Annotated in this window: 53 protein-coding genes (1 of these 53 cut by a window edge); 21 read left to right on the top strand and 32 right to left on the bottom strand. The window is 69.1% G+C overall.

What is annotated here, in order from left to right:
* The 3 genes from ACZ63D_RS26555 to ACZ63D_RS26545 all read left to right on the top strand — a co-directional run.
* A protein-coding gene (locus tag ACZ63D_RS26555) for a sodium/solute symporter (protein ID WP_465357077.1) crosses the window boundary here: on the top strand, positions 1–1,422 show its 3' portion. 291 nt of this gene lie to the left of the window's left edge; 1,422 of the gene's 1,713 nt are visible here — the last part of the coding sequence; its start codon lies off the left edge, out of view; the stop codon is at positions 1,420–1,422.
* A 73-nt stretch (positions 1,423–1,495) separates the two neighbouring features.
* Positions 1,496–1,846, top strand: coding sequence for a DUF485 domain-containing protein (locus ACZ63D_RS26550; RefSeq protein WP_182892299.1), 351 nt, complete (start codon positions 1,496–1,498; stop codon positions 1,844–1,846).
* Positions 1,843–3,471, top strand: coding sequence for a solute symporter family protein (locus tag ACZ63D_RS26545; RefSeq protein WP_465357076.1), 1,629 nt, complete (start codon positions 1,843–1,845; stop codon positions 3,469–3,471). The genes ACZ63D_RS26550 and ACZ63D_RS26545 overlap by 4 nt, the downstream gene beginning before the upstream one ends.
* A 57-nt stretch (positions 3,472–3,528) precedes the next feature.
* Here ACZ63D_RS26545 and ACZ63D_RS26540 read toward each other — a convergent pair whose 3' ends face one another.
* The 6 genes from ACZ63D_RS26540 to ACZ63D_RS26515 form a co-directional block, all read right to left on the bottom strand.
* Positions 3,529–4,269: an isocitrate lyase/PEP mutase family protein gene (locus ACZ63D_RS26540; RefSeq protein ID WP_465357075.1), complete on the bottom strand. Its 741-nt coding sequence runs from the start codon at positions 4,267–4,269 to the stop codon at positions 3,529–3,531.
* Positions 4,266–4,724 (bottom strand): carboxymuconolactone decarboxylase family protein, encoded by a 459-nt coding sequence (locus ACZ63D_RS26535; protein ID WP_465357074.1) that lies wholly within the window; start codon positions 4,722–4,724, stop codon positions 4,266–4,268. The genes ACZ63D_RS26540 and ACZ63D_RS26535 overlap by 4 nt, the downstream gene beginning before the upstream one ends.
* Before the next feature lie 66 nt (positions 4,725–4,790).
* Complete coding sequence (locus ACZ63D_RS26530) at positions 4,791–5,321, bottom strand: DUF6886 family protein (protein ID WP_465357073.1); 531 nt, start codon at positions 5,319–5,321, stop codon at positions 4,791–4,793.
* A 20-nt stretch (positions 5,322–5,341) separates the two neighbouring features.
* Positions 5,342–6,082: a peptidylprolyl isomerase gene (locus ACZ63D_RS26525; protein ID WP_465357072.1), complete on the bottom strand. Its 741-nt coding sequence runs from the start codon at positions 6,080–6,082 to the stop codon at positions 5,342–5,344.
* Positions 6,083–6,189: 107 nt separating this feature from the next.
* On the bottom strand, positions 6,190–7,161 hold the full coding sequence (gene meaB, locus ACZ63D_RS26520) for a methylmalonyl Co-A mutase-associated GTPase MeaB (RefSeq protein WP_465357071.1): 972 nt from the start codon (positions 7,159–7,161) through the stop codon (positions 6,190–6,192).
* Position 7,162: 1 nt separating this feature from the next.
* Positions 7,163–8,350 (bottom strand): acetyl-CoA C-acetyltransferase, encoded by a 1,188-nt coding sequence (locus ACZ63D_RS26515; RefSeq protein WP_009073872.1) that lies wholly within the window; start codon positions 8,348–8,350, stop codon positions 7,163–7,165.
* Between the two features lie 140 nt (positions 8,351–8,490).
* Here ACZ63D_RS26515 and mce point away from each other — a divergent pair, with 140 nt between their 5' ends.
* Positions 8,491–8,955 (top strand): methylmalonyl-CoA epimerase, encoded by a 465-nt coding sequence (mce, locus tag ACZ63D_RS26510; protein WP_465357070.1) that lies wholly within the window; start codon positions 8,491–8,493, stop codon positions 8,953–8,955.
* A gap of 103 nt (positions 8,956–9,058) precedes the next feature.
* On the opposite strand, the gene ACZ63D_RS26505 is transcribed toward mce, so the two are convergent.
* Both ACZ63D_RS26505 and ACZ63D_RS26500 read right to left on the bottom strand, forming a co-directional pair.
* Positions 9,059–9,652: a TetR/AcrR family transcriptional regulator gene (locus ACZ63D_RS26505; RefSeq protein WP_465357069.1), complete on the bottom strand. Its 594-nt coding sequence runs from the start codon at positions 9,650–9,652 to the stop codon at positions 9,059–9,061.
* Positions 9,653–9,685: 33 nt separating this feature from the next.
* Positions 9,686–10,054, bottom strand: coding sequence for an SPW repeat domain-containing protein (locus ACZ63D_RS26500; RefSeq protein WP_465357068.1), 369 nt, complete (start codon positions 10,052–10,054; stop codon positions 9,686–9,688).
* Positions 10,055–10,255: 201 nt separating this feature from the next.
* Here ACZ63D_RS26500 and ccrA point away from each other — a divergent pair, with 201 nt between their 5' ends.
* From ccrA to ACZ63D_RS26480, 4 genes are all read left to right on the top strand, one after another.
* On the top strand, positions 10,256–11,596 hold the full coding sequence (ccrA, locus tag ACZ63D_RS26495; protein WP_465357067.1) for a crotonyl-CoA carboxylase/reductase: 1,341 nt from the start codon (positions 10,256–10,258) through the stop codon (positions 11,594–11,596).
* Positions 11,597–11,698: 102 nt separating this feature from the next.
* On the top strand, positions 11,699–13,042 hold the full coding sequence (locus ACZ63D_RS26490; RefSeq protein ID WP_465357066.1) for a chromosome segregation protein: 1,344 nt from the start codon (positions 11,699–11,701) through the stop codon (positions 13,040–13,042).
* 57 nt (positions 13,043–13,099) lie between these two features.
* Positions 13,100–13,549 (top strand): universal stress protein, encoded by a 450-nt coding sequence (locus tag ACZ63D_RS26485; protein WP_465357065.1) that lies wholly within the window; start codon positions 13,100–13,102, stop codon positions 13,547–13,549.
* A 3-nt stretch (positions 13,550–13,552) separates the two neighbouring features.
* Entirely contained in the window at positions 13,553–14,659 is a 1,107-nt protein-coding gene (locus ACZ63D_RS26480) for an adenylate/guanylate cyclase domain-containing protein (protein WP_465357064.1), read from the top strand.
* A 521-nt stretch (positions 14,660–15,180) separates the two neighbouring features.
* Here the strand turns inward: ACZ63D_RS26480 and paaE are convergent.
* Genes paaE through paaZ form a run of 6 tightly spaced genes read right to left on the bottom strand, consistent with a single transcriptional unit; the run spans position 15,181 to position 20,852 of the window.
* Positions 15,181–16,257 (bottom strand): 1,2-phenylacetyl-CoA epoxidase subunit PaaE, encoded by a 1,077-nt coding sequence (gene paaE / locus ACZ63D_RS26475; protein ID WP_465357063.1) that lies wholly within the window; start codon positions 16,255–16,257, stop codon positions 15,181–15,183.
* On the bottom strand, positions 16,258–16,746 hold the full coding sequence (gene paaD / locus ACZ63D_RS26470; protein ID WP_465357062.1) for a 1,2-phenylacetyl-CoA epoxidase subunit PaaD: 489 nt from the start codon (positions 16,744–16,746) through the stop codon (positions 16,258–16,260).
* Positions 16,740–17,597 carry a 1,2-phenylacetyl-CoA epoxidase subunit PaaC gene (gene paaC / locus ACZ63D_RS26465; RefSeq protein ID WP_465357061.1) on the bottom strand — a complete coding sequence of 286 codons (858 nt, stop codon included), beginning with the start codon at positions 17,595–17,597 and terminating at the stop codon, positions 16,740–16,742. The genes paaD and paaC overlap by 7 nt, the downstream gene beginning before the upstream one ends.
* Before the next feature lie 8 nt (positions 17,598–17,605).
* Complete coding sequence (gene paaB / locus ACZ63D_RS26460; RefSeq protein ID WP_009073848.1) at positions 17,606–17,890, bottom strand: 1,2-phenylacetyl-CoA epoxidase subunit PaaB; 285 nt, start codon at positions 17,888–17,890, stop codon at positions 17,606–17,608.
* The gene (gene paaA / locus ACZ63D_RS26455) at positions 17,887–18,828 is read right to left on the bottom strand and encodes a 1,2-phenylacetyl-CoA epoxidase subunit PaaA (RefSeq protein ID WP_465357060.1); all 942 of its coding nucleotides are present in this window, start codon (positions 18,826–18,828) and stop codon (positions 17,887–17,889) included. Before paaA ends, paaB begins: the two co-directional genes overlap by 4 nt.
* A complete protein-coding gene (gene paaZ / locus ACZ63D_RS26450) occupies positions 18,825–20,852 on the bottom strand; it encodes a phenylacetic acid degradation bifunctional protein PaaZ (protein WP_465357059.1) in 2,028 nt (675 codons plus the stop codon). The genes paaA and paaZ overlap by 4 nt, the downstream gene beginning before the upstream one ends.
* A 200-nt stretch (positions 20,853–21,052) precedes the next feature.
* Here paaZ and paaI point away from each other — a divergent pair, with 200 nt between their 5' ends.
* Genes paaI through ACZ63D_RS26435 form a run of 3 tightly spaced genes read left to right on the top strand, consistent with a single transcriptional unit; the run spans position 21,053 to position 23,321 of the window.
* Positions 21,053–21,448 (top strand): hydroxyphenylacetyl-CoA thioesterase PaaI, encoded by a 396-nt coding sequence (paaI, locus tag ACZ63D_RS26445; RefSeq protein ID WP_465357445.1) that lies wholly within the window; start codon positions 21,053–21,055, stop codon positions 21,446–21,448.
* A 5-nt stretch (positions 21,449–21,453) separates the two neighbouring features.
* Positions 21,454–22,734 carry a phenylacetate--CoA ligase PaaK gene (gene paaK, locus ACZ63D_RS26440; protein ID WP_465357058.1) on the top strand — a complete coding sequence of 427 codons (1,281 nt, stop codon included), beginning with the start codon at positions 21,454–21,456 and terminating at the stop codon, positions 22,732–22,734.
* Positions 22,731–23,321, top strand: coding sequence for a TetR/AcrR family transcriptional regulator (locus ACZ63D_RS26435; protein WP_465357057.1), 591 nt, complete (start codon positions 22,731–22,733; stop codon positions 23,319–23,321). Before paaK ends, ACZ63D_RS26435 begins: the two co-directional genes overlap by 4 nt.
* Before the next feature lie 4 nt (positions 23,322–23,325).
* On the opposite strand, the gene ACZ63D_RS26430 is transcribed toward ACZ63D_RS26435, so the two are convergent.
* On the bottom strand, positions 23,326–24,327 hold the full coding sequence (locus tag ACZ63D_RS26430; protein WP_465357056.1) for a saccharopine dehydrogenase family protein: 1,002 nt from the start codon (positions 24,325–24,327) through the stop codon (positions 23,326–23,328).
* Between the two features lie 72 nt (positions 24,328–24,399).
* On the opposite strand from ACZ63D_RS26430, the gene ACZ63D_RS26425 reads away from it, so the two are divergent.
* Complete coding sequence (locus tag ACZ63D_RS26425; protein ID WP_465357055.1) at positions 24,400–25,347, top strand: GlxA family transcriptional regulator; 948 nt, start codon at positions 24,400–24,402, stop codon at positions 25,345–25,347.
* Here the strand turns inward: ACZ63D_RS26425 and ACZ63D_RS26420 are convergent.
* Positions 25,344–26,378, bottom strand: coding sequence for an Lrp/AsnC ligand binding domain-containing protein (locus ACZ63D_RS26420; RefSeq protein WP_465357054.1), 1,035 nt, complete (start codon positions 26,376–26,378; stop codon positions 25,344–25,346). The two genes, ACZ63D_RS26425 and ACZ63D_RS26420, sit on opposite strands and share 4 nt — an antisense overlap.
* 119 nt (positions 26,379–26,497) lie before the next feature.
* On the opposite strand from ACZ63D_RS26420, the gene ACZ63D_RS26415 reads away from it, so the two are divergent.
* Positions 26,498–27,724 carry a M20 metallopeptidase family protein gene (locus tag ACZ63D_RS26415; protein ID WP_465357053.1) on the top strand — a complete coding sequence of 409 codons (1,227 nt, stop codon included), beginning with the start codon at positions 26,498–26,500 and terminating at the stop codon, positions 27,722–27,724.
* Positions 27,721–29,034, top strand: a complete 1,314-nt coding sequence (locus tag ACZ63D_RS26410) for an MFS transporter (protein ID WP_465357052.1) — start codon at positions 27,721–27,723, stop codon at positions 29,032–29,034. Before ACZ63D_RS26415 ends, ACZ63D_RS26410 begins: the two co-directional genes overlap by 4 nt.
* Here the strand turns inward: ACZ63D_RS26410 and ACZ63D_RS26405 are convergent.
* Complete coding sequence (locus ACZ63D_RS26405) at positions 29,023–30,207, bottom strand: FAD-dependent monooxygenase (RefSeq protein ID WP_465357051.1); 1,185 nt, start codon at positions 30,205–30,207, stop codon at positions 29,023–29,025. The genes ACZ63D_RS26410 and ACZ63D_RS26405 overlap by 12 nt on opposite strands.
* Positions 30,208–30,312: 105 nt before the next feature.
* On the opposite strand from ACZ63D_RS26405, the gene ACZ63D_RS26400 reads away from it, so the two are divergent.
* Complete coding sequence (locus tag ACZ63D_RS26400; protein ID WP_465357050.1) at positions 30,313–31,197, top strand: TetR/AcrR family transcriptional regulator C-terminal domain-containing protein; 885 nt, start codon at positions 30,313–30,315, stop codon at positions 31,195–31,197.
* Between the two features lie 5 nt (positions 31,198–31,202).
* Here ACZ63D_RS26400 and ACZ63D_RS26395 read toward each other — a convergent pair whose 3' ends face one another.
* Complete coding sequence (locus tag ACZ63D_RS26395; RefSeq protein ID WP_465357049.1) at positions 31,203–31,493, bottom strand: hypothetical protein; 291 nt, start codon at positions 31,491–31,493, stop codon at positions 31,203–31,205.
* A 125-nt stretch (positions 31,494–31,618) separates the two neighbouring features.
* Between ACZ63D_RS26395 and ACZ63D_RS26390 the strand changes: the two genes are divergently transcribed.
* The gene (locus ACZ63D_RS26390; RefSeq protein ID WP_465357048.1) at positions 31,619–32,281 is read left to right on the top strand and encodes a TetR/AcrR family transcriptional regulator; all 663 of its coding nucleotides are present in this window, start codon (positions 31,619–31,621) and stop codon (positions 32,279–32,281) included.
* Between the two features lie 58 nt (positions 32,282–32,339).
* Here the strand turns inward: ACZ63D_RS26390 and ACZ63D_RS26385 are convergent, their stop codons facing one another.
* Complete coding sequence (locus tag ACZ63D_RS26385) at positions 32,340–33,356, bottom strand: AraC family transcriptional regulator (RefSeq protein WP_465357047.1); 1,017 nt, start codon at positions 33,354–33,356, stop codon at positions 32,340–32,342.
* An 80-nt stretch (positions 33,357–33,436) separates the two neighbouring features.
* Between ACZ63D_RS26385 and ACZ63D_RS26380 the strand changes: the two genes are divergently transcribed.
* Both ACZ63D_RS26380 and ACZ63D_RS26375 read left to right on the top strand, forming a co-directional pair.
* On the top strand, positions 33,437–34,528 hold the full coding sequence (locus ACZ63D_RS26380; RefSeq protein ID WP_465357046.1) for a winged helix DNA-binding domain-containing protein: 1,092 nt from the start codon (positions 33,437–33,439) through the stop codon (positions 34,526–34,528).
* Between the two features lie 77 nt (positions 34,529–34,605).
* Positions 34,606–36,081 (top strand): flavin-containing monooxygenase, encoded by a 1,476-nt coding sequence (locus ACZ63D_RS26375; protein ID WP_465357045.1) that lies wholly within the window; start codon positions 34,606–34,608, stop codon positions 36,079–36,081.
* On the opposite strand, the gene ACZ63D_RS26370 is transcribed toward ACZ63D_RS26375, so the two are convergent.
* The gene (locus tag ACZ63D_RS26370) at positions 36,053–37,570 is read right to left on the bottom strand and encodes a chitinase (RefSeq protein WP_465357044.1); all 1,518 of its coding nucleotides are present in this window, start codon (positions 37,568–37,570) and stop codon (positions 36,053–36,055) included. The two genes, ACZ63D_RS26375 and ACZ63D_RS26370, sit on opposite strands and share 29 nt — an antisense overlap.
* Positions 37,571–37,737: 167 nt before the next feature.
* Between ACZ63D_RS26370 and ACZ63D_RS26365 the strand changes: the two genes are divergently transcribed.
* A complete protein-coding gene (locus ACZ63D_RS26365; RefSeq protein ID WP_465357043.1) occupies positions 37,738–40,107 on the top strand; it encodes a Tex family protein in 2,370 nt (789 codons plus the stop codon).
* A gap of 52 nt (positions 40,108–40,159) precedes the next feature.
* On the opposite strand, the gene ACZ63D_RS26360 is transcribed toward ACZ63D_RS26365, so the two are convergent.
* Together ACZ63D_RS26360 and ACZ63D_RS26355 are read right to left on the bottom strand one after the other, a co-directional pair.
* Positions 40,160–41,887, bottom strand: coding sequence for an acyl-CoA dehydrogenase (locus ACZ63D_RS26360; protein WP_465357042.1), 1,728 nt, complete (start codon positions 41,885–41,887; stop codon positions 40,160–40,162).
* A 12-nt stretch (positions 41,888–41,899) separates the two neighbouring features.
* On the bottom strand, positions 41,900–43,228 hold the full coding sequence (locus ACZ63D_RS26355; protein ID WP_465357041.1) for a serine hydrolase domain-containing protein: 1,329 nt from the start codon (positions 43,226–43,228) through the stop codon (positions 41,900–41,902).
* Positions 43,229–43,505: 277 nt separating this feature from the next.
* Between ACZ63D_RS26355 and ACZ63D_RS26350 the strand changes: the two genes are divergently transcribed.
* Positions 43,506–45,038: a DEAD/DEAH box helicase gene (locus ACZ63D_RS26350; RefSeq protein WP_465357040.1), complete on the top strand. Its 1,533-nt coding sequence runs from the start codon at positions 43,506–43,508 to the stop codon at positions 45,036–45,038.
* 63 nt (positions 45,039–45,101) lie between these two features.
* Here the strand turns inward: ACZ63D_RS26350 and ACZ63D_RS26345 are convergent, their stop codons facing one another.
* The 9 genes from ACZ63D_RS26345 to ACZ63D_RS26305 all read right to left on the bottom strand — a co-directional run bounded on the left by ACZ63D_RS26345 (position 45,102) and on the right by ACZ63D_RS26305 (position 52,870).
* The gene (locus ACZ63D_RS26345; protein ID WP_465357039.1) at positions 45,102–45,383 is read right to left on the bottom strand and encodes a hypothetical protein; all 282 of its coding nucleotides are present in this window, start codon (positions 45,381–45,383) and stop codon (positions 45,102–45,104) included.
* A gap of 41 nt (positions 45,384–45,424) precedes the next feature.
* Positions 45,425–45,817: a hypothetical protein gene (locus ACZ63D_RS26340; RefSeq protein ID WP_465357038.1), complete on the bottom strand. Its 393-nt coding sequence runs from the start codon at positions 45,815–45,817 to the stop codon at positions 45,425–45,427.
* Between the two features lie 58 nt (positions 45,818–45,875).
* Positions 45,876–46,868, bottom strand: a complete 993-nt coding sequence (locus ACZ63D_RS26335; protein WP_465357037.1) for a YdcF family protein — start codon at positions 46,866–46,868, stop codon at positions 45,876–45,878.
* 46 nt (positions 46,869–46,914) lie between these two features.
* Complete coding sequence (locus ACZ63D_RS26330) at positions 46,915–47,799, bottom strand: ABC transporter permease (protein WP_465357036.1); 885 nt, start codon at positions 47,797–47,799, stop codon at positions 46,915–46,917.
* Positions 47,786–48,562 carry an ABC transporter ATP-binding protein gene (locus tag ACZ63D_RS26325; RefSeq protein WP_465357035.1) on the bottom strand — a complete coding sequence of 259 codons (777 nt, stop codon included), beginning with the start codon at positions 48,560–48,562 and terminating at the stop codon, positions 47,786–47,788. Before ACZ63D_RS26325 ends, ACZ63D_RS26330 begins: the two co-directional genes overlap by 14 nt.
* A gap of 25 nt (positions 48,563–48,587) precedes the next feature.
* On the bottom strand, positions 48,588–49,643 hold the full coding sequence (locus ACZ63D_RS26320; RefSeq protein ID WP_465357034.1) for an ABC transporter substrate-binding protein: 1,056 nt from the start codon (positions 49,641–49,643) through the stop codon (positions 48,588–48,590).
* A 113-nt stretch (positions 49,644–49,756) separates the two neighbouring features.
* Positions 49,757–50,782: an S-adenosylmethionine:tRNA ribosyltransferase-isomerase gene (locus ACZ63D_RS26315; RefSeq protein ID WP_465357033.1), complete on the bottom strand. Its 1,026-nt coding sequence runs from the start codon at positions 50,780–50,782 to the stop codon at positions 49,757–49,759.
* Entirely contained in the window at positions 50,779–51,453 is a 675-nt protein-coding gene (locus ACZ63D_RS26310) for an SDR family NAD(P)-dependent oxidoreductase (RefSeq protein ID WP_465357032.1), read from the bottom strand. The genes ACZ63D_RS26315 and ACZ63D_RS26310 overlap by 4 nt, the downstream gene beginning before the upstream one ends.
* Before the next feature lie 43 nt (positions 51,454–51,496).
* Positions 51,497–52,870: a purine-cytosine permease family protein gene (locus tag ACZ63D_RS26305; protein ID WP_465357031.1), complete on the bottom strand. Its 1,374-nt coding sequence runs from the start codon at positions 52,868–52,870 to the stop codon at positions 51,497–51,499.
* A 102-nt stretch (positions 52,871–52,972) separates the two neighbouring features.
* Between ACZ63D_RS26305 and ACZ63D_RS26300 the strand changes: the two genes are divergently transcribed.
* Positions 52,973–54,193 carry an MFS transporter gene (locus ACZ63D_RS26300; protein WP_465357030.1) on the top strand — a complete coding sequence of 407 codons (1,221 nt, stop codon included), beginning with the start codon at positions 52,973–52,975 and terminating at the stop codon, positions 54,191–54,193.
* A gap of 52 nt (positions 54,194–54,245) precedes the next feature.
* Here ACZ63D_RS26300 and ACZ63D_RS26295 read toward each other — a convergent pair whose 3' ends face one another.
* Positions 54,246–56,225, bottom strand: a complete 1,980-nt coding sequence (locus tag ACZ63D_RS26295; protein WP_465357029.1) for a S53 family peptidase — start codon at positions 56,223–56,225, stop codon at positions 54,246–54,248.
* Positions 56,226–56,737: the final 512 nt, after the last annotated feature.

Below are 56,737 nucleotides of genomic sequence, written 5' to 3'. Positions count from 1 at the left end.
GCGCTCACCGTCCCCGACTTCGCCGAAGCACGCCTCGCCTCCCCTGCGCTCCGGCGGCTAGCCGCGGTGGTCGTGCTGGTGATCGGGACCATCTACGTAGTCCCGCAATTCCGCACTGCCGGACTGGTGCTCACCGCGGTCGGCGGAACTCCGTACTGGGTCGGTGTGGTCATCGCGGGCACCGCGGTCAGCGTCACGCTCGCGCTCGGCGGGATGCGCGCGGCGACATACGTCCAGGCGTTCCAGTTCTTCCTGAAACTCGTGCTGTTCCTCGTCCCCGCGCTGTGGTTAGTCCTGCAGATCGGTGCTGAGACCCGCGACGCGAGCCTCACGCCGATCGAGTACACCCGCTTCTCGCACGCCACGCCGGTGCAGTTCGACCACGACGTCACCCTCACCTTCCGCGAACCCACTGCGATCGAAAACCGGGGCACGATCCCGCCCGGAGAACTGGTGGTGCGCAAGGGAGAACAGCTCACTTTCGCCGCCGGTGCGCAGGTCCCCGGAGTCAGCGGAGAGGTCGCGCTCGGCGGGCGGGACTGGCAGCGTCCGCTGCTGGAAATCGACAAGGGATACCCGCTGCTCGGCACCTGGGCGGTCCTCCTCGCGACCGTCCTCGGCACGATGGGCCTGCCGCACGTCCTGATGCGTTTCCACACCAGCCCGGACGGCCGCGCCGCGCGCCGCACCGCCGCGATCACCGTGGCGCTGCTCGGGATTTTCTACCTCTTCCCCGGCATCTACGGCGTCCTCGGACGGGTGCTCGTGCCGCAGCTGTACCTGTCCGGCAACACCGACACCGTGGTAGTCGCGCTGCCGTCGCAAGTCGACCACAGCTGGGCTGGGCAGTTGTTCACCGCGTTGCTCACCGCGGGCGCGTTCGCCGCGTTTTTGGCGACGTCACTGGGATTGCTGCTGGTGATGTCCGGCGCGCTCGCCTACGACCTGATGCCCGGCGGCCTGCGCCGGCTGCGGGTGACGGTCGTATTCGCCGCGATCGCGATGGTGCTGCTCGCGCTGCCGTCCGCGCGGCTCGACGCCGGAGTGCTGGTGACGTGGGGGTTCACCGTCGCCGCGTCCACGTTCTGCCCGCTGCTCGTGCTCGGCATCTGGTGGCAGCGGCTCACCGCGGCGGGCGCGATCGCGGGCGTGCTGACGGGACTGGCGGCCTCGTCCGGGTCGATCCTGTTCGCGCTGGCCGGACCGCAGGCACGAGGCTGGGTGGCGATCTTGGTCTCGCAACCGGCACCCTGGTCGGTACCGCTGGCGTTCGGCGTGATGATCGCGGTGTCACTGCGCGGGCGCCCACCGTCCTGGGCCGGGGCCGCGATGCTGCGGCTGCATCTCGACGAACGCCCTTCGTCCGCTTCCGGTGACCGTTCGTCAACCGTTCGTCGTGCGGCGAGACGTTTGAGCCGCTGACGCCTTCCCTCCCCCGGGCTTCGTCCCTACTGTGTCGCGGGCCACATCCGCAGCGTCGCACAAGGGAGATCCCATGAGCGCAGGCGACCCGTCCGGCGCACCGCCGGACTCGACCTGGGAGCAGGTGCACGACAGCGCCGAGTTCCGCCAACTCCGGGGCAGGCTGCGCCGGTTCGTGTTCCCGATGGCCGGTCTGTTCCTCGCCTGGTACCTGCTCTACGTCCTGCTCGCCGACTACGCGCACGGCTTCATGAGCACGAAGATCGCCGGCAACTTCACCGTCGGCCTGCTCTTCGGGCTCCTGCAGTTCGTCTCCACGTTCCTGATCACGTGGCTGTACGTGCGCTACGCCAACAAGAACCTCGACCCGCTGGCCGAGCGGATCAAGGACGACATCGAGAACCCGGCGAAGGAGGGGGCATGACACTCGCCGCGAGCGTCGAGGGCAGCAATCCGACGCTGAACATCCTGATTTTCGCGCTGTTCGTGGTGATCACCCTGGTGATCGTGTTCCGCGCCAGCCGCAACACGAAGACCGCGTCCGACTACTACGCGGCCGGCCGTGCGTTCACCGGCCCGCAGAACGGCATCGCGATCTCCGGCGACTACCTGTCGGCGGCGTCGTTCCTCGGCATCGCAGGCGCCATCGCGGTGTACGGCTACGACGGATTCCTGTACTCGATCGGCTTCCTGGTGGCGTGGCTGGTCGCGCTGCTGCTGGTGGCGGAACTGCTGCGCAACACCGGCAAGTTCACCATGGGCGACGTGCTGGCGTTCCGGATGAAGCAGCGTCCGGTGCGCGCGGCGGCGGCGATTTCGACGCTCGTGGTGTCGTTCTTCTACCTGCTGGCGCAGATGGCGGGCGCGGGCGGGCTGGTCGCGCTGTTGCTGGGCATCGAGGGCAAAGCCGCGCAGTCGCTGGTGATCGCGGTGGTCGGCGTGATCATGATCGCCTACGTCTTGATCGGCGGCATGAAGGGCACCACCTGGGTGCAGATCATCAAGGCGGCGCTGCTGATCGTCGGCGCGCTGGCGATGACGCTGTGGGTGCTCGGCAAGTACGGCTTCAACTTCTCCTCGCTGCTGCAGGGCGCGGTCGACAAGGCGGGCAAGGCCGGCGAAGCGCTGCTCGGGCCGGGCAAGCAGTACGGCACCAACGGCACGACGAAGCTGGACTTCTTCTCCCTCGGCATCGCACTGGTGCTGGGCACCGCGGGCCTGCCGCACGTGCTGATGCGCTTCTACACCGTGCCGACCGCGCGCGAGGCGCGTCGTTCGGTGGTGTGGGCGATCGTGCTGATCGGCGTGTTCTACCTGTTCACCCTGGTACTCGGCTACGGTGCGGGCGCATTGGTCGGACCGGAGGCGATCAAGAAGGCACCAGGCGGCGTGAACTCCGCGGCTCCGTTGCTCGCGCTGAACCTCGGCGGCCCGGTGCTGCTCGGGTTGATCTCGGCGATCGCGTTCGCCACGATCCTCGCCGTGGTCGCGGGATTGACGATCACCGCGTCCGCTTCGTTCGCGCACGACGTCTACGCGAACGTGCTCAAGAAGGGCAAAGCCACCACCGGTTCGGAGGTCCGGGTCGCGCGGATCACCGCCGTGGTGATCGGCGTCGTCGCGATTCTCGGCGGCATTCTGGCGAACGGGCAGAACGTCGCGTTCCTGGTGGCGCTGGCCTTCGCGGTGGCGGCTTCGGCGAACCTGCCGACGATTCTGTACTCGCTGTTCTGGAAACGGTTCAACACCCAGGGCGCGCTGTGGAGCATTTACGGCGGACTGATCGTGACGATCGTGCTCATCGTGTTCTCGCCCGCGGTTTCCGGGAAGCCGGTGGACCCGAAGACGGGCAAGAGCGCGTCGATGCTGCAGGGCGTCGACTTCCACTGGTTCCCGCTCGACAACCCGGGTCTGGTGTCCATTCCGGTCGCGTTCATCCTCGGCTGGCTCGGCACGATCCTGTCGAAGGAAACCAACAAGGCCAAGTTCGCCGAAATGGAAGTCCGGGCGCTGACCGGCGCTGGCGCGGAAAAGGCCGTGCCGCACTGATTCTCCGCTCCGGAAAACCGCTGGGCGCCGCTTTCGTCGCGGCGCCCAGCGGTTTTTTCAGTACGGCAGCTTCCCCCGCGCGATCTCGCCGAGCGTGCCTTCCAGCAGCCCGCGCAGATACCGCCACAGCCCGGCCCCCAGGGAAATCCGGGCTACCCCCAGTTCGGCAAGCCCGGCCAGCCCCGGACCGCCGGGAAGCGCGGAAGCGTTGACCGGACCGCCCACCTGGCGGACGAATTCGGCCAGCACTTCCGGCGAACGCACGAGAATCGGATACACGCAGTCGGCCCCGGCTTCGAGATACGCCCGCCCGCGAGCCACCGCGTCGTCGAGCACCGCCTGCTCGTCCGGTGCGCCGAGGAACGAATCCACCCGGGCGTTGATCACCAGCCCGCCACCAGCCGCCCGCCGCAACTCGGCGAGCCACTCCGCTTGCTCCGCCGCCGGTCGCTGACTGCCCTTGCCGTGGTCGGTGTCCTCGATGTTGCAGCCGACCGCACCGATTTCCTTCAACCGGGCCGCGAGATCCGCCGGAGCCAAGCCATACCCGGCCTCGGCGTCCACAGTCACCGGCACGGACACCGCGTCCACGATCCGCTTGGCCGCCGCGAGCATCTCGTCCGCTGCCGCACCTTCGTGATCGGCGTGCCCGAGCGCCGCCGCGACCGCCGCGGAACTCGTTGCCACCACCGGGAACCCGGCCGCTTCCACCGCCTTCGCGGTATCCGCGTCCCAAGCGTTCGGCAGGATCACCGGTTTTCCGGGCACATGCAGCGCCCGCAGCTTCTCAGCGGTCACTCCGCACGCTCCGGCAGCGGGGCGTGGCTCGTGACCATGAGCCGGTTCCAGGTGTTGATGGCGACAACGCACCACGCCAGCGCGCGGTACTGGTCCTCGGTGAACACGCGGACCGCCTCGGCGTAGACGTCTTCCGGCACGTCCTTGTGCTCCGAGATCAGGGTCATCGCCTCGGTGTACGCGAGCGCGGCGCGTTCCTGTTCGGTGAACAGGTCGGTCTCGCGCCAGCCTTCGAGCACGTAGAGCCGCCGCGGCGATTCCCCGGCCGCGATGGCCTCCGCCGCGTGCATGTCCAGGCAGTAGGCACATCCGTTGAGCTGCGACGCGCGCATCTTGACCAGTTCGATGAGCTTCGTGTCGAGTCCCGCGTTCGCGCTGGCCTTCTTCACCTCGCCCTGCAGGTGGGACATCGCTTGGTACAACGCGCCCGTCGCGAGCGCGATTCGCTTCGTCATGTCACCCACGCTAATCACGATTGGCCTAGCCGGGTGGTCCAGTTCAGCGTGGACGGCTTGGGCCAGTCAGGCGCGCGGGCGCGCGTTGCGGAGCCGGATCCCGCTGAACTCCGCCGTGCTGGCGGTCACCGTGTCCCAGAACGGCCAGAGATCGGCGAGGACCCGCAGCTGAATTCCCGCCTCCTCGTGCAGGCGCAGGAGATCGCCGACCGGTTCGGCGGGCCCCAGAGGCTCGACCGGTTCGGTGGCGACGTGGGCATGCGGAACAGGTTCGCCGAACGGCCGGAAACTGGCCGCGGGAAGCCGGTACGCGAACAGCTTCGCCGTCCGGAGCGCGTCCAGCCAGCGATATTCGACGGCGTGGACCCGGTTGTCGCCGCCGAGGACGCGTTCCCGGTCGGCGTCCGTGGTCAGCGCCGTGGCCCACGCCATCGCCCGCGGGCACTGCCGCGGAAACCAGTAATCCGGACAGCGCGCGGCGTCGACCGCCCAGACATACGGCTGCGGCTGTCGCGCGGTCGCTGCGACGTGGGGCACGAACCGCGTGATCCCCGGGTCCTCGGAAAAGTGCAGTACCTGGCCAGGCTCCGGACGCATCCGTCCGTTCTACCGCGCGGTCAGCGCCCGCAGAACAGGCACAACGGCAAAACCAGCTCCAGATCCGTCTTCCGCACCGGCTTCCCGTCCACCGGCGTCTTGCCCGGCGGAGTGTCCGCGTCCGGCTGGATGCCGCCCGCCGCGACGCGGTCCAGGGTGCGCAGCCCGGCCGCGCCGACGGTGCCGAAGACCGTGTAGTTCGGCAGCAGGCTGGAATCCCCGTACACCACGAAGAACTGCGATCCGTTCGTGTCCGGTCCGGCGTTCGCCATAGCCAGCAGGCCGCGCGCGTACGTCCGGCGCTTGCCGGTCGGATCGGACGGGGCGGGCGGAAGCGTCGTCGGGAGTTCGTCGCGGAACTTGTAGCCCGGGCCGCCTTCGCCAGTGCCCGACGGGTCGCCGCACTGCAGGACCTTCAACGTCGGGTACGCGGTGAGCCGGTGGCAGGTGGTCTGGTTGTAGAAGCCGTGCGCGGCCAGGTGCAGGAAGCTCTGCACAGTGCACGGCGCCTGCGCGCGGTTGAGCCGCAACGGGAGCAGGCCCTGGTTGGAGAACACCGCCACGTCGACGCTGCCGTGGTCCGGCGTGTGCTTCGGGTCTCGCGGCAGGGAAACCGGGCGCACCGCGGGATCGTCCGGAGTCGCGGTGTACTGGCACGGCCCCGACGTGACCTTCGGCGGCGCCGCTTCCGCCGCCGAAGCCGGTGCGGCCACCGCGACCAGCGACAACGCGGTCAGCACGGACACGAGCAGTTTCTTCATTCCGGTTCCCTCCCAGTGCACGGAGGATCGCAGTATAGGGATGGGAAACCGCCCGCGCTCCCGGCGAAAGTCGCGTCCTGACCGGTTCCGGTCAGCGGGGCAGCGCGTCAGCCCTTCAACTCCGCGATCAACCGGTCCGCCGCCGCGAACGGGTCCAGTTCCCGGGCCACCACGCGCGCCGCCACCTCGCCCAGCCGGTCGCCGTGCCGGAGGTCCGCCAGTTCCGCGTGCAGCCTCCGCAACGCGATCGCGGCGACTTCCTCCCGGGCGCGAGCGGTACGGCGGCGGTCCAATTCCCCATGCGCGACAAGCCACTCATGGTGTGTGCGCAAGGCCGACACCACCTCGTCGACGCCCGCGCCCTTCGCCGCCACCGTGCGGACGATCGGCTGCCGCCAGCTCGGCCCGCGCAGTTCGCGGCGAGCCAAGGCGATCATCTGCTTGAGGTCGTGCACCGTGGCGTCGGCGCCGTCGCGGTCGGCTTTGTTGACCACGAAGACATCCGCGATCTCCAGCACCCCGGCTTTCGCCGCCTGGATGCCGTCGCCCATTCCCGGAGCCAGCAGGACCACCGTGGTGTCAGCCAGTTTCACAACGTCCACTTCGGACTGTCCAACCCCGACAGTCTCGATCAGCACCACGTCAAAGCCAGCGGCGTCCAGCACTCGCACTGCCTGCGGCGTCGCCCAGGACAGCCCGCCGAGGTGTCCCCGGGTCGCCATCGAGCGGATGAACACGCCGGGATCGGTGGCGTGCTCGCTCATCCGGATCCGGTCGCCGAGCAGCGCGCCGCCGGAGAACGGCGACGACGGATCGATCGCCAGCACCCCGACGCGCAAACCCTCGCCGCGCAAGGCGGTGAGCAGCGCGGACGTCGAGGTCGACTTGCCGACCCCAGGCGGACCGGTGAGCCCGACGACGCGGGCGCGGCCGGTGTAGGGCGTCAAGGCGCGGGCGACGTCCGCTGCTCGCGCCGAGGAATCAGTGTCCGACTCGATCAGCGAAATGAGCCGGGCGACCGCGCGCGGTTGTCCTTCCCGCGCGCGGCCGACCAGCTCGTCGAGGTTCGGGCCGGGCAACTTACGCCGACGGGACGCGGATCAGCAGCGCGTCGCCCTGGCCGCCGCCACCGCAGAGCGCGGCCGCGCCGAGACCGCCGCCGCGCCGGCGCAGCTCGTGCACCAGGTGCACGGCCAGCCGCGCGCCGGAAGCGCCGATCGGGTGGCCGAGCGCGATCGCGCCGCCGTTGACGTTCACCTTCGACTCGTCCAGCCCGAGCTTCTCGCTCGACACCAGGCCGACCGCGGCGAACGCCTCGTTGATCTCCACCAGGTCCAGGTCGGACACGTCCAGCTTCGCCTTCTTCAACGCGGCGCGGATCGCGTTCGACGGCTGCTCGTGCAGGCTCGCGTCCGGACCGGCGACGACGCCGTGCGCGCCGATCTCGGCCAGCGGCGTGATGCCCAGCTCGGCCGCCTTCTCCGGGCTGGCCACGATCACCGCGGCCGCGCCGTCGGAAATCTGCGACGCCGAACCCGCGGTGATGGTGCCGTCCGAGGCGAACGCCGGACGCAGCTTCGCGAGGCTCTCGCCGGTGGTGTCGGCACGCACGCCCTCGTCAGTGGAAAACACCACCGGGTCGCCCTTGCGCTGCGGAATCGACACCGGCGCGATTTCCTCGCGGAAGAACCCGGCCTCGATCGCGGCGGCGGCGCGCTGGTGTGAACGCGCGGAGAACGCGTCCTGCTGTTCGCGGGTGACGCCGTAGCGGCTGTTGTACTTCTCCGTCGACGAGCCCATCGCGACCTGGTCGAACGCGCAGAACAGGCCGTCGTAGGCCATGTGGTCGACCAGCGTGGTGTCGCCGTATTTGAAGCCGGAGCGGGACTTCGGCAGCAAATGCGGCGCCTGCGTCATCGACTCCTGGCCGCCCGCGACGACGAGGTCGAACTCGCCCGCGCGGATCAGCTGGTCGGCGAGCGCGATCGCGTCGAGGCCGGAAAGGCAGACCTTGTTGATCGTCAGCGCCGGGACGTCCATCGGGATGCCCGCGGCGACCGCGGCCTGGCGAGCCGGGATCTGGCCCGCGCCCGCGGTGAGCACCTGGCCCATGATCGTGTACTGGACCTGGTCCGGGGAGACGCCCGCGCGTTCGAGCGCGGCCTTGATCGCGATCCCGCCCAGCTGGGCTCCCGAGAAGTCCTTCAACGAGCCGAGCAGCCGCCCGATCGGGGTACGGGCTGCGCCCAGGATCACGGAACCGGACACGTCGTCCTCCAAAGCATCGGTGCACTGGCAGTGTTCCCACGATACGGCCTGCACGGGGTTCGCGGTGCGTCTTGATGGAGCCAGTGTGAGGGGGCGCACGCAGGGTTCCGCCAGGCCCGCCGGGGCTTATCCTCCCCGGTATGGACACCGAGCCCAGCGCATCCGTGCTCAAGCCGTTCGTGACCGCGATCGACCACGTCGGCATCGCCGTGCCCGACCTCGACGCGGCCATCGCCTTCCACCGCGACCACTTCGGCCTGGAGGTCGCGCACGAGGAGGTGAACGACGAGCAGGGCGTGCGCGAGGCGATGCTGCGCGCCCCGGGCGCCGCGGGCACCGAGACGATGATCCAGCTGCTCGCCCCGTCCCGCGACGATTCGACGATCGCCAAGTTCATCGGCCGCAACGGGCCGGGCCTGCAGCAGCTCGCGCTGCGAGTGTCCGATGTGGACGCTGCCGCCGAAGCACTGCGCGCGAAGGGCTTGCGGCTGCTGTACGACGCGGCCAAGCGCGGGACCTCGAACAGCCGGGTGAACTTCGTGCATCCGAAGGACGCGGGCGGGGTTTTGGTCGAGCTGGTGGAGCCCGCCGCCTCCGCGCACTGAACCGCGAAAGTCCGTGAGGGGAACCCTCAAGGAATCTGATTCCTTCAGGGTTCCCCTCACGGAACGCTGCATCGCGCGCCGAGGCACCCGGCGGCGAGAGGCTTCATACCGCCGAAGCGGGCGGTGTCCCCTTGCCCACGCGGGCTGAGAGCGCGTTCGCCACGAACGTCAGCTCTCCGTCGAACTCCGCTGGGCGGTCGTCCCCGGTGTGCCGGGCCGTCGCGTGCCGGTGGGTGACCGCGCGCGCCAAAAGGCCGGACGCGTTGTCGATGTCCGCTCCGGTGAGGCGTCCGCCGGTCGCGGCCACGATCACCGAGCGCATCAGGCGGACCAGGTGCTGGAAGCGTTCGGACAGCGCGTCGCGGACTACGTGATGGGTGTCGGCCTCGCGCCACAGCAGATGCGAGAGCCCGAGTGAACCGGCGAACCGGCGGTCGAGCTCGCCGACCAGCCTGCGCAGCGAACCCGCCAGGTCGCCCGGAACGACGACCGCGGCGGGTTCGATGCGTTCGTCCGGCAGCCGGTCGACCAAGGCGGCCAGCAGGTCGGACTTGCGGCGGAAGTAGTAGTGGACCAGGCCCTTCGGGACCCCGGCGCGCTCCGCGATGCGGGACGTCGGGGTCGCTTCGAAGCCGGACTCGGCGAACAGCTCCTCCGCCGCGCACAGGATCCGTTCCTTCGCCGAGTCGTCGGTCATCTCACCTTTCCCAACCAGGGCGTCGCTGCCCCGTCAGTGCTGGCCAGCCATCCGGTGGGCGGCGTTGGCCTCCGGCATCGCGGCCGCGCCGGCGATGATCGTCAGCGCCCCGCCGACCCAGGACGTCCACGACGCCCCGTTGAACGCGGTGTACCCCATCACCCACGGCGCGATGAACAGCAACGCGCCGAGGACGATCTGCACGCCCTCGCCGTAAACCATGCTCGGCGCCGCGAGCGACACCAGGCCGTCGATCGCGATCAGCGCACCGAGGATCACCATCGTCCACACCATCGTGGTGTTCGTGCTCAGCCAAAGGGGTGAAAGAGCGGCGACAACACCAATCACGACCTCGGCCCAGTCGTAGGGCCGCGTCCAGGCGCGCGTCGAGACTTCACTCATTCGTGCTCACCTCCACCGGAAAAGAGCCGTTCAGGGAGATTTCCCATCTCCGATACTCCCCCTTGACTGGCCAGCCGGTCAAGATTCCTTGGTCACACTTCGACTCGTCGAAGGGCCCTCCGTCTCGTACAGTGAGGCCCCCGGTTACCGACGAGTAATTTCGTCCTGTCGCCCGCCGCGACCGACCCCTGGAGGTTCCCGATGACGCACCTCGACGAGATCAAGCAGGCGATCCTGGACGACCGCCTCAACGCGATCGCCGAGCTGCCCGTGCCCGAGAGCTACCGGGGCGTCACCGTGCACGCCGACGAGGTCGACATGTTCGAGGGCCTCGAAAGCCGCGACAAGGACCCGCGCCGCTCGCTGCACGTCGACGACGTGCCGACGCCGGAGCTGGGCCCGGGCGAGGCGCTGGTCGCGGTGATGGCCAGCGCGATCAACTACAACACCGTCTGGACGTCGATCTTCGAGCCGATCCCGACGTTCAAGTTCCTGCGCAAGTACGGGAAGCTCTCGCCGCTGGCCAAGCGGCACGACCTGCCGTATCACGTGGTCGGCTCCGATCTGTCTGGCGTCGTGCTGCGCACCGGCGCGGGCGTGCACAACTGGAAGCCGGGCGACGAGGTCGTCGCGCACTGCCTGAACGTCGAGCTGGAAGGCCCGGACGGGCACAACGACACGATGCTCGACACCGAGCAGCGGATCTGGGGCTTCGAGACGAACTTCGGCGGGCTGGCCGAGATCGCGCTGGTCAAGGCGAACCAGCTGATGCCGAAGCCGGGGCACCTGACCTGGGAGGAAGCCGCCTCCCCCGGGCTGGTGAACTCGACCGCGTACCGGCAGCTGGTCTCGCGCAACGGCGCGGACATGAAGCAGGGCGACGTCGTGCTGATCTGGGGCGCGTCCGGCGGGCTCGGCTCGTACGCGACGCAGTACGCGCTCAACGGCGGCGCGATCCCGGTGTGCGTCGTGTCCAGCCCCGAAAAAGCGGAGATCTGCCGGAAGCTGGGCGCGGAGCTGATCATCGACCGCACCGCGGAGGGCTACCAGTTCTGGAAGAACGAGAACGAGCAAGACCCGAAGGAATGGCAGCGGTTCGGCGCGAAGATCCGCGAGCTGACCGGCGGCGAGGACCCGGACATCGTCTTCGAGCACCCGGGCCGCGAGACCTTCGGCGCGTCCGTCTACGCCGCGCGCAAGGGCGGCACCATCGTCACCTGCGCGTCCACGTCGGGGTACATGCACCAGTACGACAACCGGTACCTGTGGATGAACCTCAAGCGGATCATCGGCTCGCACTTCGCGAACTACCGCGAATCGTGGGAGGCCAACCGGCTGATCGCGAAGGGCCTCATCCACCCGACGCTGTCGAAGACGTACTCGCTCGAAGAAACCGGCCAGGCCGCCCTGGACGTGCACCGCAACGCACACCAGGGCAAGGTCGGCGTCCTCGCGCTCGCCCCGGAAGAAGGGCTCGGCGTGCGAGACGCGGAGCTGCGCGCGAAGCACCTCGACGGAATCAACGCGTTCCGCGGCGCGTGAGGGCAGACCACCTGCCTCTTCGGTCCGGCCGCTCGCCGCACGAGCGGCCGGACCCCGTGGGTGCTCACCCGTCCGTGACCGCGGAGCGACTACGGTGGTGCCATGAGTCTTGGCGATGAACGCGAACTCGTGCCGCTGGGAGCCGGCTTCGACGTAGCGAAGCGGGGATACAGCCGGGCCCAGGTCGACGAGCACCTGGAACGGCTCGACGGCGACCTGAAGATGCTCACCGCCGACCGCGACGCCGCCATCGCCCAAGCCGGCGATCTGGCCCGGCAGCTGGAAGTCGCGCGCGGCGAGATCGCCGACCTGCGCGGTCAGGTGGACCGGCTCGCGCAGCCGCCGACGAGCGTCGAGGGCCTGTCCGAACGCCTCCAGCGGATGCTGCGGCTGGCGCAGGACGAAGCCGCGGACACGCGGGCGCGCGCCGAGGCCGAAGCGGGCCACATCCGGGCCAAGGCGGAGACCGACGCCAGCGCCATGCGCGCCCGGTACGAGCAGCTGCTCACCGAGCTCGACCTGCGCCGCAAGGAGATGGAAGCCGAGCACCGCAAGGTGCTCGAGGACGCGCGCGCCGAGGCCAAGCGGATCACCGACGAGGCCGAGGCCGAGCGCAAGAAGCTCGACGCGGAGTCCGAGGCCCGCCGCACCCAGGTCGAGGAAGACTTCGAGATCGCCATGGCCACCCGGCGCGCCGAGGCGATGCGCGTGCTGGCCGAGCAGGAGGCGGCCAGCAAGGCCGAGGCCGAGCGCCGGGTCCGCGAGGCCGCCGAGGACGCGGCCGCGATCCGGGCGAAGGTGCTGGAGGAGGAAACGGCCGCCAAGGCCGACATCGACCGTCGCCAGCGCGAATCGGTCGCCGACGCGAACAAGCGCCGCCAGGACTCGATCACCGAGGCCAACGCGCGGCTCGCGGAGGCCGCCGACGAGGCCCGCCGCCGCGTCCGCACCGCCACCGACGAGTCCAACCGCCGGATCACCCAGGCCAACGAGCGGGTCGAGGCCCTGCGCGCGGTCCGGGCGAGCCTGGCCGAGCAGGTCCGGTCGGCGCGCACGGTGCTGGCCGAGGCGCAGCACGTGCTCGGCGAGATGGACGGCGAAGTGCCCGCGGACATCAAGGCCTCGGTCGAGACGGCCAACGGGTCCGGGCCGAAATCCGGCGCCAACGGCTCGGCGGGCGGCGGCAAGCCTGCCGCGCAGGGCGGCGGCACGACGGCCGCCCCCGGCAAGGCGGCCCAGAGCGGCGGGGCCACGGCCGCGCAGGCCGGCAAGCCCGGCACCCCGGCCGGGCAGAACTCCGCTGGTCAGGGCGGCAAGAGCGCTGCGGCGGCCAGTGGGAAGCCCGCAGTGAGCGGCGACGTCGAGCAGACCGTCCGGCTGCGGACGTCCGACGTGCCCAAGCCGCAGCCGCAACCGCGTCCGGCGGGGAAACCGACTGGCGAGTAACCTTCCCCCGCGAAGGGGCCGCGCCGCCCCGCTGACCGATTCGCCGGGAGGTTGTGGATGGCTGTCTATCGGACTGTGGTGGTGGGCACGGACGGGTCCGACTCGTCCTTCGCCGCGGTGGACAAGGCCGCCGGAGTGGCTGCCGACGCGGGAGCGACGCTGGTCGTCGTCTGCGCGTACCACCCGGCCAGCCGCCAGGACGTAGAACGCGCGCAGGACGAACTGGGCGACGAGGCCTACCAGGTGGTCGGCTCCGCGCCCGCTGAGGACACGCTGCAGTCCGCACGCGACCGCGCGGCAAAGGTCGGCGCCACGAAGATCGAGACGGTCGCGCTGGAAGGCCAGCCGGTCGACATGCTGCGGAAGGTCGTGAAGGACCGCGAAGCCGACCTGCTCGTGGTCGGCAACCGCGGCCTCAACACCCTCGCGGGCCGGATCCTGGGCTCGGTGCCGTCGGAGGTCGCCCGGAAGTCGGGCGTCGACGTGCTGATCGTGCACACCACCTGAGCCGTGGCGGATTCCCCCCGGGACCTCCAGCAGCGGCTGGAACGTGCCCTGCTGGGCGGTCCCCGCCGCTACACCCGGCTCGACGTCGCGAAACGGGCCGAGGTGCCCGAAGAGCGCTCGCGCCGGCTGTGGCGCGCGCTGGGTTTCGCCACCGTCGAAGACGACGAAGTGGTCTTCACCGACGCGGACGTCGAAGCCATGCGCATCGCCGACGGCTTGGTGAGCTCCGGTTTAGTCGCGCCCGGCATGGAAGTCGCCGTGACCCGCGCCCTCGGCCAGCATCTCTCCCGGCTGGCCGAGTGGCAGGTGCACATGCTGTGGCAGCTGATCACCGAAAACCCGGAACTGGCCCGCAACGACCGCCAGGTCACCCGCCTGGTGGAGCGGCTGCTTCCGGAGCTGGAGCAAGTCCAAAATTACGTCTGGCGCCGCCATCTGGCCGCGTTCGCCGGCCGCGCCTTCGCCAGCCCCGACGAGGACCTGGAAACACGCGCCCTGGTGGTCGGCTTCGTGGACATGGTCGGCTACACGCGCTTCACGAGAGAAGCCGACGAAGAAGAGCTGACCCAGGTCCTGGACGGCTTCGAATCCCTCGCTACCGAAGTCATCGCCGAACACCACGGCCGAGTAGTGAAAATGATCGGCGACGAGGTCCTCTTCGTCACCGACACCCCCGCCGACGGCGCGGAAATCGCCCTGACCCTAGCCGAACGCACCGGCGAAGACGGCGGCCTCCCCGCAGTGCGAGCAGGCATGGCGTCGGGCCGCGTCCTGTCCCGCTTCGGCGACGTCTACGGCTCCGTCGTGAACCTAGCCGCAAGACTCACCTCCGCCGCCCGCCCCGGCACCGTACTGGTCGACCGCGAACTAGCCGGGGAACTGGACCCCCTGCCGCAATTCGACCTCCGCACCCGCCGCCCCATCGCAGTACGCGGCTACAACCGCCTCCGCCCCTCCGCCCTCCGCCGGGCCAAGGACAAGCCGACCGGCCTCTTCGCGACTTCACAAGAACTGGCCGCGGAAATGCTGGGGCTAGGCGACACCTCTCCGCCCGAAACCCCCGAGCCCAACGACTTCCCCACCCCGCGCAAACGCCGCCGACGCCGCTGACCCCCGTCCGTCTGTGAGGGGAACCCTGAGGAACTCTGATTCCCGCAGGGTTCCCCTCACGACCGACGCTCGCCCGCGCCGCACGTAAGGGGCTCCGTCACGACCGACGCCCGCCCGCACCCACCCACGCCCTGTGTGAGGGGAACCCTCACGCACTTAGCCCCCTCAAGGCCCCTTCCCAAACCACCCCGCAGCCCCAGCCGCCGGGTAATCACCCCAACGCCACGTTGGGTGCGACCCACACACCAAACGCCACATTGAGCGCATCACCCGCACCCAAAACCACATTGGGGCACGAGCCCCTCCCCATCCGCCACCACCGCACCCCAGCCATCGAAGCACCCAGCCCCTCCCCCACACCCCGATACGAAGCCTTCTCTGCGGTTCGGGGGTGGTTGTCAAGGCATCTTTCCCGCCTTGACAAGCACCCCCGAACCGTCAGCACAATCAACCTTCGGGGTGCCCCACGCACGACCCCACGCGCAATGTCGCCGCCAGGCGACGAGCCGCCCTACCCCACCTCAAGCATCAAAATCCACAGTCACCCGCTCAGAAACCGGATGCGACTGACAAGTCAGCACAAACCCAGCCTCCACCTCAGCCTTCTCCAACGCGAAATTCCGCCGCATGTCCACCGCCCCCTCAGTCACCCTCGCCCGGCAAGTCCCGCACACCCCGCCCTTGCAAGCAAACGGCAAATCCGGCCGAAACCGCTGCGCCCCGTCCAGCACCGACGACTCCCGGGGCAGACTCATCGTCGTAGAACGCCCATCCAAAACCAGCGTCACCTCAGACGAAGCCCCAGCCACCGCAGGATCGACATGCTTAACCGGCTCCGGCGGCACATCGTCCACATAGAACAACTCCTGATGCACCCGCTCCCCCGGAACCCCCAGCGAAGCAAGGAGATCCTGCGCGGAGGTCACCATCCCAAACGGCCCGCACAGCCAAAAATGATCAACATCCTCAACCGGCACAATCGACTCGAACAGCGCCCGCAACTTGTCCGCATCCAACCGCCCAGTGAACAACTCAGCCTCACGCGGTTCCCGGGACAACACATGCACCAGCTCCAACCGAGCCGGATACCGATCCTTCAAATCCGCCAGCTCATCAGCGAACATCACCGTGTCAGTACGCCGATTCCCATAAAGCACAGTAACCGAAGCGTCCGGCGTACCCAGCAACGAAGCCGCAATCGACAACACCGGCGTAATCCCCGACCCAGCAGCGATCAGCACATGATGCCCACCAGCGGCAAGATCCGGAGTAAACGACCCAGCAGGTGCGGAAACCTCAACGGTATCCCCCGGCCGAACCTCATTGACCAGCCACGACGAGAACACCCCGTCCGGCACCAACCGCACCCCAACCCGCGGCCGCTCCCCCGCCGCGGCACAAATCGAATACGACCGCCGCTCATCCCGCCCGTCGACAACCCGGCGCAACGTCAACGACTGCCCAGGCGCGAACGCGTAAACCGAAGCCAATTCGGAAGGCACGTCAAACGTCACGGCCACAGCGTCATCGCAAAGCCGCTCAACCTCAGCCACCCGCAACGGATGGAACCCGGCACGGCGGGAAACGGTGGCAGTCACTCAAATCTCCTTGACGTGTTCAAACGGTTCCCAGCAAGACCGGCACCGCCGCAACGCTTTGCACGCGGTCGCACTGAACCGGGACTGCTCTTCGGTGTCCATCGACCCGCACCGCGGACAAGCCACCCGCCGCACCGAAGGCCCGAGCGTCAACGGAATCGGCCCCGACCGCCGCGGCGCGGCTCCTGGCGGCGCGATCCCCGCCTCCGCCAGCTTCCGCCGCCCGTCCTCGCTGATCCAATCCGACGTCCAAGCCGGTTCCAGCACCGTACGGATATCGACCTCGGCATACCCCGCACCTCGCAGGGCATGCTCCAGGTCGTCCCGCATCGTGTCCATGGCCGGACAACCGCTATAGGTCGGCGTAATGGAAACCGTCACCCGACCGTCCTCTTCGGACACTTCGCGCAGCACACCCAGATCCGCGAGCGTCAGCATCGGCAACTCGGGATCAGTGACCTTCGAAGCCACGGCCAGCGCGCTCACCACGACGCCCCCGGCATAGCCCGAGCCACACTCTGCAGCTCAGCCAGCAGGAACCCCATCTGCTCGGTATGCACCCCGTCGCGCCCAGTACGCCCGGAAACCCCGGCGATAGCCCCGATCTCCGGCCGCTCCAACGTAGCCGCAGCCAACGCTTGATCCACAACAGCGTCGAACTCCGGCCGCAACGAAGCAGCATCCACCAGCTCATCCGGATGCGTCGCGAACAACTCCTCGACATACGGCCACACCGCGGCCAGCCCCTCGGCCATCCGCTCCCGCGACAACGCAGTCCCGTCACCCAACCGCACCAGCCATTGCGCGGCATAATCCCGGTGATACGCCAGTTCCTTCACACCCTTGGCCGCGATCGCCGCCAGCACCGGGTCCACACTGGACTCCAGCCGCTGAAACAACGCCAGCCGCCAAGTCGAAAACACGAACAGCCGCGCGATCAAATGCCCGAAATGCCCGCCACCCAGCTCAGCCAGCCGCACGTTCCGGAACTCGTTCTCCGCGCGCAAGAACGCGAGCGTGTCCTCAGACCGGTCGGTACCGTCCGCCTTGCCGGAACGAGCCAGCAGCAACCGCGCCTGGCCGAGCAGATCGAGGGCGATGTTCGCGATCGCGACTTCGTCCTCCAGCTCCGGCGCGTTGCTGACCCACTCCTGCAACCGGTGCGAGAAGATCAACGCGTCGTCGCCGAGCATCAGGCAGTACGCGGCCAGTCGCGCACCGTCCACTCCGGACGGCACCGAAGTGTCCACACCGGACAGCGGATCGGCGAACCCGGTACCGAAGGCCCACCGCGCGTCGTTGTCCTCGGTGATGGCTTCGTAGACGTTGTCGAAAGACATCCCAGACCTCACATGTGGGGAACGTTGTCGGGAATGTCGTAGAACGTCGGGTGCCGGTACACCTTGTCCCCGCTGGGCGCGAAGAACGGGTCCTTCTCGTCCGGCGACGACGCGGTGATGTCCGAGGCGCGCACGACCCAGATCGACACACCCTCGTTGCGGCGTGTGTAAAGATCGCGCGCGTGGTGCAACGCCATCTCGTCGTCCGCCGCGTGCAGCGAACCCACGTGCACGTGGTTCAGCCCGCGCTTCCCGCGGACGAACACCTCGTACAACGGCCAGTCGTGCTTCATGCCGAAACCTCTTTCTTGGCCGCGTGCACCGCCGCGGCTTCCCTGACCCACGCGCCCTCTTCGTGCGCCCGCCGACGGTGCGCGATCCGCTCCGCGTTGCACGGGCCGTTGCCCTTGAGCACGTTCTTGAACTCGTCCCAGTCGACCGCGCCGAAGTCGTAGTGCTCCCGCTCGGGATTCCACCGCAGGTCCGGGTCCGGGAAGGTCACGCCGAGCGCCTCGGCCTGCGGCACGGACATGTCGACAAAGCGCTGCCGCAGCTCGTCGTTGGTGTGCCGCTTGATCTTCCACGCCATCGACTGCGCGGTGTTCGGCGAATCCGCGTCCGGCGGGCCGAACATCATCAGCGACGGCCACCACCAGCGGTTCACCGCCTCCTGCACCATGTCCCGCTGCTGCCGCGTGCCCTTCATCATGGTCATCAGCAGCTCGTAGCCCTGCCGCTGGTGGAAGGACTCCTCTTTGCAGATCCGGATCATCGCCCGCGCGTACGGCCCGTACGACGAGCGGCACAGCGGCACCTGGTTGCAGATCGCCGCGCCGTCGACCAGCCAGCCGATCACGCCGACGTCGGCGAAGGTCAGCGTCGGGTAGTTGAAGATCGACGAGTACTTCTGCCTGCCGGTGATGAGCTTGTCGGTGAGGTCCGCGCGGTCCGCGCCGAGCGTCGCTGCCGCGGAGTACAGATACAGCCCGTGCCCGGCCTCGTCCTGCACCTTCGCGAGCAGAATCGCCTTGCGCCGCAGCGAAGGCGCGCGGGTGATCCAGTTGCCTTCCGGCTGCATGCCGATGATCTCCGAATGCGCGTGCTGCGCGATCTGGCGGATCATCGTCTTGCGGTAGCCCTCGGGAACCCAGTCGCGCGGTTCGATGCGCTGGTCCCGTTCGATGGTGTGCTCGAACAGGGCTTCCAGTTCCGGCTCTGCCACAGCGGTCACGGCTGCTCCTTCGAGACGAGGGTGAGCACGTCGTACTTCGCGACCGAGTCGCCGTCCTGGTTGGTGACGTCGGCGTCCCAGCGGACTTCGCCGTAGTCCTGGTCGATCCGCGGCGTGATCTGCTTGGCCGTCAAGGTGACCGTCAGCGCGTCGTCCACCTTCACCGGCGTGAGGAAGCGCAGGTTCTCCAGGCCGTAGTTGGCCAGCACCGGACCCGGCTCCGGCGAGACGAACAGGCCCGCGGCGAACGAGACGACCAGGTAGCCGTGGGCCACGATCCCGCCGAACAGCGGGTTCGCCGCGGCCGCCGCTTCGTCGGTGTGCGCGTAGAAGGTGTCGCCGGTGAACTCGGCGAAGTGGTCGATGTCGGCGCGGGTGACGGTGCGCGGACCGGCCACGACGGTGTCGCCGATGCTCAGCTCCGCCAGCGACTTCCGGAACGGGTGCTCGCCTTCGACACGCGGCCCGCCCTCGACCCACCGGCCGGTGACCGCGCCGAGCACCGTCGGGCTGCCCTGCACGGCCGTGCGCTGCATGTGGTGCAGCACGCCGCGGATACCGCCCATTTCCTCGCCGCCGCCCGCGCGGCCGGGACCGCCGTGCACCAGCTGCGGCATCGGCGAACCGTGTCCGGTGGATTCCTTCGCGTCGTCGCTGTCGAGCACGAGCAGCCGGCCGTGGTACGGCGCGACGCCCAGCACGATTTCGCGCGCGAACACCGGGTCGCCGGTCACGACCGAACCGGCCAGGCTGCCGCCGCCGCGTGCCGCGAACTCGATGACCTGCTTGACCGACGTGTACGGCATCAGCGTGGACACCGGGCCGAACGCCTCGACCTCGTGCGGCTCGGCGCGCTCCGGGTCGGCCTTGAGCAGGATCGGCGAGATGAACGCGCCGGTCGCCTCGTCGCCGTCCACGACGTCGACGTGCTCCGGGTCGCCGAAGACGATGCTGCCCGCGTCGAGCAGCGCCTTCAAGGAACGACGCACCTCCTCGCGCTGCTCCAAGCTGGCCAGCGCGCCCATCCGGACGCCCTCAGCGTTCGGGTTGCCCACCGTCACCTTGGCGAGCCGGGCGCTGACCGCCTCGGCGACGTCGTCCAGCATTTCGGCCGGGACGAACGCGCGGCGGATCGCGGTGCACTTCTGGCCCGCCTTCACCGTCATCTCGGTGACCAGCTGCTTGACGAAGAGGTCAAACTCCGGCGTCGACGGCCGGGCGTCCGGGGCGAGGATCGAGCAGTTCAGCGAGTCGGCCTCGGCGTTGAACCGCACCGAATTCCGCACGATCGCCGGGTGCGCGCGCAGCTTTTGCGCGGTCGACGCGGAACCGGTGAACGACACCAGGTCCTGCGCGGTGACGTGGTCGAGCAGGTCGCCGACGCTGCCCGCGACGAACTGCACCGTACCCTCGGGCAGGATCCCGGATTCGACGATCAGCTCCACGAGCCGCGCGGTCAGGTACGCGGTCTGGCTGGCCGGTTTGATCAGGCTCGGCACACCGGCGAGGAACGCGGGCGCGAACTTCTCCAGCGGGCCCCACGCCGGGAAGTTGAAGGCGTTGATCTGGATCGCGACGCCCTGCAGCGGGGTCGCGATGTGCTGCGCGACGAACGTGCCGCCGCGGCTGAGCGGCTCGACCGCGCCTTCGACGTACACAGTGTCGTTCGGCAGCTCGCGCTTGCCCTTCGAGCCATAGCTGAACAGAACGCCGATGCCGCCGTCGATGTCGAATTTCGAGTCGCCGAGCGTCGCACCCGTGCGCGCCGACAGCGCGTACAGCTCTTCACGGTGCTCACGCAGGTGCGAGGCGAGCGCCTTCAACAGCGCGGCCCGCTGATGGAACGTCAGCTTCCGCAACGCCGGACCGCCGACCTTGCGGCCGTACTCGAGCGCCGCGGCGAAGTCGATCCCCTCCGACGAAATCCGGGCCACTTCCTCCCCGGTCGCCGCGTCGTGCAACGGGGCGCCTTCACCCGGCGCCGTGTGCCATCCCCCGGAGACGTAGCTGCGGAGCAGAACCATGCCGACCCTCTCGCCGAATTACCAACCGGACGTTCAGTAATTCGCAGGATAGCCGTTCTCCCCGCTGATCGGAACCCCCGCATTGCTTGACACCGCCTGAATCGCGGCCTTTACTGGGCTCGCGCCGGGTTTACCGGCCATTCGGTCAGTAAGTCACCGTCCCGGAGGCCTAGCTCGTGACCCGCAACGCCGCGCACGCCATGTTCGACACCGACGAGGCGTCCCGCTCCCTCGGCATCGAACTCGTCGAGGCGGCCGAGGGCCGCGCGGTGGCCACGATGAAGGTCACCGAGACGATGGTCAACGGGCACGACATCGCCCACGGCGGTTACGTGTTCCTGCTCGCTGACACCGCTTTCGCTCTCGCCTGCAACACGCACGGGCCGGTCACCGTCGCCGCGGGTGCGGAGATCTCGTTCGTCGCCGCCGGAAAACTGGGCGACCACCTCGTCGCGACGGCCGCCGAGCGCACCCGCTACGGCCGCAACGGCATCTACGACGTCACGGTGCACCGGGAGACCCCCGAGGGACCAGAGGTCGTCGCCGAATTCCGCGGCCGCAGCCGCGTCATCGAGAAAACCCGGGAACCACAGTGACCCCCTTGACTGCCGATCTCTCCGAAACCCTCAGCGCCGACGAGCTGGCCTCGCTCCAGCTGGAGCGGCTGCAGTGGACCCTGCGGCACGCGTACGAGAACGTCCCGCTCTACCGCAAGAAGTTCGCCGAAGCGGGCGTGCACCCGGACGACTGCCGCGAACTGGGCGACCTGGCGAAGTTCCCCTTCACCACCAAGGCCGATCTGCGCGAGAGCTACCCGTTCGGCATGTTCGCCGTGCCGCAGGACCAGATCCGCCGGCTGCACGCGTCCAGCGGCACCACCGGAAAGCCGACCGTCGTCGGCTACACCGAGCAAGACCTGGACACCTGGGCCACGGTGATGGCGCGCTCGATCCACGCCGCGGGCGGGCGGCCGGGGCACAAGGTGCACGTGGCCTACGGTTACGGCCTGTTCACCGGCGGGCTCGGCGCGCACTACGGCGCGGAAAAGCTTGGCTGCACAGTGATTCCGGCGTCCGGTGGCATGACGGCCCGGCAGGTGCAGCTGATCACGGACTTCAAGCCGGAAATCATCATGATCACCCCGTCGTACATGCTGACGCTGCTCGACGAATTCGAACGCCAGGGCGTGGATCCGCGGGCCAGTTCGCTGAAGGTCGGCATTTTCGGCGCGGAGCCGTGGACCGAGCAGATGCGCAGCGAGATCGAAGAACGGTTCGACCTGGACGCGGTCGACATCTACGGCCTGTCCGAGGTGATGGGCCCCGGCGTCGCGCAGGAGTGCGCGGAGACCAAGGACGGCCTGCACATCTGGGAGGACCATTTCTTCCCCGAGGTGATCGACCCGTTCACCGAGCAGGTGCTGCCGGAAGGCGAACGCGGCGAACTGCTGTTCACGTCGCTGACCAAACAGGCGTTGCCGATCATCCGCTACCGCACCCGCGACCTGACCCGCCTGCTGCCCGGCACCGCGCGCCCCGCCTTCCGCCGGATGGAGAAGGTGACCGGCCGCAGCGACGACCTGATCATTCTGCGCGGCGTCAACGTTTTCCCCACGCAGATCGAGGAAATCGTGCTGCGCACCGAGGGGCTGAGCCCGCACTTCCAGCTGGTCCGCTCGACCCGCGGCCGCCTGGACCACCTCACCGTGCGCGTCGAAGCCCGCGCCGACACCACTGCCGAGGGCCGCTCTTCGGCGGCGGCAGCGGTGGCCGCCGGGGTGAAGGACGGCGTCGGCGTGAGCGTTTCGGTGGAGGTCGTGGACCCGGACACGCTCGAGCGCTCGCTCGGTAAAATGCGCCGCGTGCTGGACGAACGCTCGTGACCGCCCCCGCCCGCCGCGGCCGGCCCGGTTACGACCTGGAGTCGCTGCTCCAGGTCGCGGTCAAGCTTTTCAACGACCGCGGCTACGACGGGACCAGCATGGAGGACCTGTCGCGCAAGCTCGGCATCACGAAATCCGCGATCTACCACCACGTGCCGAGCAAGGAGGAACTGCTGCGGCTGGCGGTGGACCGGGCGCTGGACGGGCTGTTCGAGGTCGCGGAATCGACGGAGGCGCTGGACGGGCGCGCGATCGACCGCCTGGAGCATCTGGTGCGCGGAAGCGTGCTGGTGCTGGCGGATCGGCTGCCGTTCGTGACGTTGCTGCTGCGGGTGCGGGGCAATACGAAGGCCGAGCGGGCGGCGTTGGCGCGGCGGCGCGAGTTCGACCATCTGGTGACGGATCTGGTGAAGCAGGCCGAAACGGAGGGGGATGTCCGGCCGGACATCGACCCGGCGATCGCGGCGCGGTTGCTGTTCGGCACGGTGAACTCGCTGATCGAGTGGTACCGGCCGCGGCGGGGGTCGTCTCCGGAGGAACTGGCGGACGCGGTGTGCAAGATGGCGTTCGACGGGTTGCGCGCCTAGCCGCTCAGCGCCAGACAGCTTCGAAGTCAGTATCGGACTGCTGGATCGCCGTCAGAAAGTCGGCGGCGGCGAATGCCTCGCCGGGGGCCAGCGCGCCCGAGCCTCGGTATCGGCCGTCGAGAAGCCGAGCGGCTGCTTCGCCGAGGATCGGAGCGGTCGTGGCGTAGATGTCGCGCCCGGTCGCGGTGCCGCGGCGACGCTCGGTGCCAGAGCCGACCGTGACTTCGACGGCGAAGCGTTGTGGTGAGCGGCCGCGCTCGTCGGTCGCGTGCGGAGCCGGAGTGCTCGGGTCGTGGAGATCGTCGAGCGGGGCGGTGTTCAGCCAGGAGCGCAGTGTTCTCACCTTGAGATGCCGGTCGATGGTGACGACTTCGGAAAACGGAAGCTCCACAGTGGACTGTGCGCCGATCGGCTCCGGGAAGTCCCACTTGCTGTTCCGTGCCGGGTCGGGGAGCGGGACGAGAGCGCTGTCCCGGATCACCAGCCGGGTCGCGGTGTTGCGCGCGCCGGTGGCCCGGGTCCCCTCCGTGGGCCACCACCGGTCGAGTCCGATGGCGACCTCGACCTCGGTAGCGGACGTCTCGGGATCGAGCACCGCGGTGAGGAGCAGATCAGCGAGTCCGCCGTAGAACGCCATGGCGGGCACTACGGCTGTCCCGGCCGAGCGGGCGGGCGCGTCGAGTTCGCGGTAGAGCTGCTGGACGGCTGGCTGCTCAGCGGTGACGTCCAGGTAGTGGGTGCCGGTATCGACGGCTGCCGTCGCGAGCGGGAGCGCGGTGTCCAGGAACGGCCCGGCGCAGTTGATCACGACCGCGATGTCGTTCAGGAGCGCCCGCAAACCGGGGCCGTCCTCGATGCTCGCCTCGCGCCGGTCCAAATTGGCGAACCGCGGGAGACTGCGCCCCGCGACGACCGGCCGGATACCGCGTCGCAGCAACTCGTCGACCACGAACCTACCGGTGTGACCGCTCGCGCCGTAGACCAGAACACGCTGGGAATCTGCCATGACGCCGATTGTGGACGTGCTCCCGCGCCGCCGGTGAGTGTCTGAAAGGACGAGTTGCGTACAGTATCGGACATGCCCCGACTGGTGCTCGTCCTGCATGAGCACGCGATGCTGTACGAGGTCGCGATCGCGGCGGAAGTCTTCGGCGTCGACCGTTCGGACCTCTCCCCCGCTGGCACTTGGTACGACGTCGTCGTCGCTTGCTCGGACCGTTCGCCGCGGCACTGGCTGCCGCACCTGCCCGCGATCGGCGTCTCGGAAATCGGCGAAGCCGCCGCCGACCTGATCGTGGTCCCCTCCACGGATTCTCCCGGCGCGGAGATCGATCCGGCGCTCTCGACCGCGCTTCGAGAAGCACACGAGCGCGGGGTCCGGATCGCCGCCCTGTGCACCGGCTCGTTCGTCCTCGCCGCGGCGGGGTTGCTGGACGACCGGATCGCGACCACCCACTGGATGCACGCCGACGACCTGGCCCGCCGCTATCCGCGGGTGAAAGTGCGCTCCGACGTGCTCTACGTCGACGAGGACGACGTCCTCACCTCGGCGGGCAAGACGGCCGCCCTCGATCTGTGCCTGCACCTGGTGCGCCGGGATCTGGGCGCGGCGGTCGCCAACGATCTCGGCCGCAGGCTGGTCGTCCCGCCTCATCGGCACGGCGGCCAAGCGCAATTCGTGTCGCCGCCGCCTTCCCCCGAAGGTTCCGGCCTGGCCCGCACCGCGGAGTGGGCGCGGTCCCGGCTGGACCAGCCGCTCACGGTCGTCGACCTCGCCCGGCACGCCGGCCTCAGCTCACGGCAGTTAGCCCGCCGGATGCGTGCCGAATTCGGCTCCGCACCGCTGAACTGGCTGCATCAGCAGCGGCTCGCCCGGGCACAGGAACTCCTTGAACGCACCGATTCTTCCATCGACCAGATCGCCGCGAGCTGCGGAATGGGCAGCGCCGCCACCCTGCGCCGGCACTTCCGCGACGCGCTCGGTGTTTCGCCGTCCGAATACCGCGCGACGTTCCGGCTTGCCTAAGGCGCTTTCTCCGGAGAAGGAGCGGGCATGGTCACCACAAACCCCTTGCTCCGTCCCACATCGTCCAGCAGCCACCCCATCCGCTTGACCGTCCGCAGGATCAGCGCCGAATCCACCACCGACAGCGGGGCGAGATCCTGCTCCAGATGTTCCTGCATCCGCATCGATTCCTCGATCGACCGCATCCACGTGGTCACCAGAAGATTCGCCGGACCGGGCAGACTCGCCATCTGCCGCACAGTCGGATTGGCTCGCAACCGATCCACACACGTCGACACGTGCGCCACCGGCACCTGGCACCACCAGTTGACCACGATCGGCGACGGCGTCAGTCCTTGCGCGATCTCGCAGCGGAACGTCAAAGCATCGGCGTTCAGCAGATGTCCGAGCTGGCGGCGCACGGTCGACACCGGACGTCCGGTGATCCGGGCGAGGTCCGCGGCACTGCGTCTGCCGTCCTCACCCAAGGCGACGGTCAAAGGGGCGTAAGGCTCTTCCCACGGCTGCAGCTTGGCCAGCCGTCCGCCGCCGATCGACGGTAGTTGCGACAGTGCTTGCACGCGCCGCCGGTCCAGCGCACCTACGCGCCATGAACTGCCCTCGACGTGCAGCCGCGACGCCAGGTGGGAACGCGTGTTGAGCACGCCCGGCAGGCTGGGGATCGCGTCCAGCAGCAGGGCGGACAGGTCGCGCAAGCCGAGCCCGAACACCGTCAGCACCAGGCTGTATTCGCGGGAAGCTTCCTCGATGCTGGCCACCGAGGGCCACGTCGACAGCTCCCGGATCAGCTCGCGCACCTGCCCGCTCGCGCAGCGGATTTCCACGTACGCGGCTTGCACCTGATACAGCCCGGGCACGTGCGGATACGCCGTCACCCAGGCCGCTCCCCCGTCGCGCAGCCGCTCCCAGCGCCGCGCCAGCGTCACCGGAGAGGAATCGAGCGCCGCGGCGAGCTGGGTCCAGGTCGCGCGGGGACGCAGTTGCAGGGCATGGATGAGCGAAAAGTCTTCCTCCTCCAGCGAGTCGATCACGATTTCTTCTCCAACCGGCCGGTTCGCGAGCGAATCCGGCAACTCTAACTCGATATCGGGCGTGAGTTCGCACACTCGACCACCAAGACGCCGTTCCCCGACGAAGAGGAGCCGAGCAGGTGGACCTCCACGAAGACGCCCGCAGCCAGCAGGACGACCTGGCCCGGCTGCGCCGTGACCTGCACCGCGAGCCCGAGATCGGCCTCGACCTGCCGCGCACCCAGGAACGGGTCCTGCGCGAGCTCGACGGGCTCGGACTGGAGATCTCCACGGGGACCGAAACGACGTCGGTGACTGCGGTGCTTCGCGGCGAAGGCCCGGCCAAGGATTCGGCTCAGCCGCGCACGGTTCTGTTGCGGGCGGACATGGACGCGCTCCCGGTCCAGGAGGCGACCGGGCTCGATTTCGCCGCTACCAACGGCGCGATGCACGCGTGCGGCCACGATCTGCACACCACGTCACTGGTCGGTGCCGCCCGGTTGCTGCACACCCATCGCGACCGGCTCAACGGCGACGTTGTGCTGATGTTCCAGCCTGGCGAAGAAGGCTGGGACGGCGCGGGAGTGATGTTGAAGGAAGGCGTGCTCGACGCCGCCGGACGACGCGTTGACGCCGCGTACGGGCTGCACGTCTTCTCTTCGATGCTGCCCAGCGGCCAGTTCGCCAGCCGCCCCGGGACGCTGATGTCCGCCTCGCACAAGCTGCTCGTGACCGTGCACGGCGAAGGCGGTCACGGGTCGATGCCGCATCGCGCCAAGGACCCGATTTCCGCTGCGGCGGCAATGATCACCGCGCTGCAGACGATGATCACGCGCCGACTGGACATCTTCGACCCGGCTGTGCTCACCGTCGGCGTCATCCGAGGCGGCACCAAGCGCAACGTCATCCCCGCGACCGCCGAGTTCGAAGCCACCGTCCGCTGTTTCTCCGACGACACCGCCGCTTTGCTGGACACCACCATCCGCGAGACGATCGACGGCGTCGCGCGGGCGAACGGTGTCACCGCGGACGTCGTGTTCGAGAACGAATACCCAGTGACCGTAACGGATTTCGACGAAACCGCGTTCGGTGCCGAGGTCGTCCGCGAGACGATCGGCGAGCAGTACTACACCGAATTGCCCAACCCGGTCGCCGGTTCCGAGGACTTCTCCCGCGTGCTCGCCGCGGTGCCGGGCACGTTCCTCGGCCTCGGCGCGCTGATGCCGGGCCTCGAACCGCACACCGCGCCCAACAACCACAGCCCGTACGCCGATTTCGACCCGTCCGTGCTGTCCCGCGCCGCCACCGTTTACGCCGAACTCGCCGTCCGCCGTCTCGACCGTTTCGCCGAAGGAGCACTGCGATGACCTCTGTGGTCCCAGATCGTCGCCGCACCCTGTTCGGGCTCGGCGCCGGCAACGCGATGGAATGGTTCGACTGGAACGTCTACGCCACGTTCGCGTCGTTCTTCGCCGCGCAGTTCTTCAACGCCCACAGCGCGGTTTCGGCCTTGCTGAGCACACTGGCGGTGTTCGCGGTCGGGTTCGCCGCACGCCCGATCGGGGGCTGGGTGTTCGGCTGGATCGCCGACCGCAAGGGCCGTCAGCTGGCGATGGCGCTGACCGTCGCGATCGCCGCCGCGGGCAGCCTGGTCATCGGCCTTTCCCCGACGTACGGCCAAATCGGCGTGTGGGCGTCGGTGATTCTCGTGGTGGCGCGGCTGGCTCAGGGTCTCGCGCACGGCGGCGAACTGCCGTCCGCGCAGACCTACATCGCCGAGGTCGCCCCGCCGGCCCGCCGCGGATTGTGGTCGAGCCTGATCTACTTCTCCGGCACCTGCGGCGTGCTCGTCGGCACCCTGCTCGGCGCGGTCCTCTCCGGCGTGCTGAGCCACGAGCAAATGCTCTCCTTCGGCTGGCGGATCCCGTTCATCCTCGGCGGCGTTTTCGGGATCTACTCGCTCTACGTGCGGCTTCGCATGCGAGAGACCGAGGTGTTCCAGGCCGCGAAGAAGGACGCGGCCAAGGAGAAGGGCCAGATCTGGCAGACGATCAAGCAGAACCCGAAGCTGCTCGCGCAGGTCGTCGGGCTGACGGTGGGCGCGACAGTCATCTACTACATGTGGGCCGTGGCCGCACCGTCATACGCGATCACCGTGCGGGGTGTTCCCCCGACCGGCGCGCTGTGGGCGGGCGTGTTCGCGAACGTGGTCTTCCTGATCGCCTTGCCGTTGTGGGGCATGCTGTCCGACCGCATCGGCCGCAAACCGGTGCTGTTCATCGCGATCGCGGGCCTGCTCCTGCTGAGCTACCCGCTGAACGCGATGGTCGGCCGCGAGCCGTGGCAGCTGTTCGTGGCGATGTCGATCGCGCTGCTGTTCATGGCCGGGTTCTCCTCCATCGGCCCGGCGGTCTACGCGGAGATCTTCCCGACCCGCATCCGCGCGGTCGGCGTCGGCGTGCCGTACTCGATCGCGGTCGCGGCTTTCGGCGGCACGGCACCGTATTTGCAGACGTTGTTCGCCGGGAACGGGCATCCGTCGCTGTTCATCATCTACGGGATCGTGCTGATGGTGATCAGTGCGCTGGTCACGTTCACGCTTCCGGAAACCCGGGGCGTGGACCTGCGCGAGAAGACCGCGGTGGCCGACCGGGCGGTCACCGGGTCAGGAGCGTAAGGCTGGGTAGGGCTTCAGCGTGATGGCGTTCGCCGAGCGCTGGAGCCCGCCCAGCATCCGTTGCCTGCCCGGCAGATACGGCATCGCGCGCAGGAAGGCGTTGCGCAATCGGATGCCGTTCCGGGTGCGCGGAGCGAACCCGCTGGTCCCTCCGGGCGGGCGTTTCCGGTTCGCTGCCACGTAATTCCGCATTTCGTCGGCATAGCGGGCAAAAGCCGTTCGCGGGTCGTCCGCAGTGGACAACTCGCCGGCAAGGACGTAAGCGCCGACGAGCGCCAGGCTGGTTCCCATGCCGAGCGAACCGCCGAAGGCTGAATCGCCGAGCAGGACCGTGCGACCTCGGTGCCATTCGGCCAGCCGGACCTCCCCGGCGCGGGAGAAGTACAGGTCGTCCGGCAGCTGGTCCAGCAAGGCGGGAATTTCCCAGCCGGCGCCGGCGAACACCTCGGCGACGACCGCGGCTGGGTCTTCCCGCGGCGAAATCGGCTCTGGCGAAGTGAAACCGACCAGGACCCGGCATTCCCCGGAAGCGCCCAGCGGGTACAGCAGCACGACCCGGCCGCCGACGCCGTTGCCCGCGGGCAGGTTGTAGACGGTCTCCCAGCCATTCAGGTCGAGCCGCGTCCGGGCCGGGAAGTACCCGAGGTGATAGCCGAGGTCCCGGACGGATTCCGGGCCGAACACCAGCGTCCGCACGCCCGATCCGATGCCGTCCGCGCCGACCACGGCGTCGAACGTCCGCGCCGGGCCGCGGTCGAAGGTCGCGCGGATGCCGTCGGATTCCTCGGTCAGCGCGGTGATTTCGGTGCGGTACTCGATTTCGGCGGCCGCGGCGTCGTGCAGGATCCGGACGAGATCGCTGCGGAGGATTTCCAGCTCCGCGATCACCCCGCCGGAATCGCCGAACGCGTCCGCCGCCATCTCCGCCGCGCGACGGCCGCGTTCGTCGAGCCAGGCGATGCCGCGGGTGCCGGTGTGCGCGGCGCGGACTTCGTCCAGCAGCCCCATGCGAGCGACCGCCTCCCGGGCCGCCCCGCGGATGTCGACCGCTTGACCGCCTGGCCGCAACTCGGGAGCGCGTTCGACCAGCGTCGGGTGAAAACCGTACTGCCGCAGCCAGTACGCGAGGGAAAGTCCGGCGACGCCCGCGCCGGAGATCAGGACAGTGCGCATGTGTACACCGTACGAACGCTTCTCCCTCGGGGTACCTTTGTTCTAGTGCAGTTCTTCTGCCTGGGCATAAGAGCAGCAGAGCGCACTAGTGCACTGGAGGCATCCATGGACTCTGCGCCCTACCAGCGGATCGTCGCCGAAATCCGCGAGCGCATCACGAGCGGACGGCTGCGGCCAGGAGACCGCGCGCCGTCGACGCGGCAGATCACGCGAGAATGGGGCGTCGCGATGGCGACCGCGACGAAGGTCATCGCCGAACTGCGCGAGCAGGGTCTAGTCGACCCCCGGCCGGGCGCGGGCACTGTCGTGCGATCGGTCCGGCGGAAGCGGGAACCGGAGCTGAGCCGGGGCCGGATCGTCCGCGTCGCCATCGAAATCGCCGACGCGGACGGGCTGGCGGCGGTGTCGATGCGCCGGATCGCCACCGAACTCGGAGCGGCGACGATGTCGCTGTACCGGCACGTCGGCGACAAGGACGAACTGGTCCACTTGATGGCCGACGCTGTCGCCGGGGAAGCGATCCGCCGCGAGCCGCCGGTCCCGTGGCGGGCTTGCCTGGAATACACCGTCCGTCTCTTGTGGACGGTCTGCCGGCGTCATCCGTGGGTCGCCGAGGCGATGTCCATGACGCGGCCCCGGCCCACGCCGAACCTGATGCGGTACTCCGAGTGGGTGCTGGCCGCGCTGCGCCGGGCCGGGCTGCCCGCCGAAGACCTGCTTCTCGTCCACCTCAACCTGTTCGGCCACGTCCGCGGGCTGGCGCTCACCTGGCAGTCGGAAGCCTGGGCGCGCCAGGACACCGGCCTGGCCAACGACGAATGGCTCCACGGCCACGAGGCCGAGTTCCGCCGGATCGTCGCGACCGGCCGCTACCCCGCGCTCGACCACCTGACGACCCAGCAGACGCAGCACACCCTGGACCACACCTTCGAATACGGCCTGCGCCTGCTCCTGGACGGCGTCGAACGGCGGCTGGGAAAGCTGGCGTGAGCGAGTCAGCTGTCCGGCTGGGTCTCGCCGAGCTGCCACCACAGCGCCGTGCGCAGTTGTTCGATCAGCGTTTCGTCGTCCTCCTCGCTCGGCTCGGCTCCCAGCGGGATCCAGCTCTCCTCCACCAGTTCGCCGTCGGCGTAGCTGCTGATCAGTATCCCCGGATACGACACCGTCAGCTCGTCCTCCGGGCAGCCGGTCGCGCACGGCCGGTCGTCCATCCGGACGTGCCGGTAGTGCAACCGCACCCCGACCCACCGGCCGGGCGGCCGCGGCTGCTGGTCCGTGCCGTCCATCGCCCGCTCCCGCTCGCCCCAGGTCCCCCCGGCAGAAGGTCGCGGGCGGGGCGGCCGGAGTTACCGGCCGGTTGTTCCGGTTGGGTAACGGCATCCGGTGACAGCGCCTCCGGACGTGCCGTGGCGTGTTGACAACGACCTCGCCCGGCGGCGAGGCTGGCGCGGTGAACAGCGGATCCCGGCGCAGGCTGGACCCCGCGCAGCGCCGGGCCGAGATCCTCGCCGCCGCCCGGCGGTGCTTCGGCGCGGGCAGCTACTCGTCGGTGTCCACTTCGGACATCGCGGCCGCCGCGGGGGTGGCCCGGCCGCTGATCAACCACTACTTCGGCGGCAAACGCGAGCTGTACCTCGAAGTGGTGCGGCAGATGACGATCGTGCCCGCCCCGGTCGTCGACGCGCTGCCGGACGGCCCGCCCCGGCTGCGGCTGGAGGTCGGCATCGACCGGTGGATCGACGTCGTGGAACGCAACCGCGACGCCTGGCTCACCGTGATCGACGCGGCGCACGACCCGGAGGTCGAGCGGATCCTGCGCGAGGCCGACGAGATCGCCGCCGACCGCGTCCTCGCCGCCGCTCTGCTGCCCGCCGACGGACATCCGCAGCTGCGGGCGATGATCCGCGCGTACGGCGGGATGTTGCGTGCCGCGTCCCGGGAATGGCTGGTCCGCGGCACGCTGGAGCGAGCCGAACTGCGCGCGTTCCTGGTGGAGACGCTGGTGCAGCTGCTGGAAACCACCTACCCGGCGGTGGTGGCGCAGCAGACCTCCGGAGCGCGCAGCACCGGCTGAGCCGCTCCAGCGTGCCGACGAACAGCGTCGGGACCGCGCTTCGCTCGCGACGGGTCGCTCACCGGTTACGACGGGCGTACGCGGCAGGCGTCGTGCCAGTCCAGCGTTTGAACGCGTAGATGAAGCTCGACGCTTCGGCGTAGCCAAGGCGCAACGCGACATCGTCAACGGAAAGAACTCCGGTGTCGAGCATTTCCTCGGCGAGCGTCTGGCGGACTTCGTCGAGCAGCTGGCGGTAGCCGGTTCCTGCCTCGGTCAGCCGACGGCGCAGGGTCCGCGTGCTGAGCGTGAGCTGGCGGGCGATCTCGTCCATCCCGGCGTCCGCGCCGCCGAGCCGCACCAGCCGTTCCCGTACCAGCTGCGGGATTCCCGATCGCGTGCGGCGGCGGGTGACGAGAGCGTCACACTGCGCGGCGCACAGCGTGACGGTTTGCTCGTTGGCCTGCGGCAGCGGACGGTCCAGCAGTTCAGGGTCGAAGATCGCTTGGTGCTCGGCCGCACCGAAAACCGGGTCGATGCCGAACGCCGTCCGGTACGCGTCCACAAAGGACGATGACGGGAAGCGGAACTCCAGCCGTTCCAAGGAGATCTCCGGCAGAAGATCCCGCATGACCATGCAGATCGCGGACAGGTCGCGCAGCGCGAGAAACCGGGCGACGTCGGCGGGCACTCGCGAATCGTCCAGCACCAGGCGAAGTCCTCCGGCGTCCAGCTCGACGTGCGGAATGCAGAAGGTGAAGGACAGATCCAGGTAGCGAGAGGCGAACACCATCGCGTCGCGCATCGTCGGACTGCTGATGCAGGCGAAACCGAAGATGCCGAACGTCGTGACCCGGTACCGGCAGCCGAGGCTGAGCGCGACGTCGTCGCCCGAGCCGACCGTCGCCAGCAACGCGCGCACGACAGCCAACTCCTGCCGGGCGTCCAGCTGACGATCCGGCGCGCGCAATTCCTCGACAGGCACGCCGGGCAGCGAAACCCCGTGTTCCTCGGCGAAGCGGTGCATGAGCAGCACACTCGCCGTGCCGCGCGGATAATCCCAGTCGCGGATGGCGGGGGTGGCTAGCTCGGCCATGGCCGGAATTATGGATCAACCGGCCGCCCAGGTGCCGCGCGAGGGCGAAAACTGTCCGGGTTGCTCGTTAAGCTCCCGCCGTGCACGTTTCCCACCGCGTCCTCAACCGCGCGACCCTCGACCGGCAGCTGCTTCTCAACCCCGCCAAGATGCCGGTGCTCGACGCCGTCGAGCACCTCGCCGGCCTGCAAGCCCAAGCGCCGTTCCCGCCGTATTACGCGCTGTGGTGCCGGTTGGCGGAGTTCCAGCCGGACGATCTCGCGCGCCTGCTGCTCGACCGCAGCGTGGTGCGGATGGTCTTGATGCGCGGCACGGTGCACCTCGTCCCCGCCGCCGACGCGCTCGCGTGGCGGCCGCTGGTGCAGATCGTCATGGACCGCGCCCTGACCGCGGCCAACCAGCACCGGGAACCGCTGTCCAAGCTCGATCACGACGCCGTGGCGAAGACGACCCGAGAACTGCTGCGCGAACGGCCGTATTCGAGTGATCGGCTCGGCAAAGCGCTGGCCGAGCACTATCCGGAGACCCCGGCCGCGTCGCTGATGTTCCTGGTCCGCAACCTCCTGCCGCTCGTACAGATCCCGCCGCGCGGCGTGTGGGGCAAGGCCGGGCAGCCGACATACCAGGTCGCGGACCACTGGCTCGACGGTGTCAAACCGCCCGAACCGTCCGCGGCCGAGCTGGTCCGCCGCTATCTCGCCGCGTTCGGTCCGGCGACGGTGGCCGACGTGCAGACGTGGGCGGGCGTCACGAAGCTCGGCGAGGTGGTCGAGGAGATGGATCTGCGCACCTATCTCGATCCCGAAGGCCGCACGCTCTATGACCTGCCGGACGCCACGCTGCCGGACGAGGACACGCCCGCCCCGCCGCGGCTGCTGGGCCCGTTCGACCAGACTCTGCTGTCCTACGCCGACCGCACCCGGATGATCAGCGACGAGCACCGCAAACGCGTGATCACCATCAACGGCCTGGTCAAAGGCACTTTGCTGGTCGACGGCCGGGTCCGCGGGATCTGGGAGACCACGACCACGCGCGAGTCGGCGACACTGGTCCTCACACCATTCGAGCGTCTTGCGAAGCGGGACACCGCCGCGCTGGAGAGCGCCGGGCGGAAACTGCTCGCGTGGGCCGAGCCGGGCAAAACGCACGAGGTCCTTCTGGGCGAGCAGTAGCGCCCGCTGGCCGGAATTCTCGATCGAGTGGCCGTTCGTGCCTTCCGCACCCGCGGCCGCCTGCGTAGCTTCGGCCTATGGACGACACCCCGTCGGTGCTGATAGTGGGCACTGGATTCGGCGGAATCGGCGCCGCGATCGAGGTGAAGCGCGCCGGTTTCCCGAACATCACGATCCTGGAGCGGGCGGCCGAACCGGGCGGCGTGTGGCGCGAAAACACCTACCCCGGCGCGGCCTGCGACATCCCGTCGCCGTTGTACTCGTTCTCCTTCGAGCCCAACCCGGACTGGCCGAAGCGGTACGCGATGCAACCGGACATCCACGCCTATCTCAAGCGAGTGATCGCGAAGTACGGCATCGAACCGCACATCCGATACGGCCGCGAGGTCACGTCCGCGACCTACGACAACGGCCGCTGGCGGGTCGAGACCGCGCAGGGCGAAACGTTCGAGGCCGACGTCTTCGTGCCCGCCGTCGGCCAGTTGTCGCGGCCGGCCTGGCCGTCGATCCCGGGCCGCGAGAGCTTCGCCGGCGCGGCCTTCCACTCCGCGGAGTGGAATCACGACGTTCCGTTGGCGGGCAAGCGGATCGCGGTGATCGGCACCGGCGCGAGCGCGATCCAGTTCGTGCCGGAGATCCGCAAGGAAGCCGCGCACGTCACCGTCTTCCAGCGGACGCCGCCGTACATCATGGCCAAGAACGACGGCCGCTACAAAACCTGGCAGAAGCGGCTCTTCCGCCGCCTGCCAAAGACCCAGCTCTTCGGCCGCGCGCGAATCTTCCTGCTCGCCGAGTACGCGACCTACGGCATGACGCGACACCCGATCCTGACCAAGATCTTCGAGCTGCGCACCGCTCAGCTGCGCCGCCGCCATCTCAAAGACCGCACGCTGCGTCGCAAGGTCACGCCGGACTATCCGTTGGGCTGCAAGCGAATCCTGTTCACCAACGACTACCTGCCCGCGCTCGCCCAGCCGAACGTCTCGGTCGAAACCTCGTCGATCACGGAAATCACCCCGCGCGGCGTGCGCACCGCGGACGGCGTGGAGCACGAAGCGGACGTGCTGATCTACGGCACCGGCTTCAAAGCGACGGAATTCCTCGGCCCGATGAAGGTGTTCGGCCGCGACGGCCGCTCGCTGGAGGACGCGTGGCGCGGCGGCGCGCGGGCGTACCTCGGCCTGACGGTGCCGGGATTCCCGAACATGTTCTGCGTCTACGGCCCCAACACCAACCTCGGCGCGGGGTCGATCATCTACATGATCGAGCGGCAAGCCCGCTACCTCCGGCAGGCCGTCGAGCACCTCGCGCGGCCGGGCGTGGCGTCGCTTGAGGTGCGCGCCGAGGTCGAGGACCGCTACGACCGCGAGGTGCAAGCGCGGCTCTCGCACAGCGTCTGGAGCGGGTGCACCAGCTGGTACCGGCAGGAAAACGGCCGGGTGAGCACCAACTGGCCCGGGCTGGTCACCGAATACGACCGCCGGACCAGGGCACTCGACCCGGCCGACTACCTGGTGCGTTCGATCAGGGGAGGTTCTTCAAGCCCGCGCTGACCGTGTTGGCGAAGGAGTAGCCGTTCGACGCGTCCCAGTTGATGGACCAGGTCATCGCGCCGCGGAACTCCGGATACGTCGCCGGCGGCTTGAACGAAGCGCAGCCGGTGCCCTTGGCCATGCAGTTCATCGCCGACACCACGTTCGACGGCGACTGGTACCCGCCGCCCGCCGCCGAGCCCGAGGACGGCAGCCCGAACGCGACCTGGTCGGCTCGCAGGCCGCCCTGCAGCTGGATGCACGAGAGCGCGGTGAGGAAGTCGACGGTGCCCTGGGAGTAGACGTTCCCGTTGCAGCCGTTCATCGCGCCCGAGTTGTAGTACTGCATGTTGACGACGGTGAGGATGTCCTTGATGTTGAGCGCCAGCTGGAAGTAGCCGCCCTGGGTGGACTGCATGTCGATCGTCTGCGGCGCCATGGTGATCACCGAGCCGCCGCCGTCGTGGATGCTGCGCAGCGCCTGGCCCATGTAGGTGGCGTTGATGCCGTTCTCCAGGTCGATGTCGACGCCGTCGAAACCGTAGGTGGAGATCAGCTGCTTCACCGAGCTGGCGAAGTTGCTCGCCGACTGGCTGTCGCCGACGCTGATCGTGCCCTTCTCGCCGCCGACCGAGATGATCACCTTCTGGCCGCGCGCCTGCACGGTCTTGACGTCCGCGCGGAACTGCGCGTCGGTGTAGCCGCCGAGCTTCGACGACAGGGCCGGGTCGAGCGTGAAGCTCACCGCGCCGGGCGTGGTGGTGGCGTCGGCGAAGGCGATCGCGATGACGTTGTACGTCGTGGGCACGTCCGCGAGCTTGAGCGTCTTCGCGCCGTTGTCGAAGTTCTGCCAGTAGCCGGTGAGGATGTGCTTCGGCAGGTCGCCGTTGTGCGGCGGCGTGCTGGTCGTGGTGGTCGTCGTCGGCGGCGTGGTCGGAGTGGTGGGAGTCGTCGGTGTGGTCGGGGTCGTCGGCGTCGTGGGCTTCGTGGACGTCGTGGGCGGGGTGCCCGGGCCGTCGAGGTTGACGTCGTCGGCGAGGTAGGCGGGCTGGCCGTACCAGCCGTGCAGGTACACCGTGAGGCTCGTGGACGAGCCGGTGGTGAAGCTCAGGCTGAGCTGCTGCCAGCCGGTCGCGCCGGGCGTCCAGGTGTTCTGCGTGGCGGAACCGGAAACGCCGAGGTAGACGTAGCTGCCCTGGACCCACGCGGACAGCTTGTACGCGGTGTTGGGCTGCACGGTGACCTGCTGGGAGCACTGTCCGGTGTCGGAGCCCGAGGGCGCCGCGCTCAGCGAGTGGCTGCCGTCGTGCGCCTGGGTCGAGACGACGGACGCGGTTCCGGTGCAGGTCCAGCCGGAGAGCGAGCCGCTCTCGAAGCCGGGATTGGCGAGGATGTTCGCGGCCGACGCGCTGCCGGTGCCGAGGGCGAGCGTGACACCGAGCGCGAGCGCGACCGAGGCCAGCAGGGACACCAGGGCAGGCAGCCGCCGGGGGGACGGGTGTGGGGACACGGGCAGACCTCCGCACGACAGTGAGCCAGGTCACCTCAAAATGGACTAGACCAATACGGATGTCAAGGAACTTCCGGAGGTGCTTCGGCGGGCCATGCGCGGCGGGCCGGGCGGGCAGCGGCACAATGCAGGCTCGGAGCAACCCGAGACGAAGCAGGAGCCTGGTTTTGAGCGTGCAGTCGGTCGAGCAGCGGATCGCCGAAGAGCTGGGGGTGCGCGAAGGGCAGGTCAAGGCCGCCGTGACCCTCCTCGACGAGGGGTCCACGGTGCCGTTCATCGCCCGGTACCGCAAGGAAGTCACCGGAGAGCTGGACGACGCGCAACTGCGCACGCTCGAAGAGCGGCTGCGCTACCTGCGCGAGCTGGACGAGCGCCGCGCCGCGGTCCTGGAGTCCATCCGGAGCCAGGGCAAGCTGGACGAGGCGCTTGAGGCGCAGATCCTCGCCGCGGACACCAAGTCGCGGTTGGAGGACATCTACCTGCCCTACAAGCCGAAGCGGCGGACGAAGGCGCAGATCGCCCGCGAAGCCGGTCTGGAGCCGCTGGCCGACGGCCTGCTGAACGACCCGACGAAGGACCCGCAGGCGGCCGCCGCGGTGTTCGTCGACGCGGACAAGGGCGTCGCGGACGCCCAGGCCGCCCTCGACGGCGCGCGCGCCATCCTGGTCGAACGCTTCGCCGAGGACGCCGACCTGATCGGCGAACTGCGCGAGAAGATGTGGGCCGAGGGCCACCTGTCGTCGAAGGTCCGCGCCGGCAAGGAGACCGACGGGGCCAAGTTCTCCGACTACTTCGACTTCTCCGAGCCCTACACCAAGCTCCCCTCGCACCGGATCCTCGCGATGCTGCGCGGCGAGAAGGAAGAAATCCTCGACCTCACGATGGAGCCTTCCGAGCCGGTCGCCGAGGACGCCCCGCCGCGCGTCGGGCCCACCGAGTACGAGCAGCGCATCGCCGCCCGGTTCGGGATCAGCCAGCAGGACCGCCCGGCGGACAAGTGGCTCGGCGACACCGTGCGCTGGGCCTGGCGCACGAAGATCCTCCTGCACCTGGGCATCGACCTGCGGATGCGGCTGCGCCAGTCGGCCGAGGACGACGCCGTGCGCGTGTTCGCGGCCAACCTGCGCGACCTGCTGCTGGCCGCCCCGGCGGGCACCCGCGCGACGATGGGCCTCGACCCGGGCTTCCGCACCGGCGTGAAGGTGGCCGTGGTCGACGCGACCGGCAAGGTCGTCGACACCCACGTGATCTACCCGCACCAGCCGGCGAACAAATGGGACCAGTCGATCGCCGAACTGGCGGCGCTGGCCAAGAAGCACAACGTCGACCTGATCTCGATCGGCAACGGCACCGCCTCGCGCGAGACCGACAAGCTGGCGATCGAACTGATCAAGAAGCACCCGGAGCTCAAGCTCACCAAGGCCGTGGTGTCCGAGGCGGGCGCGTCGGTGTACTCGGCTTCGGCGTTCGCCTCGCAGGAACTGCCCGGCATGGACGTCTCGCTGCGCGGCGCGGTCTCGATCGCGCGGCGGCTGCAGGACCCGCTGGCCGAACTGGTGAAGATCGACCCGAAGTCGATCGGCGTCGGCCAGTACCAGCACGACCTGTCCGAGGTGTCGCTGTCGCGTTCGCTGGACGCGGTGGTCGAAGACTGCGTGAACGCGGTCGGCGTGGACGTGAACACGGCTTCCGCCCCACTGCTGACGCGGGTTTCGGGCATCACGACGTCGCTCGCGGAGAACATCGTGGCGCACCGCGACAGCAACGGCCCGTTCCGCAGCCGCACCGCGCTCAAGGAGGTCCCGCGGCTCGGCCCGAAGGCGTTCGAGCAGTGCGCGGGCTTCCTCCGCATCCCGGACGGCGACGACCCGCTCGACGCGTCCTCGGTGCACCCGGAGGCGTACCCGGTGGTGCGGCGGATCCTCGACCGCACCGGGACCGGAATCCGCGAGCTGATCGGCAATGCCCGGACCCTGCAGTCGTTGAAGCCCGCCGAGTTCGTCGACGAGACCTTCGGGCTCCCGACGGTCACCGACATCCTGGCCGAACTGGAGAAGCCGGGCCGCGACCCGCGTCCGGCGTTCAAGACCGCGACCTTCGCCGAGGGCGTCGAGAAGATCGGCGACCTCAAGCCGGGCATGCGCCTGGAGGGCGTGGTGACGAACGTGGCCGCGTTCGGCGCGTTCATCGACGTCGGCGTCCACCAGGACGGCCTCGCGCACGTTTCGGCGCTGTCGAAGAACTTCGTGAAGGACCCGCGCGACGTCGTGAAGCCGGGCGACATCGTGAAGGTGAAGGTGCTCGAGGTCGACGTGCCGCGCAAGCGGATCTCGCTGACGCTGCGGCTCGACGACGAGCCCGGCGCGGGCAACAACCGCGGCGGCGGCCGGGATCGCGGCCAGGGCGGCGGACAGGGTGGCGGCGGTCAGCGCCGGAACCAGCCGCAGCAGCGTGGTGGCGGCGGCCGGGACCGTCGTGACTCCGGAGGCGGCGGCGCGATGGCGGACGCTCTCCGGCGGGCCGGATTCGGCAAGTAAGGCAACGAAAAACGGCCTCCCGAACTGTTCGGGAGGCCGTTTTTCGCGGATATCAGGGGTTCATCTCGTAGGCGCCGGAAAGCTCGCGCACGATCGTCCACACGCGATCGAACCGGTCGGCGTCCACCACGGGCTTCCTCAGCCCGGCCAAAGCCAGCTCCTGCTGCTTCTCCGTGGAGCTCGACTTCCCGTGCAGCTCGACCGCCGCGACGCTGAAATCCTGCACAAGCACAGCGAACAGCTGGTCTAGCACATCGTCTGACACACCGGTCAGCTCAGCTTGCTCCAGGATCAGCTGGCCGTACACGACGAGCGTGAACAGCTCGGTCAGCGCGAGCCCGAAGTCCAGGTCCTTCTGCTGCGCCTCGTCCGGCGTCGCCTCGGAGAGCAGGCGCACCAGCACGGTGGCCTGTTCGGTGAACCGGGCGACGTTCGGCAGGTGCTTCGCGTTCTCGTACGCCGGTTTCCAGTCGTGGAACCGGATCTTCGACAATCCGCGCGCCGGGCCCTGGCGGAACAGGAAATCGTCGTCGGAAGCGTCGTCGCGGGTCGGCACCGCCGGGTATTCCTGCGGCGCGAACAGGTACGCGGGCATGAACTTCGCGATCAGCGCCAGGTTCACCGCGACCGTGCCCTCCAGCTTGGGCAGGCCGTCGATGTCGTTCTTGGCCATCGCGAGGTACGTGTCGGCCTCGAAACCCTTGGCCGCCACGACATCCGCGACCAGTCCGATCACCTTCTGCGCCTCGGTGGTGACCTTCATCTTGGTGATCGGGTTGTACAGCAGGTAGCGGCGGTCCTGCTGGTTCGCCGAGCGGAAGTAGTCGATCGCGCGGTCGGAGAACAGCTTCATCCCGGTCAGCCGCGCGTAGGCTTCGACGAACTCGCGCCGCACGTGCGGGAAATCGGTGACCGGGTTGCCGTACAGGATCCGGTTCTGCGCGTGCGTGATGGCCTCGTACAGCGAATGCGTCGCCATCCCGATGCCGCCGAAGCACAGGTTGAACTTGCCGATGTTGACCGTGTTCAGCGCGGCGCTGAACGCCTCCGGCCCAGTGTGCAGGATGTCCTCGGCACGCACCGGGTAGTCCTCGAGCCGGAACTCCGCGACATACATCTGCGACGGCACGATGTTCTTCACGACGTGGTAGTTCGGGTGCTCGGAATCGGCGTAGAAGAACACGTACTGCTCGGGTCCTTCGACGCCGTCGATCCGGCCGAACACCGAAACCGTGCGCGCGCAGTTCCCGTTGCCGATGTAGTACTTCGACCCGTTCGCCCGGTAGCCGCCCTCGCCGTCCGGGGTGAGCACGAGGTCGGACGAGTAGATGTCCGCGCCGTGCTCCTTTTCGGACAGTCCGAACGCGCCGACGCCGCCCTCGGCCAGAGCTTCCGCGGCGCGCTTGCGGGCGGCCGCGTTCCCGCTCTGCCACACCGGGCCGAGGCCGAGGACGGTGACCTGGAACGGGTACCAATAGTTGAGGCCATAGAAGCCGAGGATTTCCGCCAAGGCGGCGATCCGGCTGGTGTCCCAGCGCTTGTCCGGGTTCCCCGCCGAATCCGCGGCCGGGGTGAGGAACGTGGCGAACAGGCCTTCCTTGCCCGCGAACTCCAGGAAGTCGGCGTAGAACTCGCGGTCGTGATACGCCTGCGCGAGACGGCGTTTGCCGCGCGCTTCGAACCAGTCGATCGTCGCCCGCAGCAGCCGCCGGGTCTCCGGGTCGAACTTCCGGGCGTCGTACTCGCGCGGGTTCAGCAGCGCTGTCGCCGTTTCGCTCATCGCATCTCCAGGTCAGCCGATATTACTGCCCGGTAACTTTAGCGCGGTGCGGCCGCCGAACTCCACCGCGTCCACCCGGCCGTGGCCGTCGCGCCGGAAACGCGCGCTGGGCCTGCGGGTGTCCGAGGCGCGGGCGAGCACGTCTTCGGCGACGAAGACGACCTCGAACGGCGGGGCGGAAAGGATGTCCGGATCCTCGGTGTCGAGGACCATCTGCGCCCAGAGCGAGCCGTCCCGTTCGGTGACCTCGAAGATCAGCGAACCCGTCCGATACCGTCCAGGGCAGTCGCCCGGGTCGATCGCCCGGGGCGGGCGACCGTCCAGTTTGGGCAGGCCAGCCACGTTTTCCAGACACCAGTCGACGACCCGCGGGCCGAGCGCGCCGCCGCCCGCGCTGTTGGTGAGCACGGTGACCGCGAAGTCCTCGCCCGGCACCATGACGAACTCCGACAACTGCAGGTTGCTGACGTTCCCGCCGTGCCGCACCAGCTGCGCGTCTCCGTGGCTCAGCCGCAGCCAGGACAGCCCGACCTCCTCCATCGGCAGCGCGCCCTTGCGCTGCGCGGCGTGCATGAGACGGCGGGTCTCGTCGCTCAGCACCTCCCCGCCGGTCAGCTGGAAGCGAGCCCATTTCAGCTGGTCACGAGCAGTCGACCAGAGACCTCCGGCCGGAGCGTCGGCCCGGGCGAGGCCGATGGTGTGCGCGACCGCCGGGCCGTCCTCGCGCAGCGCGTGCCCCACCGCGTGCCGCCGGGTCAGCACCTCCCAGGGCTGGAAGTGCGAATCGGTCATGCCGAGCGGCTCCAGCAGCCGAGTGCGGACCAGGTCCTCGTAGGTGCCGCCGGACACCGCTTCGGCGACACGGCCGGCCAGCAGGAATCCGGCGTTGCAGTAGGAGAACACCTCGCCGACCGGGAACACCTGCGGCAGCTCGTCGAACTGCCGCACGGCACGGGCGAGCGCGTCGTCGCCCCAGCCGGTGTCGACCTCGATGTCGCCGAGAAAGCCGGACGAGTGGGTGAGTAGGTGGCGCAGTGTCACCGTCTTGGTCGCGAGCGGGTCGGAGAGCCGCAGGTCCGGGAGGTATTCGGCCACCGGCTGGTCGAGGTCGAGCACTCCGTCCTCGACCAGCACGAGCACCGCGGCGGCGGCGAAAGTCTTGCTCGTGGAGCCGATCATGAACAGGGTGTCGTCGTCCACCGGCGTTCCGGTGTCCACACTGGACACTCCCGCGGTAAGCAGGGTTTCCTTGCCCTGGTACACAATTCCGATCGAGACGCCGGGAACCCCCGCCTCTCGCGCCCATTCGCCCAGCAGTCCCCGGAGTTCGTCTGCGCTCATGCGGCCAGCCTGGCGCCCGCGGGCGCGGCGGCGATGGTGGAAACGAACGAACCTCGCGCACCCGCTTCGTCGGTTCGGGCATGGCGGCCTGCGGGCGATATCACGTAGCCCGCTGGATCTTGGGGCGGTATAGTCAGGGATGCGGTCCGCTCAGTTCTGCCTCGGACCGCGTTTCACTGTTGTCGACGACCACGCGCCGCAGCCGCCCGAGGCCGCGCCGGGCAGGACAACCGCGCTACGTACGGAGATACGGGACGCTTTCGCGTCCGCACCCATCATGACGACTTTCACTGAACTCGGCCTGCCCAAGACTCTTGTCGACGCCCTCGCCGCGCAGGGCGTCACCGAGCCGTTCCCGATCCAGGCCGCCACGCTCCCGCACACGCTCGCCGGCCGCGACGTGCTCGGCCGCGGCCGCACCGGCTCCGGCAAGACCTACGGCTTCGTGCTGCCCGTGCTGGCCCGCCTCGCCGCGGGCCCGACGCGGCGCCGCCCCGGCAGGCCCCGGGCGCTGATCCTCGCCCCGACGCGCGAGCTGGCCACCCAGATCGAGGCCGCGATCGTGCCCCTGGCGCGTCCGCTGGGCCTCAAGGCCACCACGATTTTCGGCGGCGTGAGCGCGAACCCGCAGATCACCCGCCTGCGCGACGGCGTCGACATCGTCGTCGCCTGCCCCGGCCGGCTCGCCGACCACATGCGTTCCGGCGAGGCGAAGCTGGACAAAATCGAGATCACCGTGCTCGACGAGGCCGACCACATGGCCGACCTGGGCTTCCTGCCCGAGGTCCGGCGCATCATGGCGGCGACCCCCGAGCGCGGCCAGCGCCTGCTGTTCTCCGCGACGCTCGACAACGGCATCGACGTGCTCGCGAAGCGCTTCATGAACGACCCGATGCTGCACAGCGTCGACTCGGCGCAGTCGCCGGTCTCGACGATGACGCACCACGTGCTGCACCTCGAGGAAACGCACCGCCTGCCCGTCCTGGTCGACCTGACCGCGGCCCCGGGCCGCACCCTGGTCTTCACCCGCACGAAGCACCGCGCGAAGGCACTCACCCGCAAGCTCGTCGCGAGCGGCGTCCCGGCGGTGGAACTGCACGGCAACCTCGGCCAGAACGCGCGCACGCGCAACCTGGAAGCGTTCTCCTCCGGCACCGCGAAAACCCTGGTGGCTACCGACATCGCGGCCCGGGGCATCCACGTGGACGACGTCACGCTGGTGATCCACGCCGACCCGCCGGTCGAGCACAAGGCGTACCTGCACCGCTCCGGCCGCACCGCGCGGGCAGGCGCCTCGGGCACCGTGGTGACCCTGATGACCGACGAGCAGGTCTCGGACGTCCGCGCGCTGACCCGGAAGGCGGGCATCTCGCCGACCACCACGCGGATCTCGCCCTCGCACCCGCTGCTGGCCGAACTGGCCCCCGGCGACCGTTCGTTCACCGCTTCGCCGCAGCGTCCGGTGGTGGACAACCGTCCCAAGACGGTGACCGCTTCCGGTGCCGCTCCGGGTACCGGCCGACGTCGGGGCGCGCCTTCGGAAAACCGCGGCGGCCTGGGCGCCCGATCCGGTTCGCAGCCCCGCCGTTCCGGCGGCCGGGGCACGCCTCGGCAGGGCGGCGAGACTCGTTCTTCGGAGCGGCAGCCAGGTCAGGCCCGCCGGGAGGACCAGCGCCGCGGTTCGGGAGCCGGTCGCCGAGGCGCGGAGGGCACCGGCCGTCGTGCGTCCGGCGCCGACCGTCGCGGCTCCGGCCAGCCGCCCCGCAACCGCCGCAACGGCTCGGCCGGACGGCGGCAGTCGGAGGCCTGAGCAGTGCTCCAAGCGGGCCGGGGACGAGCTTGTCCCCGGCCCGCTTTGGTGCGCGGCGGGAAGTCAGCCGAACCAGTCGCCGATGTCCTTCCACTGGAAGGCTTCTGTCCACGAGCCGTCGTCGGCAAGCCATCCGGCGAAGGCGGCGGCTACTTTGTCTCGCGAGACAGTGAGCGTCTGGTAGTGCAGTGTCGGCTTCCCTGCTCGGTACTCCAGCTGGTACACGCCGTTGTCGCGAAGCCACACCTGAATGAAGACGTTATCCGGATCCGCGTCGCTGGAGACGACCGCGTTTCCGCCGCGTGCCATGGCTTCCAGCACCGCGACGACGTTGTCCTCGGTCACGCCTTCCACCCGGACGCCGTTGGACGCCTGCAAAGCCGCCTTCACCGCGCGGGCCCCGGATCTGCCCAGAACTCCCTGATTTCGTCCGTCATGCCGTACTCCCGCGGGATTTCGAACGACGCGGCCATCGGATACGGCTCCGAACGGATGCGGCGACGCTCCTCCTCCGACAACTCCGGCAGCTTCCTCCGCCGGGCCCGCGCCAGCTTCCGCGGCTTCCCCTCGTGCACGCATACCGCGCCGATCGCCAGTGCCTTGCAGATCATCATTCCCGCGCCGGACGGCGTCGACGGACCCTTCAGCGAAACCCAGTACGCGATGGAACCCAGCCGGAGCAACTCGTCGTCGGTGCACGAGACGACCCACTCCGCCGCGGCATCCTCGCCGTACTCGATCAGATCCCTTTGAATCAAACCTCTTGTTGCCGAGATCATGTCCCCTCCTCGAGGCCAGGATATCGGTGCGGTACGACGATCGAGGACGACCGCCTGATCACCGCGAGGACCAGAACAGCAAAAACGGCCCCACTCCCAGGAAAAGCAACGCGGCCCCGTTCGTCTTCCGGTACTCCAGCAGCAACGCCACGAACTCCCGCAGGAACGCGCTAGGCACGAAATACGACGCCGTCCGCGCCCCGATCACGTTGATCCGCAACCCCAGCTGCCGCGCCAGCACCGCCGTGCGGAACACGTGGTAGTTGTTCGTCACGGCCAGGATCGGGCCGGAAAACCCGCGCTGCTGAAGCAAAGCGACGCTGAACCGCAGGTTCTCGCCGGTCGTCGTAGCGCGGTCCTCCAGCACGATCTGCTCCGAAGGAACGCCAGCCGCGATCAGGTACCGCGCCATCGCGTCCGCCTCTGACGTCAGCTCGTCCGCGCCCTGTCCGCCGGACACGACCAGCAACGCTCCCGGCGACCGCTCCTGTACCTGCACCGCGCGGTCGAGGCGGCTGGCCAGCAGCGGCGGCACCCGGTCGCCGAGCAGCCCCGAGCCCAGCACGATCACCGCGCCGGCGCGGGCGCGGCGGGTGACCCGGCTGTAGAGGATCGAGTACAGCAGCAACGCCGTGAACAGGAACGCCAGGTAACCGGTCACTAACAGCACCGCCATCGCAGTCACCCGCAGCAACGGCTGGTCGTCGAAGATCAGCGAAGTCACCGCGAGGGCGAACACGGCGAGCAAACCCAGTCCGGCCAGCAGTGACAGCAGATTCGCCAGCCGCCGTCCTTCTCGCCGCAGCATCACGACGCCGTTCGCGATCAGCGCCCACGGCAGTGCCAAGGCGCCGAGCCCGCCGACGAGCACCACTGCCGCGATGATCGCGATCTGCGCCCATTCGACGTGGTTGAAAAACGACAGCAGCCACAGTCCGGTGAACCCGAGCGCGACCAGGAACCACACCGCGTTGCCGACCCGCCGGGGCTCGCGCGCGAACCGTACGACGAAAACGAGCACAGAGGCGATCGCGAACAGCCCGGAGGTCATGGTCGGCATTCTGTCTGCCGCGTCCGGGCGGCGCGCGAGCAGGTACTCAGAGTGACGCCGTCAGGCCCCGCGCCCGCAGCACCGAGCGTTCGAGCGGGCGGAACACGATCAGCTCGATCGCCACCCCGACGAACAAAATCAGGAAGATCGCGGCGATCACCTTGGGCATCGAGTTGTACGACGAGCCGTCGTTCAAATACGTCCCCAGCCCGACGCCGAGGCTCGGCGAGCGCGCGATCAGCTCCGCGGCCATCAGCGAACGCCACGAGAACGCCCAGCCCTGTTTGAGCCCGGCGAGAAACCCGGGCAGCGCGGCAGGAAGCAGGATGTGCCGGGCCGCGGCGAACCGCCCGGCGCCCATCACCTTGCCGACGCGCGGCAGGATCGGCGGGATCTGGTCGATGCCGGACACCAGGCCGTTCGCGATCGACGGGACCGAGCCGAGCAGCACGACGAAGTAGATCGCGGCGTCGTTGATGCCGAACCAGATCACCGCGGCGGGCACCCAGGCCACCGACGGAAGGCTTTGCAATCCGCTCAGCAGCGGCCCGATCGCGGCGCGCACCACGCGGACCTTCGCCACCAGGATTCCCAGCGGCGTGCCGATCACGACTCCGGCGGCGAAGCCGAGCGCGGCGCGGTGCACGGAGGTCCAGATGAAGCCGAACACCGAACCGTCGGTGACCGTGCCCCAGAACTCGGCCCAGACGTCCAGCGGCGCGGGCAGCGAGGTTTCCGGCCAGAACGCGGCTGCCCACAGGATCTGCCAAGTGGCCACCAGCAGCACGAGCGCGCCGAGCGGCGGCAGGAAACCGCGCACGAAGCGACGGCGCAGCGACGTCGGCCGCGCGCCGGTGGGAGTGTCGAGCCGGTCCAGGCCGGCGCCGACGGCTTCGTCGAGTTCGGGGGCCGCCTGGTCAGGCTGCGGCATGGGTGCTGATCACCTTTCGCAGATCGGCCGTGATCTCCTCGGCCAGCAGTTCAGCGTCAGCGGACTGCACGTCGTCCCATTCGCGGACCACGCGGCCCGGACGCGACGACAGCAGCACCACCCGCTGGCCAAGCCGGACGGCCTCGCGCACGTCGTGCGTCACGAACAACACCGACGTACCGGTGCTCCGCCACACTCGCAGCAGCTCGCCCTGCAGCACGTCGCGGGTGATCGCGTCGAGCGCGGCGAACGGTTCGTCCATGAGCAGCAACGCGTTGCCGTCGTCGCCGCCGACGCGGTGGGTCGCGGCCAGCGCGCGGGCCAGCGCGACCCGCTGCCGCATCCCGCCGGACAGCTCGTGCGGACGCTTCCGCGCCGCGTCGCTCAACCGCACCAGGTCCAGCAGTTCAGCGGCCTTCTCGCGACGCTCGGCGCGGCCGAAGCCAGCGAGCCGCAGCGGTAGTTCCACGTTCCGGGACGCGGTCAGCCACGGCATCAGCGCGGCCTCCTGGAACATCACCGCGGGCCGCGAAGTGGTGAGAGTGATCTCGCCCGCGGACGGCTGGTCGAGACCGGCGACGAGGTTCAGCAGCGTGCTCTTCCCGCAGCCGGACGCACCGAGCAGGCAGACGAACTCTCCCGGCTCGACGGTGAGGTCGACCCCGTCGAGCGCGGTCACCGCGCTGCTGGCGGAGCCGAACACCTTGCCCACGCGGTCGAGATGCACGGCGGCGGTCACTGGTCGCGCCAGGGTGGTGGTCATCGCGGATCGCCTTCCGGTCGGGACGTCACTTGGCCAGTTCGGGCGCGTTGACGGCGGGAAGCTGCTGTGCCTTGAGGACCTCGTTGAGCGGGCCGAAGTCGGCGAACCCCTTGAGGTCCACCACCTTGTCGACCACACCAGCGGTCACCGAGTCCTTGGCCAGCTGCGGGAACTGCGCGGGCACCGGGTCGGTGGTCAGTTCGATGTTCGCGAAGGCGCGGTCGAGCACGGCCGGGCTGAGCGAGCTGCCGGACAGCTCCTTGAGCGCGCCGTTGACCACGGTCTTCGCCTCGGCCGGGTTCTTCTTCGCCCAGTCGATCGCCTCCAGCTCGCCTTTCAGCAGCGCGCGCACGGTGTCCGGGTGCTGCTTGAGGAATTCGCTGCGCACGATCGCGACGGTGCTCGGGAACCGGCCGTCGGGCCACAACGATTTCTCGTCGACCAGCACCTTCGCGCCCGCGTCGGCCACCAGCCGCGACGACCACGGCTCGGGCAGCCAGCCGCCGTCGACCTCGCCCTTGCGGAAGGCGTCGAGCGTCTTCGGGTTGTCCAGGTTGGTCACGTTCACCTGGCCGGTCAGATGCTTTTCGGCGAGGAACTTCTTGAGCGCGACGTCCTGGGTGTTGGCCAGCTGCGGCGTCGCGATCGTCTTGCCCTTGAGCTGGTCGATCGAGGCGATCCCGGGTTTCACCACCAGCTGCGCGCCGCCGGTGACCGCGCCGGCCACGAGCTGGATCGCGCCCTTGGACTTGGTGAAGGCGTTGATCGCCGGTCCGGAGCCGATGAACGCGACGTCGAGCGAACCGCCGAGCAGCGCGTTCACTTCGGACGGACCGGCGTTGAACGTCTGGGTCGTGAGCTTCGTGCCGCCGAGGTTCTGCGCGAAGAAGTTCTTCTTGACCCCGATCAGCGCGGGCGTGTGCGTCACGTTCGGGAAGAAGCCGACGCGCACCTCCCCGGCGGCGCCCTGGTTGGTCGCGGCCTCGGTGCGGTCCGCGCGGGAACACCCGGCGAGCGCCCCGAGCGCCGTCAGCGCGGCGAGTGCGGAAGCGAGCAATCGGGTTCGCGGAAATGTACGCACAATGGCCCTTTCGCGGTCAACGGAACGCGGGGAGAATGACACGTTCACCCGCGAGACTGCATATGCATCCGCATCCCGGGAAATTGTGTGGGATTACTTGACAGGCGCGGGCCTCACCTGCTTGTCAGGAGCGAGACGTCTCCGAACTCGTGCCACAGATAGTCCCGGCGCACCGCCGCGTCGTAAGCCCGCTGCACCAGCTCGGGACCGACGACCGCCTCGAGAAGCAGCAGGTGAGACGCCTCAGGCGGATGCAGTCCGGTGACCAAACCGTCCACCGCGCGAGCAGGCCGGTCCGGGCCGAGCACCAGTTCGGTCCAGCCCGCCGCCGCGGTGACGAGCCCGCCGGGATTCGCCGCCGATTCGATCGCGCGTACCGCCGTTGTCCCTACTGCGATTACGCGTCCACGCTGGTCACGCACCCAATTGACCAAGGCGGCAGTCGTCGCCGGAACGCGAAATCGCTCACCATAGGGCGGTTCCCCGGCTTCCGGCGACGAGACGCCCGTGTGCAACAAGATCGGCGCGAACAGCACGCCCCGCGAGACCAGCCGCGTGACCAGCTCCGCAGTGAACGGCCGGGCCGCGCTCGGCATCTCCGCCGAACCCGGATCGAGCGCGAACACGGTCTGGTAGTTCGGCAATGGCCACGCGCGCGGGACATAGCCGTAGCGAATCGGCCGCCCGACCTTCGCGAGATACCGCTGGACCTCCCCTTCGACTTCGATCTTCGCGCGCCACAACCGTTGCGCACCAGCGACGTGCGGCTCGCGCAGCGTGATGCCAGCCCCGGCGGGCAGGCTGAGCCGCTCCCCCGCGCGGCCGTCGAGAAGCGGGCCGTCAGGGGCTCGAAGTTCGACCACCCACGTGCCGTCGTCGAGTTCGGTCGAGAAGTGGACGGTGATGACCTTGTCGTCCCGCACCGCGTCGACCGCGGCGGGCAGCGTGCCAGACGTGTTGATTACCAACAGATCTCCGGGCTGCAAGAACTCAGGAAGGTCCCGGAAAGTGGCATGCTGCACGCCTTCCGGACCGGCCGTGAGAAGCCGCACCTCGTCACGAGCGAGCCCACGCGCTTCGGGCGGCGCGGACGCGCTCCGGTCTTCGGCCAGGTCGAACCGGGTGCGCGGGGCGGTCATGACTGCACCAGCAGATCGGCGGCCTTGAACCGGCCGCTCGGCGGACGTTCCGCCAGCAGCCGCAGAAACGCCGGTACCGCGGTCTCCGGCAGCGGCCGGTCCGAGATGTCCTCGCCGGGGAAAGCCGCCTGGTGCATGGCCGTGCGCAGGTCCCCGGGATCGACGGCATACACCGCGAGGTCTGGGTTTTCGACGCCCAGCACCGCACTCACGTGGTCCAGCGCGGCTTTCGCCGAACCGTAACCACCCCAGCCTTCGTACGCCTCCACGGCGGCGTCGGAGCTGATGTTCACCAGCATGCCCTTCGCCGCGGCGAGCGCGGGCAACAGCAACCGGGCGAGTGCGAGCGGAGCGAAAACGTTGGTGCGGAAGACAGTTTCCAGCTCGTCCGGCGGATACTCGGCCAGCGGCGGCAGCGGACTGACGCCGAGCGTGCTGGCGTTGTTGACGAGCAGGTCGAGCCGGGGCCCGGCGGCTTCGGCGAGCTGGGCGCGGTGCGCGGGATCGGTGACGTCGCCGGGCACCGGGGTGAACCCGGACTCCGCCGCGGCGGCGCGCAACGTCCCCGGGTCGCGTCCGGTGCCCAGCACCGTCCATTCGCGACGGACGAGAGCCGAGGCGAGCGCCCGGCCAAGACCGGCGGAAGCGCCGGTGACAACAGCTACTGGCATGGTCCCTCCAGAAGTAGGCACCTACCAGCGTGCGACCTCTACCTTACTGGAGGTCAACCGGGCGGCGGCCGCGCAGCAGCAGATACGCCAGCAGCGAAACGACGAACCCGGCGTAGTAAGCCAGATCCGCTCCGTGCAGCGCGGCGGCGACCGGTCCGGTGTAGACAGTCGTGTTCATGAACGGCACCGCCGCCGCGAAGCCCACCACGAACGCGACCAGCGCGGCCCAGCTACGCACCGGACGCCGCAGTTCGGCGAGCACATCGATCTCCCGGCCACCACGCGTGCGGCGCAGCCAATCCGGCACCACGACCCCGAGGAACGGCGGGATCCAGTAACTCACCACCAGAAGGACGTTCTGGAACTTCGCCGCCAGATCGCCGCTGTGCATCCAGAGGATCAACGCGAACGCCAGCACCGTCACGACCACCGCCGACACCGGACGGCGCACCCGCACGCCGACAGTCTGCAGCGCGAGCGAGCCGCTGTAGTCGTTCATCGCGTTGGACGACACCGCGGCCAGCGCGATCACCAGCAACGCCACCGCGCCCAGCACCCCGCCGCCGAGCAGCGTCGACACCCCGGCGGCGGTCTGGTCGCCCAACGCCGTGCCGAGTGCGAGACCGATGCCCTCGCCGATCGCGTACGACGCGGTCAGACCGAGCAGGGTGAACCAGAAGACGCCGCTCGGCCGGGTCGCAGCGGGCAGATAACGGCTGAAATCGGACGCGTAAGGAGCCCACGAAATAGCGAGGCTGAGCGTAATGGTGGAAAACAGCACGACCGCACCGCCGAAATCGCCGCCGGTCGCGGAATCGGCGAACGTGATCGGGTGGTCAAGCACCACCTTTACGGCGAGCGCGACAAATGCGACAACCAGCACCACGCTCATCACAGCCTGGACCCGGTGGATCACCGCGTAGCCGAACACCCCGAGCGTGCATTGCAGCACCAACACCACGAGGACCGCGGCCCAGAACGGCAGCCCGGTCAGCTGCGCCAGCGCTTCGCCGCCGAACAGCCCGACCAGCGCGTCCCACGCGATCGAGCCGAGCCATTGCACCAGGCCGGGCAGCACGACGCCGCGGCCGAACGCCAGCCGGGCGAGCGGCAGCTGGCCGGTTCCGGTGCGCGGGCCCCAGGTCGACAGCCACGCGACCGGCAGCGAACCGACCACGGTGCCGATCAGCGCGATGACGAACCCGGTGGTGAAACCGAGCCCGAGCGTCGCGCCGAGGGTGCCGGTGAACACGGCGGTCATGGTGAGGTTCGGCGCGAACCACACTCCCGCGAGCCGCCACGGCCGCCCGAACCGGTTCGCGTGCGGGATCGGGGTGATTCCGTGCGTTTCGATCGCGAAATCCCCGGCCCCGGACGGCATCCGGCCGCCGAACACCTCGGCGTCGATCCCGCTCATTTCGTGCCCTTTCTCCCGGCTGACCCGTGAGTCTGAACCGGACTCCCCCGCCGCGCCAATACTCTGTGGCGTTCCCGACCCGTTCTCGGCAAGATCGCCTCAATGGGGGAAGGACCACGCACGCCTCTGCGCCGTCGCGCGTTCGCCGTTTTCTACACCGGACGACTGGTTTCGCTGCTGGGCAGCGCGATGACCCCGGTCGCCCTGTCGTTCGCGGTGCTGGGAAGCAGCCACAGCCCGACCGACCTCGGCGTCGTGCTCGCCGCCGGAATCGTTCCGATGCTGGCGTTCCTGCTCGTCGGCGGCGCGGTCGGCGACCGGTTCCCGCGCAACCGCGTGCTGCGGCTGTCGAACCTCGGCGCGGGCGCGGCGCAACTGGTCGCCGCGGCCATCCTGCTCACCGGCCACTACTCGCTGGCCGCCCTCTCCGTGACCGAGTTCGCCGGCGGGATCTGCACCGCGTTCACCACTCCGGCGCTGCGCGGGATCGTGCCCCAGATCGTCCCGGCCGAGTCGCTGCGCCAGGCGAACTCGCTGCTGGCGACCAGCAAGAACCTCACCAAGATCGGCGGTCCCGCCGTGGCGGGAGTGCTGGTCGGCACGGTCGGCGGCGGCTGGGCGATCGCGGCGGACGGAGTGTCGTTCGTGCTCGCCGCCCTGCTGTACCAGACGGTCACGCTGCCCCCGGCGAAAAACTCCGAGCAGCACAGCGTCTTGCACAGTGTGCGAACCGGCTGGCGGGAGTTCTGGCGGATCGGCTGGCTGTGGCGAGTGGTCACCGCGTTCACCCTCTACAACATCGTCTTCACGGGCGGCTGGCTGGTGCTCGGCCCCGGCATCGCGCAGGACACCATCGGCGCGGCCGGATGGGGCGCGGCACTGAGCATGCGCGCGGTGGGCGCGTTGCTGTCCGGACTGGTGATGTACCGGCTCGCGCCGCGACGGCTGTTGCCGTTAGGACTGGCGAGTGCCGCGCTGACCGCGCTGCCGCTGGTCGCACTCGGCCTGCACGCGGGTTTCGCCCTGCTGGCGGGCTCGACGTTCGTCGCCGGATTCTGCGCGGGCGTCATGGGCGTCGCCTGGGACACGACGTTGCAGGAGAACATCCCAGGGCATCTGCTGTCCAGGATGGCGGCGTTCGACGATTTCGGTTCCTACGCGGGCATTCCGGTCGGCGAGCTCCTGGCCGGACCGCTCGGGTCCGCGTTCGGCGCGCCGCAGGTGCTCCTCGCCGGAGCGATCGTCCTGGTCGTCACCACGCTGTACCCGCTGCGCTCCCGCACCGTCCGCGCGCTGCGGCATCCGCCGGTCCGCGTGCCCTGACGTGAGAAGGGCCTGCCAGGAGATCCCGGCAGGCCCTTCCTTCACCCCTCGGTCACACCAGCAACAGGAACGCCACTCCGTTCGGCGAGCCGAGGCCCGTCACGTCGTCGTAGCCCTTGGTCGTGTGGATCGTCAGGTTCGGGTAGTCGAGCACCCGGGCCGAGGTTTTCAGCCCGGCCGACGCGTCGACCCCGTTGGCGAAGTCCACGCGTTGCACCGCTCCGTCGACGTGCTGCACGTCGTGGATCGCCGACGTGCGCGACGTCAGCTGGTACAGCACCGGGTTGATGAATCCGTGGTGGAAGTGGTCGAGGCTGTCGGCCACCGCCATCACGCCCGCGAACACCGGCGACGCCAGGCTCGTGCCGCCGATCCGGTACTGGTCGTAGTAGACGCCGTCCGGGAAGGTCTGCGTCTGGCCCACGAGGAACCCGGTGTTCGGGTCGGCGACCGCGGAGATGTCCGGGACCACGCGGCCCTTCGCGCCGCCGGTCTGGTTCTTCGTGGACAGCGCGTCCGGCACGATTCCCTTCTGGTAGAAGGGCTGGCCGAACAGCCGGCTCGTGCCGCCGCCCGCGCCGCCGTTGAACGCGCCCGGGAACGCCGGGGTGTAGACGCCGTTGGTCAGCGTCGACTTGCCGGTCTCCCAGCCGGTTTCGAAGATCCGCTTGCCGTCCTGGCCGACCGCCAGCGACGTCCCGCCGACCGCGGTCACCCACGGAGCCGAAGCGGAGAAGTCCGGCGAAGGCGTGCCAAGGCGGGCGACCTCGTCGCCGTTGTCGCCCGAGGAGAAGTACACGCCGATGCCTTCGAGCACCGCCTGCATGGAGATCTGGTTGAACACCTTGACCTCGGAGGCCGGGATGTCCTCGCCGGTGTCGCCATAGGAGTTGGAAATGATGTCGGCCTTGTGGCCCGCGACGACGTAGTTCAGCGCGGTGTCGAGAGACAGGTCTTCGCAGTCCTGCCCGCCGACGTACAGGATGTCCGCGCCCGGCGCGAGCCCGTGCGCGGCCTCGACGTCCAGGGTTTCCTCGCCGTACCAGCCGGAAGCGTCACACTGGTCCGGCCCTTCGAGCACCGGGTTCGCCGGGAAAATGTGCTGTTTGAACTGCTTTTGGGTCAGCGGGTGCGCCGGGTCGTTGCGCTTGGCGTACTCGGCGGCGTCGGCGTAGATCGTCGGCGAAGCGAACGCGTCCACGATGGCGATCGTGGTGCCGCGCCCGTCCGCACCGAACTTCGCGACCTGGTCCAGGCCGTACGCCGAACGCAGCTGCGCGGGCGTGTAACCGCACGGCGCGTACGGAAGCTGCTTGCCGTTGTACGCCGGGTCGGTCGTGTCGGTCTTCTCGCCGTAGTAAGCACTGCACGGACCCGAATTGCGGAACCCGTTGCTGGGCGGCGCGGTCGACGGGCTGCCCTGCGCACGGGACTGCTTCTTCGCCGAGGCGTCCGCACCGTCGGTGTGGTCCGGCTTGAAGAGATTCGTCGCCTGGTCGACGCCAACGACGCCGAGCACGTCGTTCGCCAGCGCGGCCGGGACCGACAGGTCCTTGTCCGCCGCCCGGAGCGTCTGCCCCTTGACCTGGTACTTGCCCAGGGTCACGGCGAACGCGCGCTGCACCTGGTCGGCAGTGCCGGTCGCCTCGACATACGCCCGGTTGGACGGCACCTCGCCAATGCTGAACCCGCTTGCGGACAGCCAATTCTTGACCGCCGAGACCGTCTGGTCGGTAGCCGCGAACTGGTCCCGCACCTGATCCGGCGACAGGTAATGCCGGTACGAGCGGCTGTTCGGATCGGACACCGACTGCGCGGCAGCCTCCGCCGCGCCCTGGTCCTTGAGGTTCAAGTAAACCCGAAAGTCCATAGTGGACGAACCAGCCGCATCGGCCACCTTGGACTGCGGTTTGGCCCACACCGGATGCGATTGCGGAATGTCCGCCCGCCCCTGAGCCGACGCCACGGCAGGCGAAGCGGCCAAGCCGCCCACCACCGCCAGCGAAAGAAACATGGTGACGCTTCTACGCACAGCAACTCCCTCGTGTTGCGCGGCCCCTCGACCCCCCGCCTGCCGCCGGAACGAGACTAGGTCCGCCACCACCCGCCGGGGAAGCGTCCGGCCCAGCGGTGCGGAACCGTTATCTGCCCCCCGCTTTCGCGCACAAAGGACACCCCGCGCCAAAGTCCGTTTCATCCACACTGTCCACAGCGGAATGTGCCGAAATCAGCGAAACGCCCGTTTCCCACCCCTCCCCGCACAGCACTAGACGCCCCGCAACACCACCTACGAAGGTCGCACAATCCAGACCCGCACCACAAAACTCACCCACCCCGCCATGCCCGCGAGGAGAACCCCGAGAGATCAGATTCCCCCGGGTTCCCCTCACAGACATCCGCACCCACACCCAACGATCGAGGCACCCACACCCTCCCCCGCACCCCGATACGAAGCCTCCCTGCGGTTCGGGGGTGCTTGTCAAGGCATCTTTCCCGCCTTCGCCAACACCCCCACACCGTTCGGCCACTCGTGATTCTGGGTGC

The organism is Amycolatopsis sp. NPDC104775 (genome assembly GCF_055583325.1).
This window is presented reverse-complemented; position numbering and strand designations above follow the sequence as displayed.

Coding starts and splice junctions, on each gene's coding strand:
- ACZ63D_RS26505 (WP_465357069.1), bottom strand. CDS start 9,652: ATGACCGACGACTCGGCGAAGGAACGGATCCTGTGCGCGGCGGAGGAG.
- ACZ63D_RS26360 (WP_465357042.1), bottom strand. CDS start 41,887: ATGAGCGAAACGGCGACAGCGCTGCTGAACCCGCGCGAGTACGACGCC.
- ACZ63D_RS26305 (WP_465357031.1), bottom strand. CDS start 52,870: ATGAGCGGGATCGACGCCGAGGTGTTCGGCGGCCGGATGCCGTCCGGG.
- ACZ63D_RS26330 (WP_465357036.1), bottom strand. CDS start 47,799: ATGCCGCAGCCTGACCAGGCGGCCCCCGAACTCGACGAAGCCGTCGGC.
- paaC (WP_465357061.1), bottom strand. CDS start 17,597: ATGTCTTTCGACAACGTCTACGAAGCCATCACCGAGGACAACGACGCG.
- ACZ63D_RS26425 (WP_465357055.1), top strand. CDS start 24,400: ATGCCCCGACTGGTGCTCGTCCTGCATGAGCACGCGATGCTGTACGAG.
- paaI (WP_465357445.1), top strand. CDS start 21,053: ATGTTCGACACCGACGAGGCGTCCCGCTCCCTCGGCATCGAACTCGTC.
- ACZ63D_RS26430 (WP_465357056.1), bottom strand. CDS start 24,327: ATGGCAGATTCCCAGCGTGTTCTGGTCTACGGCGCGAGCGGTCACACC.
- ACZ63D_RS26500 (WP_465357068.1), bottom strand. CDS start 10,054: ATGAGTGAAGTCTCGACGCGCGCCTGGACGCGGCCCTACGACTGGGCC.
- ACZ63D_RS26485 (WP_465357065.1), top strand. CDS start 13,100: ATGGCTGTCTATCGGACTGTGGTGGTGGGCACGGACGGGTCCGACTCG.
- paaB (WP_009073848.1), bottom strand. CDS start 17,890: ATGAAGCACGACTGGCCGTTGTACGAGGTGTTCGTCCGCGGGAAGCGC.
- paaZ (WP_465357059.1), bottom strand. CDS start 20,852: ATGGTTCTGCTCCGCAGCTACGTCTCCGGGGGATGGCACACGGCGCCG.
- ACZ63D_RS26335 (WP_465357037.1), bottom strand. CDS start 46,868: ATGACCTCCGGGCTGTTCGCGATCGCCTCTGTGCTCGTTTTCGTCGTA.
- ACZ63D_RS26350 (WP_465357040.1), top strand. CDS start 43,506: ATGACGACTTTCACTGAACTCGGCCTGCCCAAGACTCTTGTCGACGCC.
- mce (WP_465357070.1), top strand. CDS start 8,491: ATGGACACCGAGCCCAGCGCATCCGTGCTCAAGCCGTTCGTGACCGCG.
- ACZ63D_RS26405 (WP_465357051.1), bottom strand. CDS start 30,207: ATGCGCACTGTCCTGATCTCCGGCGCGGGCGTCGCCGGACTTTCCCTC.
- ACZ63D_RS26355 (WP_465357041.1), bottom strand. CDS start 43,228: ATGAGCGCAGACGAACTCCGGGGACTGCTGGGCGAATGGGCGCGAGAG.
- ACZ63D_RS26300 (WP_465357030.1), top strand. CDS start 52,973: ATGGGGGAAGGACCACGCACGCCTCTGCGCCGTCGCGCGTTCGCCGTT.
- ACZ63D_RS26375 (WP_465357045.1), top strand. CDS start 34,606: ATGGACGACACCCCGTCGGTGCTGATAGTGGGCACTGGATTCGGCGGA.
- ACZ63D_RS26325 (WP_465357035.1), bottom strand. CDS start 48,562: ATGACCACCACCCTGGCGCGACCAGTGACCGCCGCCGTGCATCTCGAC.
- ACZ63D_RS26545 (WP_465357076.1), top strand. CDS start 1,843: ATGACACTCGCCGCGAGCGTCGAGGGCAGCAATCCGACGCTGAACATC.
- ACZ63D_RS26400 (WP_465357050.1), top strand. CDS start 30,313: ATGGACTCTGCGCCCTACCAGCGGATCGTCGCCGAAATCCGCGAGCGC.
- ccrA (WP_465357067.1), top strand. CDS start 10,256: ATGACGCACCTCGACGAGATCAAGCAGGCGATCCTGGACGACCGCCTC.
- ACZ63D_RS26490 (WP_465357066.1), top strand. CDS start 11,699: ATGAGTCTTGGCGATGAACGCGAACTCGTGCCGCTGGGAGCCGGCTTC.
- ACZ63D_RS26535 (WP_465357074.1), bottom strand. CDS start 4,724: ATGACGAAGCGAATCGCGCTCGCGACGGGCGCGTTGTACCAAGCGATG.
- ACZ63D_RS26315 (WP_465357033.1), bottom strand. CDS start 50,782: ATGACCGCCCCGCGCACCCGGTTCGACCTGGCCGAAGACCGGAGCGCG.
- ACZ63D_RS26385 (WP_465357047.1), bottom strand. CDS start 33,356: ATGGCCGAGCTAGCCACCCCCGCCATCCGCGACTGGGATTATCCGCGC.
- ACZ63D_RS26395 (WP_465357049.1), bottom strand. CDS start 31,493: ATGGACGGCACGGACCAGCAGCCGCGGCCGCCCGGCCGGTGGGTCGGG.
- ACZ63D_RS26410 (WP_465357052.1), top strand. CDS start 27,721: ATGACCTCTGTGGTCCCAGATCGTCGCCGCACCCTGTTCGGGCTCGGC.
- ACZ63D_RS26310 (WP_465357032.1), bottom strand. CDS start 51,453: ATGCCAGTAGCTGTTGTCACCGGCGCTTCCGCCGGTCTTGGCCGGGCG.
- ACZ63D_RS26530 (WP_465357073.1), bottom strand. CDS start 5,321: ATGCGTCCGGAGCCTGGCCAGGTACTGCACTTTTCCGAGGACCCGGGG.
- ACZ63D_RS26550 (WP_182892299.1), top strand. CDS start 1,496: ATGAGCGCAGGCGACCCGTCCGGCGCACCGCCGGACTCGACCTGGGAG.
- ACZ63D_RS26340 (WP_465357038.1), bottom strand. CDS start 45,817: ATGATCTCGGCAACAAGAGGTTTGATTCAAAGGGATCTGATCGAGTAC.
- ACZ63D_RS26525 (WP_465357072.1), bottom strand. CDS start 6,082: ATGAAGAAACTGCTCGTGTCCGTGCTGACCGCGTTGTCGCTGGTCGCG.